We start from the raw sequence: 56,160 nt of genomic DNA on the forward strand, positions 1-56,160 counted from the left end.
TGCTCGGCGGCCAGCCGCTGACCTTCAACGGTCCGATCACCGGCGCGGGGAGCCTGATCAAGAGCGGCGCGTCCACGACGCTGACGCTCGGCGGTGCGAACACCTTCACCGGCGGCCTCAACATCGGCGCGGGCACCGTGGCGCTTGGTGCCGGTGCCTCGCTCGCCGCGACGGGCGCGGTGAATCTGAGCGGAACCGGCGCGAGCTTCGACATCGCGGCGGCAGGCAACCAGACGATCGGCGCGCTGTCGGGTGTGCCCGGCACCACGATTTCGCTGGGTGGCAACGCGCTGACCTTCGGCGACGCGACCAACCAGACTTACGCCGGCGTCATCGGCGGTACGGGTTCGCTGGTCAAGGCGGCCGCGGGTATTCAGACCCTCAGCGGCGCGAACACCTTCACCGGTGGCGTGAGCCTCAATGCCGGTGGCCTGCTGCTCGGCAACAGCGGCGCGCTGGGCACGGGTGACCTCACGGTCAACGGTGCCAGCACGCTCGACGGTACGGCGGCGCTGAACCTTGCCAACAACGTCAACCTCGCGGGTGGATCGCTCGTCCTGCCCGGTGCGCAGAATCTCGTACTGGGCGGTGTCGTCACGGGTGCCGGCGGTCTGATCAAGAACGGCGGGTCACAGCTGACCCTCAACGGCGCGAACACCTTTACCGGTGGCGTGAACCTCAATGCCGGCAGCCTGCTGCTGGGCAACGCGGGCGCACTCGGCACCGGTGCGCTCAACGTCGGCGGCACCGGGTCGCTCGACAGCACGACGGCGCTCAACCTCGGCAATGCCGTGAACCTCGGTGCAGGCACCGCGCTCACGCTCGTCGGCAGCCAGGCGGTCACGCTCAACGGTGCGGTGGCCGGTGCGGGCAGCCTGATCAAGAACGGGGCGTCGGTGCTCACGCTGAATGGTGCGAATACCTTCAGCGGCGGACTAACCGTGAATACGGGCGGTCTCGTGCTCGGCAACAGTGGCGCCATCGGTACGGGCGCGCTGAACATCGGCGGCGCGGTGTCGCTGGATAACAGCGCCGCGATCAGCCTCGGCAATGCGGTCAACCTCGGTGCGGGCAGTGCACTCAGCGTTCTCGGCAGCCAGGATCTCGCTCTGGGCGGCACGGTGTCAGGCACGGGAAGCCTGACCAAGAATGGGACATCGGTGCTCACTCTGGGTGGTGCCAATACCTTCAGCGGCGGTGTGAACCTCAACGGTGGCGGGCTGCTGCTCGGCAACAGCGGTGCGCTCGGTACCGGCGCGCTGAACGTGGGTGCCGATGCGTCGCTCGATGCGAGTGCGCCGATCAACGTCCTCAACAACGTCGGCCTCGCCGCCGGTGCGAGCCTGAGCGTGCAGGGCAGCCAGGCACTCACGCTGGCTGGCGCATTGTCGGGCGCGGGCGCCCTGACCAAGAACGGCGCCGCGACGCTGACGCTGTCCGGCGCAAACACGTACACCGGCGGTACGACGATCAACGCGGGCACACTCGCGCTCGGCGCAGGTGGCAGCCTCGCCGCGACCGGTGGCGTCACGCTGGCCAATGCGGGAGCCGGCTTCGACATCTCAGGCGCGGGCAATCAGACCATCGGCGCGCTGTCCGGCACGGCCGGCACGACGATCGCGCTCGGCGGTAACGCACTTACGTTCGGTAACGGGACCGACCAGATCTTCAACGGCTCGCTCACCGGTAACGGCGCACTGATCAAGGCGGGCGCGGGCGTGCAGACGCTCGGCGGTGCCAGCACCTTCGGCGGCGGCCTGACCGTCAACGCCGGTGGCCTGATCGTCGGAAACGATGCGGCGCTCGGCAGCGGCACGCTGACCATCGGCGGCGCGACCACGCTCGATGCGAGCGGCCCGGTCGCCCTGGCCAATGCGATCGCGCTCAACGCCGGCCTCACCGTGCTCGGCAGCAACGCACTCACCCTCAACGGCAACATCGCGGGCACCGGCGGCCTGACCAAGGACGGCGCGGCACTCCTGACGTTGAACGGCAGCAACGCGTACACCGGCGGCACCAACATCAACGCCGGCACGCTGGCGCTCGGTGCGGGCGCCAGCCTGGCGAGCACCGGCATCGTCAATCTGGCGACGGGCGCCACGTTCGATCTCTCGGCAGGCAACGGCACGCAGACGTTCGGCACGCTCACCGGCGGCGGTACCGTCAACCTCGGTGCGAACTCGCTGACCGTCGGGGGCCCGACCAACGGCGTCTTCGCCGGTTCGATCGCGGGCACCGGCGGTCTGATCAAGGAAGGCACCGGCACCGAAACCCTCACTGGTACCAACACGTTCACCGGAGGCACGCTGATCAACGCCGGCACGCTGGCGATCGGTGCAGGCGGCAGCCTGGCTGCTACCGGTGCGGTGAATCTCGCGGCGCCGGGTACGGGATTCGACATGTCGGCGGGCGGTAACCAGGCCATCGGTCTGCTCAACGGCGTCGCGGGCAGCACGGTGACGCTGGGTGGCAATGCGCTCACCCTGGGTGGTGTCGGCAACAGCGTGTACGACGGTCTCATCGCGGGCACCGGCAGCGTCATCAAGAACGGTGCGGGCATCCAGGCGCTCGGCGGCGCGAGCGCCTTCAGTGGCGGCGTCGCGCTCAATGCGGGAGGCCTGGTGCTGGGTAACGACAATGCGCTCGGCACCGGTGCCCTGTCGGTCGGCGGCAATGCGTCGCTCGACACGACGGCCGCCCTCAATGTCGGCAACAGCATCACCCTCGCGTCCGGCGTGAACCTCGATCTGCTGAGCAGCAACGCGCTGACGCTGAGCGGTGCGGTGTCGGGTGCGGGCGGCATCATCAAGGACGGCGCCTCGACGCTGACCCTGACGGGCGCAAACACCTTCACCGGCGGCACGACCATCAACTCGGGCACGCTGGCCATCGGCGCCGGTGGCAGCCTTGCGTCGACCGGTGCGGTGAATCTGGCTGGCACGGGTACGTTCGATATTTCGGCGGCCGGCAACCAGTCGATCGGTTCGCTTACCGGCGTCGCGGGAAGCGCGGTGTCGCTCGGCGGCAACGCGCTGGCGCTCGGCGGTGCGACGGATGCGACCTTCAACGGCAGCATCGGTGGCAGTGGCGGCCTGGTGAAGAACGGCGCGGGCGTGCAGACGCTCAATGGTGCGAGCGCGTTCACCGGCGGCGTGACGCTCAACGCGGGCGGCCTGGTCGTCGGCAACGACGCCGCGCTGGGCACGGGGGCGCTGACCGTGGGCGGTGCATCGACCCTCGATGCGTCGGTCGCCACCACGCTCGCGAACGACGTGATCCTCAACGCCGGGCTCGCAGTGCTGGGCACCAACGACCTCACGCTCAACGGTGCCATCTCGGGTGCCGGCGGTCTGACCAAGGACGGCGCGGCGACGCTCACGCTGAACGGCACGAACACATACTCGGGCGGCACCTTCATCAACGCCGGCACGCTGGCGCTGGGTGCGGGTGCGAGCCTGCTGAGCAGCGGCACGGTGAATCTCGCCACCGGCGCCACGTTCGATCTCTCGGCCGGCAACGGCACGCAGAGCTTCGGCACGCTGGTCGGCGACGGTACCGTCAACCTCGGCGGCAACTCGCTGGTGGTCGGCGGCCCCACGGGCGGCACGTTCAGCGGCAGCATCGGCGGCACCGGTGGGCTGATCAAGGAAGGCACCGGCATCGAAACGCTGACGGGTACGAACACGTATACCGGCGGTACCACGATCAATGCGGGGATCCTCGCCATCGGCGCGGGTGGCAGCCTGTCGCCCACGGGCGCCGTGACGCTCACGGCGGCAGGCACAGGTTTCGATATCTCGACCGGCGGCAATCAGGCGATCGGCGTACTCAACGGCGTTGCCGGCAGCGCCGTCACGCTCGGCGGCAACACGCTGACACTCAACGGCGTCGGCAACGGCACCTATGACGGCGTCATCTCGGGCGCGGGCGCCCTGATCAAGGACGGCCCGGGGTCGCAGACGCTGGCCGGCGCGAATACCTTCAGCGGCGGTGTCACCCTCAACGCGGGCGGTCTCGTGGTCGGCGATAACGCCGCCCTCGGCACGGGCGTGCTGACGGTGGCCGGTGCGGGAACACTGGACGCCAGCTCGCCGGTCACGCTGGCGAACGACATCGCACTCAACGCCGGCCTGACCGTGCCCGGCAGCAACGACCTGACGCTTGGCGGCGCGATATCGGGTGCGGGGAGCCTGACCAAGAACGGCGCCGCGACGCTGACGCTTACGGGCGCCAGTAGCTACACCGGAGGCACGACGATCAACGGAGGCACGCTGGCGATCGGCGCCGGTGGCAGCCTGTCTCCCACCGGCGCGGTGACTCTGGCCGGTACCGGCACGTTCGACATCTCGGCGGGCGGCGACCAGACGATCGCTTCCCTCGACGCGGTGGCGGGCAGCACGGTCGGTCTCGGTGGCAACCTGCTTACGCTCGCCGGTGCTGCGGACTCGCTCGTCAATGGCACGGTCAACGGTACGGGCGGGCTGGTGAAAGACGGCACGGGCACGCTCACCCTCAGCGCCGCCAACACCTTCAGTGGCGGCGTGACCCTCAACGCCGGTGGCCTGAGCGTCGGCAACGACGCGGCGCTGGGCACGGGCGCGCTGACCGTCAACGGCGCGACCACGCTGGATGCGACGGCAGCCACCACGCTGGCGAACGACCTCGCACTCAACGCCGCACTGACCCTGCCGGGCAGCAACAAACTGACGCTCAACGGTGCGATCTCCGGCGCCGGTAGCCTGATCAAGCACGGCGTGATCCGTCTGGCCGTGAACGGCAACAACAGCTACACCGGCGGCACCACGGTCGACGGCGGCACGCTCGTCGTCGGCAGCGACACCGCGCTGGGTACGGGCGGTCTCGACATCGACGGCGCCGCTCTTGAAGCGAGTACCGCGGTAACGCTCGGCAACGACGTCACGGTCGGTGGAAACGGCGTGACCGTGCAGGGTCCCGCCGACCTCACCTTGAACGGCACGCTCAGCGGCACCGGCGGCCTCGACAAGGAGGGCACCGGTACCCTCAATCTTGGCGGATCGCTGGCCGGTTTCACCGGTGGTCTGACGGTCAATGGCGGCATCCTCAATGCCAGCAACCCGTACACCGGTGGCGTCGCCGTCGGCTCGGACGGCACGGCCAGTCTCGACGGTACCGGCAACGTCGTCACGGTGACCGGCCCGATCGCCGGCACCGTCAACCTGGGTGGCAACAGCACGATCGATATCTCCTACGGCCAGCTGCCGGGTGTCACGGGTACGGTCAACGGGACGGGGCCGGGTAGTACGGTCAACATCACGGGTAGCGGCGAGGCCAGCTTGCCGGGCGGCTCGATCACCCACATCGACAACCTCAACGTCGGTGCCGGCACGCTCACGATCGCCAGCGGTACGACCGCGACCTTCCCGGGTGGCACCACCGTCGGCGGCAACATCGTAGTCAGTGGCACGCTGGGCGGACCGGCGACCGTGACCCCCGGCGGCGGCATCGTCGGCGGCGGTACGGTGACGGGCCCCGTGGTGGTCGATGGCACGATCGCGCCGAGCGGCATTCCGGGTGCGACCGGCGCGGCCGGCGGCACCGGGGCGCCGGGTACCGTGCTCACGACGGGCGACCTGACGCTTGGCAACGGTTCCACCACGCAGATCCGCACGGGCACCGGCAATACGAGCGACACCATCAACGTCAATGGCGCGGCCACCGTTGGCGGCACGTTGGCGGTCACGCCGACGAGCACCACCTTCAGGCCGGTGAGCCGCTTCACGATCCTGCGGACGACCAACGGCATCAACGGCGCGTACAGCAACGTGCCGACCAGTCCCTTCCCGTTCCTCGACACGAATCTGGCGACCGAAGGCAATGACCTCGTCCTGACGTACAGCCAGGCGGGCAGCGGTCTCGGCGCGGGCGGTATCGGCTTCGACCAGTTCCCCGGCCTCAACGCCAATCAGGGCGACATGGCCTCGGTACTGCAGCGCATCGCTGTCTCGGGGGGCGACCCGCTGCCGACCCTGCTGGGCAATGCGCGTGGTCTGACCTCGGAGCAGGTCTACCGCGCCTTCGATTCGCTGACCGGTGAAACGTACGCGTCGGCGGCCAATGCCGAGCTCTCCGGGCAGAGCCAGTATCAGGACACGCTGTTTTATCGTCTCAAGCTGCAGCGTGACACCGGCGAGCCGGGTCCGGCGGTCTGGGCGGAACCGTACACCTCGAGCAGCAGCTTCGACCACAGCGTCGACGTCGCAAAGACCGACTACCGCATCCATGGCGTCATCATCGGCACGGACGCGCCGGTCACGCCGGACCTGCGCCTGGGTGTGCATGCCAACTTCGCCAACTCGCGTACCGAGGCGGATCGTCGCGGCGATTACACCGATGTCGATCAGGCGGCGATCGGCCTGCATGCGCTCTACTTCAACGACAAGCAGTGGTGGGCGGAAGGCCTGGCGTCGTACGGCTGGCAGAATGCGGACAGCTCGCGTCGTATCGCGGTGGGCAGCTTCACGCCGCAGGCGACCGGCAGCTATGACGGCAAGACCGCCAATGCCTCGCTGGAGGGTGGCTACCGCTTCCAGCTCGGCCAGTCCATGCACCTGGAGCCGTTCGTCGGTGCGTACTACGCGAAGGTCAAGTACGACGCCTTCACCGAGAAGAACGCCGGTGACGCTGATCTCCGCGTCGGCAGGACCAGCGCCAGCAGCCTGCAGTACGGCGTCGGCGCCCGCCTCGTCGGCGATGTCGACCTGGGCGTGGAAGGCACGAAGTTGCACCCGATCGTGATGGTCCGCTACCTGCACAACACCCGGGACGATACGACCACCGTGAACAACGCCTTCGCGGACGCACCGGCCGAGACCTTCTCGGTCCAGGGCTCGCAACCGGTACGCAACCACTGGCAGGCCGGCGTGGGCGTGAGCTTCGACATCACGCCGAAGGCCAGCACGTTCGTGTACTACAACGCGGACGTCGCCACGCATCAGCGCAGCGACGCGGTGAACCTGGGCTTCCGCTGGAGCTTCTGACCGAGCCGACCTGACGAGCCGCCACGGCTCGTCAGGTCGTTCGCGGTGTGACCGCCGGTGTCCGCGCGGGAACGTCCGCGGACACGGTCCTTGCCGGCCCAGACCGGGTATCCCTTCGCCCGAAGGATGTTGCGACCCGCCCTTTGCCCTTGAGAAACAACGCCTGAGCGTTACCGCGATGGCACGCATGTCCGTCCGCACGTGCTGGCATATCGCTTGCAACGTGCCCCGGATAATCGGCGTGCTTAGAGGCGGACATGCAAACAAGGTATCTATCGGGCTGTCTGGCGGCGTTGCTGTCCATGGCTGGCGCGCTGCCGGCGGTCGCCGGCGCGGAAGACCTGCTGGACATCTATCGCGAAGCGGTAGCCAACGATCCCGTCCTGGCGGGCGCCGATGCGCGTCGTCTGGTGGTGGCCGAGGGTGTGCCGCAGGCGCGGTCGGCCCTGCTTCCCCAGCTGTCCGCCGGACTGGAGCTGCAGCAGTTTCATCCCGGTTACGCCGGTGTGGAATCCGGCAACGGCGGCACCTCGTCCGAAACGACGGGCGGCCACAGCCGGCAGCGTGACCTGACGTTTCAGCTCGACCAGACGGTGGTCGACCTGTCGAAATTTTCGCGCGAACGCCAGGCGAAGCTCACCGCCGAATCGCAGGACGCCACGTACGAAGGGGAGCTGCAGGACCTCTATGTCCGCGCGACCACCGCGTATTTCAACGTACTGATCGACCAGGACCAGGTCGAGGTATTCCAGTCGTACGAGGACGCTTACAAGCAGCAGTACGACCAGGCCGTCATCAAGTTCGCGAACGGGCTGGCGCCGCAGGCGGACCTCAGCCAGTCGAAGGCTTATTACCTCTACATCAAGTCGTCGCGTGTGGACGCGGAGTCCGCGTTGAAGGATGCGCGTCGCGCGCTGCAACAGCTGACCGGCAAGGCACCCGGCACGCTGAAGAGCCTGCGTGAAGACCTCCCGATGGAGACACCCACGCCGAACAACGCCGAGGCGTGGGTCGAAGAAGCCATGCGTCAGAACCCGAACGTGCTCGCGGCGAGCCGTCTGGTGACGGCCGATGAGCATTCGATCTCGGCGGCGCGCAGCGGTCATCTGCCGACGCTCAATTTCTCGGTGGGCTACGACAAGGCCGGCGCGTGGTCGAACACGGTTCGTGGAGGCGCAGGTTATGGCCCGGGCAGTACGACGGTTGGCCTGGTGCTGGCCGTGCCGCTGTTCAGCGGCGGCCTGACCCAGTCGCAGGTGCGACAGGCGATACACCAGCGCGATGCGGACCAGGACGACCTGGAGTCGCTGCGCCGACAGACCGCGCGGGATGCCACTAATTATTTCAACCTGATCACCGCGGGCATCGAACAGGTCAGCGATGCGCGCGATGCGGTGAAGTCGGCTAACGACGCGCTGGCTTCGATGCGCGCGGGTTACGACATCGGTACCCAGAGCCTGACCAACGTCGTCGTCGCGATCGCGCAGCTGGCGAACATCCGTACGCAGTACACCGCGCTACGCCACCAGTTCATCCTCAACAAACTGCTGCTCAAGCGCAGTGTCGGCGCTGCCGAGCTGAAAGACATCGAAGAAATCAACCGGCTGCTGCAGTAGCCACTGTGGTGGGAGCCAATCCTATTGGCGATGCTTCTGTAGGAGCCAGCCCTGCTGGCGAAAGCAACCCACCTCAGTGCTCAGCCGAAGCCACCCACTCCGACTCAGCATGCGCCTCACGATGCACGAAGAACAACGCCCGCACCGTCGCATCGACCATGCAGCTCGTCGTCAGCATCGCGTCCGTGCCGTCCGCCGGCGCAAACGCATAACTGACGTCGATCTTCTTCACCTTCGCGATGAAGTTGCCCGCCGTTCCATGTAACCGTAGATCGAGATGATCGACATAAGGACGCCCCCCGGCATCCTTCGTCACGGTGACCACGCCATCGAACCGTTCGTCGTCGCCCTTGCCGTCGCTGCTCACGTTGATATGCCCGGCCTGGACATTGCCGCGCGGCAGACGCGTCGTCGTAAACGCGTACGTCGTCCGCCCGGCCTCCTGTTTCGTCACGTGCGCATCGGTACCGATGACGTCCCGCAGTTCGTCGTAGGAAGCCATGATCTTTTTCGGCTCCTTGCGCGGATCCACGGATTCGGAATCCAGCTCGGGCTTGTCGCCGCCCTTGACCGTCGTGGTCGTACGGATGACGCCGTGCAGATCGGCCAAGGGCACGGCCTTGCGGGCGAGTGCCTGTTCCAGCAGCGCATCGTGGGCCGTGACGGTCGATGCCCCGGCGAGCAACAGCAATCCCAGATAAGCGGCTCGCATCGGCATCCCTCCTTCGGTTCGGATATATCCATGGAAGGTAGGCCGGCCATCGCCGGGCGCCATGGCCCATTCGTCACGACCGGCCCATAGGTCATGCCGCGCCGGAGGCACCCCGGTCAGAACACCTGCTGCGTCGGCCGGATCACGATGTTGTTGATGTCGACGTCGGCGGGCTGCTCGATCGCGAACGCGATAGCCCGTGCGACCGACGCCGCCGGAATCGCCTGCTTGTAGAAATCCAGCACGGTGTCCTTCGCGGTGCCCGATGTGCTGAGCTTGAGGTCGCTCTCGACCGCGCCCGGTTCGATGCAGGTCACCCGGATATCACCACCCACTTCCTGGCGAAGGCCTTCCGAGATCGCGCTGACCGCGAACTTGGTACCCGAGTAGACCGTGCCGCCCGGCGCGAAGACCTTCACGCCGGCGACCGAGCTCAGGTTGATGATGTGGCCGCGCTTCTGCTCGATGAAGAGCGGGAGCACCGAGGCGATGCCGTACAGCGTGCCCTTCAGATTGACGTCGATCATCGCGTCCCACTCGTCGGTGTTGACCTCGGACATGGGACGGATCGGCATCAGGCCGGCATTGTTGATGAGGACGTCCAGCGTGCCGAAGTCGGCCACCGCGGCGCCGACGACCTGGGCGAACTGCGCCTTGTCGGTGACGTCCAGCGTATAGGCCGCGGCTTGCCCACCGGCCGCGACGATCTCGGCCACGACGGCATCGAGCATCGACTTACGCCGTGCCGCGAGCGCGACTTTTGCACCGCGGGCCGCGAGATGCTTCGCGACTTCCGCACCGATGCCCGTGCTCGCGCCCGTGATCAGGACGACCTTTCCTTCGATTTGCTTGCTCATGGTATTGCCCTCTATGTAATGGGTGCTTACTTGACCGACTTGCTGGCGGCCTGCTCGATCAACTTCGCCACGTCGGCAGGATGCGAGAGAAAGGCGACGTGGCTGGAGGTGACCTCGACCGTGGTGCTGCCCGCGCGCTTCGCCATGAAGCGCTCGAGATCCGGATTGACCGTTCGGTCGAGCGTGGCGACCAGCGCCCAGCTTGGCTTGGTCTTCCACGCCGCGGTCGACACGGGTGCCGTGAAAGCCTGGACGGAAGGCATGACCTGCGAGGCCGCCATGAAGCGGGTTTCCTTCTCCGGCACGTCGGCGGCGAAGTCGGCATGGAACTGCGCGGGGTCGATGTAGAGGAAGTTGTCCGCCGTCTTCTTGATCGCCTTGGTCGCGCCGGGATTCTTCTCGGTCAGCGTAGCCAGGCTCTCGCCGGCCTCGGGCTGATAAGCGGCGATGTAGACCAGGCCGGCGACCTGCGGATCGTTGCCCGCTTCGGTCACCACGGCACCGCCGTAGCTGTGGCCGACGAGGATGCTGGGACCGTCCTGCATGTGGACGACGCCCAGCGTCGCCTTGACGTCATCGGCGAGCGAGGTTTCCGGCTCCTGCACGATGGAAACCTTGTAGCCGTCGCGGGTCAGGATGTCGGAGACCGCTTTCCAGCCGGAGCCATCCGCGAAAAATCCATGGACGAGGACGATGTTCTTCACGGGTGCGGCGGTGACGGCGCCGGCGCCGAAGACGGAGAGGGAGATCGCCAGGGCGGCGGCGAAACGGGTGCGACGGAATGCTGTTTTCATGAGGTTCTCCTTGGGCGCTTACTTGCGGATCAGAATGGTTTTCGGATTGGTGAAGAGCTGGCGCCCTTCGCTGCCGTGCTCGGTGCCGACGCCGGATTGCTTGTGGCCGCCGAAGGGCACGTCGACGCCCTGGGTATGGATCTCGTTGACCCAGACCATGCCCGTCTCGAGGCGGTTGGCCACCGCGACGGCCGCGGCGGTGTCGCGACCCCAGACGGAGCCGCCCAGACCGAATGGACTGTCGTTGGCACGCTCGATCACGTCGTCGACGTCGTCGTAGGCGATGATCGGCACGATCGGAGCGAACTGCTCTTCCTGCACGATCTTCGAATCTTCCGGCGGGTTGTCGACGACGGTCACGGGGATGAAGTAGCCGGGACGGTTCGGGTCGATCTCGCCGCCGAGCACGATCTTCTGACCGTTCGCCTTGATGTCGTCGAGGAACGTGACGACCTTGTCGAACTGCATCTTGTTCTGCACCGGGCCGACGGTAACCTCGGGGTCGAGCCCGTCGCCGAGCTTCTGCCGCCTGGCGTATGCCACGAATGCGTCGACGAAGTCCGCGTGGAACGAACGGTGGACGTACAGGCGCTTGATGCCGACACACCACTGACCCGAATTGCCGACAGCGCCCCAGAACAGTGCGGGCACGATCGAACGCCAGTCGGCATCGGGCAGCACGATCGCCGCGTCGTTGCCACCCATCTCGAGTGTGAGGCGCTTGATCGTCCCGGCAGCGGAGCGGATCACATGCTTGCCGGTCTCGGTGGACCCGGTGAAGCTGATCTTGGCGATGTCCGGGTGCGCGGTCATCTGCGGGCCAAGCTCGTTGCCGCCGGAAACCACCGAGAGCACCCCGGGTGGCAGCACGGACTGCGCGATCTGCCCGAAGCGCAGTGTGGACAACGGCGTAAACGGCGAGGGCTTGATCACCATCGTGTTGCCGGTGATCAGTGCCGGCGCCACCTTCCACAAGGCGAGCAGCACGGGGAAGTTCCACGGTGTGATCGCACCGACGACGCCCAGCGGCGTGTGGTGAAGCTCGACGATGTGGTCGTCGGTCTCCTCCACGATCTCGACGGGAATGCGCCGCGCGGCGATCTGCCGGATCCAGGAGATCGACTGGTCGACCTCCGGCTCCGCCATCGTCTTGAGCGGTTTGCCCTGCTCAAGGGTGAGCAGTCGGGCCAGCTCGTCGCGGTGGGCTTCGAGCGCATCGGCATAGGCGTTGAGATAGACCTGGCGCCGCTCGTAGCCAAGGGCCGACCAGATCCTGAAGGCCGCTTTCGCGGCGGCGATCGCTTCGTCGAGCTGCGCGGCGCTGGCGGCGGGCGCCTGCGCCAGCACCGTCCCGGTCGCCGGATTCATGACGTCGAAGCGATCGCTCGTCTCGATGAGCTTGCCGGCGATGCTCAGGTAATACGGACCGTCGAAGATGTTCATGCCGACAGCTGCTTCATCAGCACAGCGGCGGCTTCCGACGACGACGCGGGGTTCTGGCCCGTGATCAGCAGGCCATCGGTAACGACGTACGAACCCCAGTCCGGACCCTTCGAGTAGATGCCACCCCTGGTCTTCAGTTCGTCTTCGACGAGGAAGGGCACCACATTGGTGAGGCCAACGCCTTCTTCTTCCGTATTGGTGAAGCCCGTGACCTGTTTGCCCTCGACCAGCGGCTTGCCGTTCGACGCCTTGACGTGGCGGAGCACGCCCGGGGCATGGCAGACGAGGGCGACCGGCTTACCCGCTTCGATGAACGATTCGATCAGCGCGATCGAATTTTTGTCCTCGGCCAGATCCCACAGCGGGCCGTGACCGCCCGGATAGAACACGGTGTCGAAGTCGGCCTGCGAGACGCTGTCGAGACGGACGGTGGCGGCGAGCTGGGCGTTGGCGGCGGCGTCGGCTTCAAAGCGACGGGTGACGTCGGTCTGGAACGACGGCTCGTTGCTCTTCGGATCGAGCGGCGGCTGGCCGCCCTTGGGCGAGGCGAGAACGATCTCGGCGCCGGCGTCCTTGAAGGTGTAATAGGGCGCGGCGAGCTCTTCGAGCCAGAAGCCGGTCTTGCGGCCGGTGTTGCCAAGCTGGTCGTGCGAGGTCAGAACGATGAGGACTTTCATGGGAATCTCCTGATTGATTGAGTAAAGTAGACCAGTCGTCTAGTAACTAGGGGTAAAAAAACGCTTCGCGAAGAAGCGTCCGTATCGCCTCCCGGCCTCAGGCCGGGAGCTTCAAAACCTGGCGGGTTGTAGCCATCGCCTTGTCGAACGGTTCGGTGTTGCGAACGATCTTGACCATGACGCTGGCGCCCAGCCAGAGCTGGTAGAGGCTCTGCGCCACGTCCGCCGCCGGCTCGTCGACCGACAGTGAGCCGTCGGCCACCCCGGCCTGGATCGCTTCGGCGAGGTAGCGGATGATCCCCGTGGTACCGCGCCTGAGCGAGGCGCGCATCACTTCGGACAGATCCGCCACCTCGGCGCCCAGCTTCACGGCAAGGCACTTACCCTGGCAGTCGTGGAAGGACTGGTTGTCCCGCCACGCCTGAAAGTAGTTCTCCAGACGAGCCGCCACCGGGCCGCCGGCCTGGCGCAGCGTGCGATCCATGTCGGCCAGGTAGTCCTCGAAGTAGTCCTCGAGCAAGGCCTCACCGAACGCGTCCTTCGATCCGAAGTAGTGATAGAACGAGCCCTTCGGCACACCGGCGGCCGTCAACACTTCATTGAGGCCCACCGCCGAGAACCCCTTGCCGCCCATGATGCGCTGGCCCGTGGCCAGGATCCTGGCGCGGACGTCGGACGATTCGTTGATGGCGGTGGCTGGGCTCATGGGAAGAACTCTACACGCCATTAGACCGGTCGTCTAGTATTTTTTTCGAGGAATATCTGAACTGACGGGTTTTAAGTCCGGCAGGCCATCCACATGTCGAACGCAGCGATATTCCCAACCCACCGAGCAAGGATCTGGAATGAACACCACGCAGAAAGTCGCCCTCGTCACCGGCGCCACCCGCGGCATCGGTCAGGAAACCGTCCGTCAGCTGGCGAAGGAAGGTGTGATCGCGCTGCTGGCTGGCCGCGACGCCGGTCGTACCAAGGCGGCGGCGGACAAGCTCAAGGCCGAGGGCCTCACCGTCGAACCGATCGCGCTCGATGTGACCGACAGCGAGAGCATCAAGAAGGCCGTGGCGGAAGTCACCGCCAAGTACGGCAAGCTCGACATCCTGGTGAATAACGCAGGCATCCTCGTCGACGACATGAGCAAGGCCCCGTCCGAGCAGACCCTCCAGGCGTGGCGCGAGACGTTCGACACCAACGTCTTCGCGGTGGTCGAAGTGACCAATGCCTTCCTCCCGCTGCTCAGGAAAGCCCCGGCGGCGCGTATCGTCAACGTCTCCAGCCAGCTCGGCTCGATCACGCTGCACGTCGATCCGAACTCGCCGATCTACAGCTTCAAGGTGCCGGCGTACGACGCGTCGAAGACCGCCATCAATTCGTGGACCGTGCATCTTGCTTATGAACTGCGCGACACGCCGATCAAGGTCAACGCGGTGCATCCGGGTTATGTGCAGACCGAGATGAACGGTGGCAACGGCGAGATCGATGTGCCGACCGGTGCGAAGAGCAGCGTCGGTATGGCCTTGCTCGATGCCAACGGTCCGACAGGTAGCTTCACCTACCTCGGCAAGACGCTTCCCTGGTAAGTCCACCCATCCATCAGGATCTGAACTATGGCGACTTATGTCGTGTTTTCCCGCGATCGCACGAAAGATCCGGAAGAGATGAAGATCTACGCAGAGAAAGCCAGTGAGGCGCGCGGGAACCATCCCATTACGCCGCACGCGTTCTACGGTGAGATCGAGACGCTAGAGGGGCCCGAGGTCGAGGGCGCGGTCATCATAAGCTTCCCGACGAAGGCCGAAGCGCTGGCCTGGTACAAGAGTCCGAAGTACACCGAGGCGCGCGCGCATCGGTTCAAGGGTGCGGACTACCGGGTGTTCATGGTCGAAGGGGTCTGACCGACACCCACGGAACCCGGTGCTCGGTCCGTACGATCGAGCATCGGGTTTCGAGCCATGGGCTCCGCTTCAACAGGGTGCCGTGCCAGTGTCCTGATGAAGTCCGAATCCGACCGTATCCTGTCCAAGCCCGTCACGCAGACGCAAGCTCGGTATCTCGTAGTCGCCCCCATTCTGTCGCCGGAAAGGAATCGGAGACGTGATCGCCAGATTGCGCATGCGCTCGCGTAACGCTTCGGCCATCGCGGGAAACGCGTCCTCGCCCATGCGATCCAGACGGTAAGCGACGAACGGCGGCAGGACGTCGAACCCCGGGTAGTGCAGTACCCCGTGGTTGATCGGAAAGAGCAGGTCATCGATAGGCCCGTTGATCCCGCGTGGCCCGTAGTGCTCCTCCCAGCCACCGGCGGTCACGACTAGCATGGCGCGCTTGCCCGCGAGCGTGCCTTCGCCGAAACGGTCGCCCCAATGCCTGTCGCTATGCTCGCCGACGCCGTACGCGAAACCACAGGCGTACACGCGATCGATCCATCCTTTGAGAATCGCCGGCATCGTGTACCACCACAGGGGGAACTGCAGAATCACCGCGTCGGCCCAGAGCAGCTTCTCCTGTTCCTCGCGCACGTCATCGGTCAGGGTTCCCGAGGCAAAGGCTTCAGCCGAAGCACGTGCGGGATGCAGACGGTCGTCACTCCGGAGGGCAGGGAAGTCATCGCGATCGACCACCGCTTTCCACCGCTGAGCGTACAGATCGGTCTGACGCACGTCGTGGCCCTGAGCCAGCAGCTCCGCGATGGCGACATCGCGCAGTGAACCATTGAGTGAGCGGGGCTCAGGATGAGCAAAAACAAGCAAAACCTTCATAAAGACTCCGGATGTCGAATGACCTCACGGTAGCCAACACGTGATCCATCCACTATATGGATGGATGCATAACTCAGTGCCGAAAAATGGATAGATCCGATCTGACGCTGGAACGCATGCGCACCTTCGTGCGCGTCGCGGAGCGAGGCAGCCTGTCTGCGGTGGCACGCGAAAGCGGCCTGGGACAGTCGACGGTCACGCGCCATCTGCGCGAACTCGAGGCCGCTGTGGGAGCACCATTGCTCAGCCGGACGACGCGCCGCATGACCCTGACCGACGAAGGCACGCGCTTCTACGCCTCAGCCCTGCAGATCCTGCGGCTGGTCGAGCAGGCCGCCGACGAAGTCAGCGATCACCGCGGCGCTAATGCAGGTACGGTCCGTCTCTCGACGACGAGCGCTCTGGGCATCCTCCACATAACGCCGTTGATCTTCGCATTTCAGGATCGGTACCCCGATATCCAGGTGGAACTCGGGCTCACCGATGAGCGGATCGATCTGGTGCGGGAAGGCGTGGATATCGCCATTCGCCTCGGGCCCCTCGACGACAGCTCGATGAAACTGCGCGCGCTCGGCTCCAGTCAGCGCTTGCTGGTGGCCTCTCCCGCCTACCTGGCCTCTCGCGGCACACCTGCATCGCCAGACGATCTCATCGGGCATGACAGCATCCGCATGTCGAACGTGATCGGCAGCGACGTCCTCTTGCTCGACGGTCCGGACGGTGTGCGTCACGCGATCCCGGTCACAGGTCGTCTGCGTGTCGACCACGGTCTGGCTGCGCGAGCGGCTGTCGTGGCCGGGCGAGGCATCGTGTCGGCTCACCGATGGATGGTGGACGACCTGCTGGTGACAGGGACGGTGGTCCCCGTGCTGCCGGATCATCGCCCGGTGGCCGTGCCGCTCAACCTGTTGATGGTTCCGGGGAGATCGGACGTCGCGCGCGTGCGACGTCTGATCGACTATCTGGTGGACGCCATCGCCACCCTCCCAGGTATCGCTTAGGGCGAATCGCTCATATCGCCTGACCGCCCGACACCTCGATTCGCTGCGCCGTCACCCAGCGGTTATCCGCTGAAAGCAGGCTGGCGATCATCGGGCCGATATGAGTCCGTCGTCGTTTCATCAGCATTTTCGTGCGGTGACGTCGTTATCGCCGAAGCAGTTTCAGAAACAGCTGCGGCTGATCGAGGCGCGTCGCCTCATGACCGGTGAGGGCAGGTCGGCGAGCGGTGCCGCCTTTGCCGTGGGATACGAAAGTGTTTCGCAGTTCACCCGGGAGCATTCGCGGATGTTCGGTTTGTCCCCAGGTAAGGACACAGAGCGGCGCACGGCACCCCTGTAAAAAACGCAATGCAGATATGACGACATCGGTCGATAAGACACCTGTAACATGCACGTGTCACATTAGTTCATAACTGAAGTATATCGACCGACAGTAAGACCGTCGGTGGTTTTTCTATTGTCTTAAGCCAGCCTGCCGCCCCGGAGCCAGCCATGTCCTCACCGGACGAAACCAACGCCGCGTTGCAATCGCGACGCCGTATCCTGCTTGGCCTGACCATGGCCCCGCTCGCTGCCGCTCTCCCGCTCGCCGCGACAGCCACGCACAAGCCAGGTGACGGCGCCACCGCTGAGAGCGGTGCCGGGTACAAACCGAATTTCTTCAAGGACGTGGAATGGACCTGCATGGTCGCCATCTGCGACCGGCTGATCCCCAGTGACGACGTCGGCCCCGGTGCCGTCGAGACCGGCGTGCCCGAGTTTCTCGACCGCCACATGCAGACGCCGTACGCCAATGGCGCCATCTGGTACATGCAGGGTCCCTTCCTCGAAGCCCCGCCGGAGTTCGGCTATCAGGGCCGCCTCACGCTGCGCGACATCATCCGTGTGGGCCTCAACGCGATCGACGCGCATTGCAGGAAGACCTTCGACGGCAAGACCTTCGCCCAGCTCGAGCACGCCCGGCAGGAAGAACTGCTCAAGGCGGCCGAGAGCGGCAAGCTCAAGCTGGAGGACATCTCGTCCAAGCTGTTCTTCACCAACTTCCTCAACGAAGTGAAGAACGGCTACTTCGCCGATCCCCGCTATGGCGGCAACCGCGGCATGGCCGCGTGGAAGATGATCGGCTACCCCGGCATGCGCGCCGATTACCTGGACTGGATCACGGTGCGCGACAAACCGTATCCGCTGCCGCCGGTCGATCTGTCCGGCAAGAGGGGTTGAGACGATGGCTACCGTGAAACCGAAAGTGGACGCCGTCATCGTCGGCATGGGCTGGACCGGCGCGATCCTCGCGAAGGAACTGACCGAGGCAGGCCTCAACGTCGTGGCGCTCGAGCGCGGTGCCGACCGCGATACGCAGCCCGACTTCGCTTATCCCAAGGTGGTGGACGAGCTCGAAGGCTCGGTGCATCGCCGGTTCCTGCAGAGTCTCAATCAGGAAACCGTCACCATTCGCCACAACAGCTCGTCGGATGCCGTGCCGTATCGCCAGATGGGTTCGTTCAAACCCGGTACGGGCGTGGGCGGTGCGGGTACGCACTGGTCGGGTTGCCATTTCCGTCCGCTGCCCGAAGACATGTACCTGCGTACGAATATGGAACACCGTTACGGCAAGGCCTTCATTCCTGCGGACATGACGATCCAGGATTTCCCGGTCAGCTATGACGACCTGGAACCGCACCTGGACATGTTCGAGCGCGTCTGCGGCACCTCGGGCAAGGCGGGCGTGATCAACGGCGTGCTGCAGGAGGGCGGCAACCCCTTCGAAGGCTCGCGTTCGAAGGAATACCCGCTGGGGCCCAACCCGAATTACCTCGGCGCCGAACAGTTCTACAAGGGCGCGAAGGAAATGGGCTGGCATCCGTATCCGATTCCCACGTCCAATGCCTCGGGTCCGTACGTGAATCCGTACGGCTGTCAGATGGGTCCGTGCAATGCCTGCGGCTTCTGCAGCGATTACGGTTGCCTGAATTACTCCAAGGCCAGCCCTAACGTTTCGATCCTGCCGGCGCTGCGCATCAAGCCGAACTTCGAGCTGCGCGCCAACTCGCAGGTGCTCAAGGTCAACCTCGACAGCACAGGCAAGAAGGCGACGGGCGTTACGTATCTCGACGCGCAGGGCCGTGAAGTGGAGCAACCGGCGGACATCGTCCTGCTGTGCGCGTTCCAGCTGTTCAACGTGCACCTGATGCTGGTGTCGGGCATCGGCAAGGCCTATGACCCGGTGACGCAGACCGGCACCATCGGTCGTAACTACTCGTACCAGAACCTCAACCGCACGGTCATGTTCTTCGACAAGAGCGTGCAGGCCAACCCGTTCATCGGTATCGGTGGCGCGGGCGCGACGATGGACGATCTCAACGGCAATCAGCTCGACAACGGCAAGCTCGGCTTCGTCGGCGGCGGTCTGGTCTGGGCGCGTCAGCCCGGCGCGGGTCCGGTGCGCGGCATCAACGTGCCCGCCGGTACCCCGAACTGGGGCACCGACTGGAAGCGTGCGGCGGCGGACAACTTTCGTCACTCGTTCTACTTCGAGGTGCAGGGTGCCTGCATGTCGTATCGCCAGAACTATCTGAGCCTGGATCCGACCTATAAGGATTCGTTTGGCCGTCCGTTGTTGCGGATGACCTTCGACTGGCAGGACAACGAGATCAAGGCGTCGCAGTTCCTCGTGGGTCAGGCGCTGCAGATGGGCCGCACCCTCAATCCGTTGTCGATTCTCGGCGATGCGAAGAAGGACGGCGAGCACTACAACATCACCAAATACCAGAGCACGCATACCTGCGGTGGCGCGACGATGGGCTCGGATCCGTCGACCTCGGCGCTGAACCGTTATCTGCAGTCGTGGGACGTGCCCAACGTGTTCGCCATCGGCGCCAACGCGTTCCCTCAGAACAACGGCTACAACCCGACCGGTCTGGTCGGCGGCCTCGCGTACTGGGCCGCCACGGCCATCCGCGAGAAGTATCTGAAGGACCCCGGTCCCATGGTCCAGGCGTAAGGAGAACGAGATGAAAAAGTTCTTCCTCACCCTGATCGCCCTCGGCGTGGTCGTGCTCGTGGCTGCGCTGGCGTTCGCGTTCTGGCCCACGCACACGCGTGCGATCACCGGCGATGTGCCCGCGGACGACAAAGCCCTGATCGAGAAGGGCCACTACCTGGCCCTGGCCAGCGACTGCACGGCATGCCACAGCCGTCCGGGCGGCAAGCCGTTCGAAGGTGGCCTGCCGATGGCGACGCCGCTGGGTACGATCTACAGCAGCAATATCACGCCCGACGCGGACCACGGCATCGGCAAGTACACGCTCGACCAGTTCGACCGCGCGCTGCGTCATGGCATCGCGGCGGATGGCTCGAGCCTTTACCCGGCCATGCCGTTCCCGTCGTATGCGCGTCTCAGCGACGACGACGTGCGCGCGCTGTACGCGTACTTCCGGCACGGCGGCATCGAGCCGTCGTCGCGCGCGAACCAGGGCACGGCGATTCCGTGGCCGCTGTCGACGCGCTGGCCGCTGGCGATCTGGCGCAAGCTGTTCGCACCGGATGCCGACAGCGTGGTATTCGATCCGAAGGCGTACCCGGACGAGAAGATCGCCCGCGGCGCCTATCTCGTCCAGGGCGCGGGTCACTGCGGCAGCTGTCACACGCCACGCGGCTTCGCTTTGCAGGAGCGGACGCTTGACGAGAAGGGCAGCTCGTACCTGTCCGGTGGCCAGGTGATCGACGGCTGGTATGCGGTGAATCTGCGTGGCAACACGGCCGACGGTCTGGGTCGCTGGAGCGAACAGGACATCGTGGACACGCTGCGTACCGCGCGTAACGCGCACAGCGCCGTGGTCGGTCAGCCGATGGCCGACGTGGCCGTGCACAGCATGCAGTGGCTGAAGGACGACGATCTGCATGCGATCGCGGCTTACCTGAAGACGCTGCCGGCCACCGCGGATGATCCGTCGCGCTTCGCGCCCGACGACACCACCGCGAAGGCCCTGCAGGCCGGCATCAACGATAGCCGTGGCGCTGAAATCTACGTCGATAACTGCGCTGCTTGCCATCGCACCGACGCGGAAGGTTACGCGCACGTGTTCCCGACGATCGCGGGCAACCCGACCGTGCTCGCGGACGACCCGACCACGCTGGTGCGGCTGATCCTCGGCGGTAGCCACCTGCCGTCGACCGAAAAGGCACCGTCGCCGCTGGGCATGCCCGGTTTCGCCGAGCGTCTGAGCGATGCGGAGGTGGCGCAGGTGGCAACCTTCGTGCGTACGGGTTTCGGCAACCATGCGTCCGCTGTCACCGAGAGCCAGGCCGCGGCGGCACGCACGTCGCTGCGGAAAGCCGAAGCACACTGAAGACTTTACGCGACGCGGAGGTCGACCGGTCTATCCTTGCCGGTATCGACCTTCGCGGTTCGCTTCGAGGAGTTTGCTGTGCCTGTCTGGACCGACCGTCGCGTGCTCGACCTGTTCGCCATCGAGCATCCTTTTCTTCTCGCGCCGATGGCCGGCTCCGGCGGATCCGCTCTCGCGATCGCCGTGGCGCGTGCCGGTGGCCTCGGTTCGCTGCCGTGCGCCTCGATCACCGCCGACAAGGTGAGTGAGGAGGTCGCGGTGTTTCGTGCGGCGGTGTCCGGACCGATCAACCTCAATTTCTTCGCGCATACGGCGGTGACGCCGACCGAGGCGCAGACACGTCGATGGCTGGACCGGCTGGCGCCCTACTTCAGCGAATTCGATGTGGATCCGGCAAAGCTGCCCGCCGCCGGTGGGCGCGCGCCGTTCGATGCCGCCATGTGCTCGCTCGTCGAAGAGCTGAAGCCCGAAGTGGTGAGCTTTCACTTCGGCTTACCCGAGACGGCTCTGCTCGACAGGGTGAAGGCGACCGGTGCCATCCTTCTTGCCACCGCGACCACGGTCGCCGAAGGCCGCTGGCTGGCCGAGCGCGGCTGCGATGCCGTCATCGCCCAGGGGTATGAAGCCGGAGGCCATCGCGGCAACTTCCTTACCGACGACATGACGACGCAGCCCGGCACGATGGCGCTCGTGCCGCAGATGGTCGACGCGCTGAGCATCCCCGTGATCGCCGCCGGTGGCATTTCCGATGGACGTGGGATGGCCGCAGCGCTGTGTCTGGGCGCCTCCGCCGTGCAGATGGGCACGGCCTTCCTGCTGTCGCCGGAATCGACCAGCGCCGCCGTGCATCGCGCCGCGCTGCGCGGCGTACGTGACGACAACACCGTGGTCACCAACGTGCTGACCGGGCGCCCGGCACGCGGCGCCATCAACCGCCTGATACGTGAAGTAGGTCCCCTTTCCGCCGATGCACCGCCGTTCCCCCTGGCGGCCGGGCCGCTGACGCCGTTGCGGGAAGCGATGGCGCAGGGCGATTTCCAGCCATTGTGGTCGGGTCAGGCCGGTGCCCTGGCCAGGGAGGTGCCAGCGGAGGAGATCGGGCGTACCATCGTTGCCCAGACGGCGGCGGTGCTGCGCCTGGGTTGATGCTCGCGGGCGCATCCGCGGGAAGGGGGAAACATGATCGACAATGCCAACGAATGGATTCGGCTGCGTGTCAGCGACGATCCCGATGACAACCAGCGCGCCGCCAGCGAGACGGTGCCGCTCGCGGTGTGGATGCAGATCCACGCACGCGCTCCCGAACTGCGGCCGTTTATCGCCTACAACCGCACGTCGCCGCCGGAGATGCTGGAACGTCTGGCCAGCGATGCGAACTGGATCGTCCGCCACGCCGTGGCCGAGCGCGTCGACGCCTCGGAGACGCTGCTGCGCGAACTGGCCGACGACGTGAACGAGAAAGTGCGCGTGTGTATCGCCGCCAATCCTTCGACGAAGCGTGACGTGTTGCAGTACCTGTCGCGGGTCGACGGGTCGGATGCGGTAAGAGCGCGGGCGAGTGCCCGGCTCAGGGCCCAGGCGCACCCGTCGTCACATTCCTAGCCGACGGCATGCGCAGGCGCGGATGACGCTTCGTCATAACGAACCCGCGCCGCCTCGACCTCATCCAGGTTCTGGTGCATCCAGATGTAGAGCTCCTTGAACGGCCGATGCAGCGATCGGCCGAGATCGGTGAGCGCGTACTCCACACCGATCGGCGCGGCCGGAATGATGCGTCGCGTAAGCAGCCCGTTGCGCTCGAGACGGCGCAGGCACTGCGTGAGCGCCTTCTGCGTGACGCCTTCGAGCTGCCGCCGGATCGCGTTGAAGCGCAACGGCCCGCCGTGCAACACGGTGAGGACCATCATCGACCACTTATCGGCGACCTGCTCGAACAGCACGCGGCTGGGGCATCCGGCCGAGAAGTGCGTGGGAGAGCAGGTCGGGTCAGCGCGGGTTTCCATGGAGATACCTGAGAGCTTTCAAGTGCCTTATTGACGCCAAGTATATCCTGTATACCCTCGCACGCATCTTCAATAAAGGTGCGATATTTCTCATGACCCAGGCCGCTGTCGACGCGCTGTTCCGCCCTTTCACCCTCAAAGGCCTCACGCTGGCCAACCGCATCGTCATGGCGCCCATGACCCGTCTGTTCACTGACGCGGGCGTGCCGGGCGAAGCCAACGCCGCTTATTACCGCCGCCGTGCCGCCGATGGCGTCGGCCTGATCCTCTCCGAAGGCACGGTGATCGACCGCCCGGCCTCGCGTAACGAACCCAACATCCCCTCGTTCTTCGGCGACGCCGCGCTGGCCGGCTGGCGTCACGTGATCGACGAAGTGCACGCCGTCGGCGGTCGCATGGGGCCGCAGATCTGGCACACCGGCGGTACGCGTGGCATGTCGGGTTGGGTGGGGCCGGTATCGGCGGAAAGCCCGTCAGGCATCAACGGCCCCGGCGACAAACACGGCGTGGCGATGACCGATGAAGACATCGCAGACACGGTGGCCGCTTTTGCGCGCGCCGCCCTGAGCGCGAAAGACCTCGGCTTCGACGTCGTCGAACTGCACGGCGCGCACGGCTACCTGATCGACCAGTTCTTCTGGCATGGCTCCAACGAGCGTACCGACCGCTACGGCGGCGCCACGTTGCCGGAGCGCGCGCGCTTCGCCGCCGAAGTCGTCGCCGCCGTACGCGCCGCGATCGGCCCGGACATGCCGCTGATCCTCCGCGTCAGCCAGTGGAAGCAGCAGGACTATCAGACGCGTCTGGCCCATACGCCGGCCGAGCTCGAAGCGTGGCTGTCGCCGCTGGTTGCCGCTGGCGCGGATGTCCTGCATTGCTCGCAGCGTCGTTTCTGGGAACCGGAGTTCCCGGACGTCGACGGCGCCGAGGGTCTCAACTTCGCCGGCTGGGCGAAGAAGGTGACCGGCGCGGCGACGATCTCCGTGGGTTCGGTTGGCCTCGATGGCGAGTTCCTGGCCTCGTTCGGTGGTGCGACGTCGTCGCCGGTGGGCGTCGAGCGTCTGGCCGAGCGCCTGGAGCGCGACGAGTTCGACCTGATCGCCGTGGGCCGCGCGTTGCTGGGCGATCCGCAGTGGGTATCGAAGGTGCGCGCGGGGGATACAGCGGCGATGAAGTCGTTCGATCCGGCGTCGCTGGCTGAGCTGGTCTGACAACGACACCCCCGTCTATCCGCGTCACATCGCGGGTAGACGGCGTTCGCATGGGACGCGTAAACCTACGAAGCCCGCCTGAGTCCGTGGATCGCCGCGCGGCAACACCAGCGTCGCGGCGAATCCGCCTTCCGGCAGGTTGCGCAGATGCAGTTCGCCGCCGTGCTGGATCGCCGTGCGTCGAACGCTGGCCAGGCCCAGACCGCTGCCCGTGGCATCGCTGCGGGCGGCGTTTCCGCGGAAAAACGGCTGGCCGAGGTGGGGCAGCAAGGCCTCGGGTACGCCGGATCCATGGTCGATCACCGTCGTCATGATCTCCGTCGCGCTGACCTCGATCGTCGCCTCGAACGGTGCCGCACCATGTCGGCTTGCATTGCGGACGAGATTCTCCACGGCGCGACGCAAGGTCAGAGCCTTGCCCTGGATGATCGGCGTATCGGGCAGCCGCAACGTCCACACCTCGCCATGCGCCGATGCGACAGCCGCCACGTCGTGCACGATCGCGCTCAAGTCGACGTCGCCCGTCGCTTCGTCACGACCGTCGCGTGCGAAGGCGATGAAGTGTTCGCAGAGGCTGTCGAGCGCATCGATGTCCGCTTCCATGCCGCCGCGCAACGCGGGATCGGTCACGGGCGAGAGCTCCAGTCCGAGGCGCAGCCGGGCGAGCGGCGTGCGCATGTCGTGCGACAGCGCGGCCAGCATGAGGTCGCGCTCACGTGCGCTGGCACGAACGTCGGCCGCGGCGCGGGCGAGGGCAGACCGTAGCTCGGTCAGTTCACGCGCGACCCCGTCGGGGAGCGATGGCGGCTCGCTTCCGTTCACCATGTGGGCGGCACTGTCGGCAAGCTGCCGCAGCGGTGCGGTGATGCTGCGCGCGTAAAGTCCGGCGAGCAGCACGATCAGCACGCCGCCCAGCGCAATGGCGAGCAGGCCGGCGCGAACAGCCGGCTTTCCGGTGTTGGTCACTGGCACACCCAGCCAGCCTGTCGCGGGCGCCGGCGCAGCGATCCACAGCGTGGCATCGTGCATGCCATCGATGCGCACTTCACGACCGGGAAAGGCCTGGCGGATGTCCTCCAGAGTGCGGCGAACGACGAGAAGGACGGGCTCCCTGCCTGCGGGCGCGGTGGGCGCGCGGATCACGTGGATCTCGGCCAGCCCGGCCTCCTTGCCGCTGGCGATGAGCGTATCCGCGACGACGATACGTGCCGTCGCGCCGCGTATGCCCACGCGGCCCGCGCCTTCGTCGCTGGTGATCCGGATCGCGACGATGCTCAGGACGAAGCACAACCCGACCGTAACGGCGAGCAGCGTGGCGATCCTTGCGAACAGGCTGGATGGCCGCCGGTTCACGGGCCGTCCGGAACGAAGACGTAGCCGTGTCCCCAGACGGTCTGCAGCCAGCGCGGTTCGCGCGGATCGTCTTCCACGACCCGGCGCAGCCGGCTCATCATCACGTCCATGCTCCGGTCGAAGGCCTCATGGTCACGACCGCGCGCGGAGCTCATCAGCTGGTCGCGCGTGAGTGGCTGGCGCGGGCGCTGTACCAGTGTCGCGAGCACGGCGAACTCACCGGTCGTCAGGTGCTGCGGTTCGCCATCGCGGAGCAGGCGGCGCGTGCCGAGTTCGAGTACGAAGGGCCCGAAGACGACGCGCCGGTTGTCGGTGAGCGGTGCGCCGGGCGCGACGCGCCCACGGCGAAGCACGGCGTTGATCCGGGCGACCAGCTCGCGCGGGCTGCCCGGCTTGGCCAGGTAGTCGTCGGCGCCGATCTCGAGCCCGACGATGCGATCCACCTCGTCGCCGCGCGCCGTCAGCATGATGATCGGCGTATCCACGCCCTGGCCACGCAGGCGACGGCAGATGGCAAGGCCGTCTTCTCCCGGCATCATGATGTCGAGCACGATGAGGTCGACGTGTCGACGCTTCAGCTCGCGGTCCAGCGCCTTGCCGTCCTCGGCCGTCACCGTCGCGAAGCCCTGGCTCTGCAGGTAGCGCGAGAGCAGATCGCGCAGGCGCGCGTCGTCGTCGACGATCAGGATGCGGGAGGGCGTGGACTCGGTCATGGTGCGATTCTGCCGTGTCCGGGACGCGACCGGGGCGCCACCGGGAGCGAAGGTGTAACAGGATGTTTCGTAAGCGATGCACGGAAACGTTCGGTTGCGAAGCGTGACGGCGGGCCGCCCTGGAATTCGTCAGAGTGACGTCTCCGGCCGGACGGCCATCGAGATGGAGTTTGCTCATGTATCGCACGATTGCCTGCTCCCTGGCGCTTCTTCTCGCATCCGGCGTGGCGACCGCATCGGGTCGTTTCGTCGCCTATGGCGCCCACGGGCAGGCCGAGGGCGGTGCCGTCGCCGGCCACGCGGCGGGGTTCCGGGGTCCCAACGGCGCGGCGGGCGCGCACGGTCGTCGTACGGTCTCCGATGGCCAGGGCAATGTGACATCCAACGCCGGAGGTAACTGGCGTGGAGCTGGCGGTGGCACGGCAACGACCCGCGCGACAGCCACGCATAACGCCGATGGCACTGGCAGCTTCGATCGCAACACGAACGCTACCGGGACGCAGGGTGGAACGTTCGCGGGACAAACCACGGGTGCGCAAGGGCAGGGCATCACGCACTCCGCCTCGGCGACCGGCGCGGCTGGGAACAGCTACAGCGGCAGCACGACGGTCACCCGGGACGGGGTCACTCACACCGGCAGTTGCAGCAACGCGGCTGGTGAAAGCATCGCCTGTCACTGAGGAAGCCGTGGTGTACCCCATCCTCCGACTCATCGTCTGGCTGATCGCCTTCATCGTCTTGCCGGCGGCGGCCGCCGATGTGTCGTATGGGCCGTCGCGCGAACAGACCCTCGAGGTTCACGTGCCGGCAGGCGCGCATGACGCACCGATTCTCGTCATGGTCCATGGTGGCGCATGGATCGTCGGCGACAAGGACAACCCCGGCGTCATCGACGGCACGCTGGCGCACTGGGGCTCGCGAGGTGCGATCGTCGTGTCGGTCAACTACCGGCTATGGCCTGCCGCGTCACCGCTGGAGCAGGCGGCCGATGTCGCCAGCGCACTGGCCTGGGTGCAGCGTCACGCGCATGAGTGGCACGGCGATCCGTCACGCATCGTGCTGATGGGGCATTCGGCCGGCGCGCACCTCGTCAGCCTGCTTGCCGTGTCACCCGACATCGCCCGTGAGGCCGGCGTGGCGCCGTGGCTGGCCACGGTATCCCTCGACAGCGGTGTCGTGGATCTTCCCCAGATCATGAACGCGCCACATGCGCGTTTCTATGACCGCGTGTTCGGCCGCGACCCGGCGGGCTGGCCGGCGGCCTCGCCGCTGGACCGGCTGGTCCGCGCGCCCGCCACTCCGATGCTGATGGTGTGTTCGTCGGCGCGGGCGCAGTCGTGCGGGGCGAACGAGCGCTTTGCCGCGAAGGTGAACGCCCTGGGTGGACGAGCCGCGACGTTGCCCGTGGCACTGGATCACATGGCAATCAACCGGGAGCTCGGGGTCGATCCGGGATATACGCGGCAGGTGGACGCGTGGCTGCGTGCGGTGGGCTGGCCTTGAGGTAAGCGTGTCGCCCACCCTGTTGGCGGGATGCTTTGCCGGGGGATAATGACCACCCCGAAACGCCTGGACCGCCGCCATGCCCGCAGCGACCGCCGAGAACGTCGGCAGGAAATTCGATCTCGCCCGGATGCTGGGTGCCCGCGAGCGCGCCTGGACCGCCTTGCGCGACATCGCCTCGCGCATCCGTCCGGGCATGACGGAGCCCGAGGCCGTTCAACTGGCGAAGGAACGGCTGGAGGCTGCCGGTATGGATCGCATCTGGCATCCGAGCATTTTGCGTTTTGGCGCCAACACGCTGAAGACGTTCCGCCAGCGCTCGGCACCCGACACGGTGCTCGGTGAGAACGACATCTACTTCGTCGACCTGGGGCCCGTCTTCGATGGCCACGAGGGCGATGTGGGCGACACCTTCGTGGTCGGCGACGATCCGGTCATGCATGCCTGCGCAGCCGCGTCGCGCGAGCTGTTCGCCAGGGGTGAGGCACGCTGGCGCGAAGGTGTCACCGGCGTCGCGCTGTACGACTACGTCAGCGCCGAGGCCGACGCCATGGGCTGGCGTCTCAACCACGCGACCAAGGGCCACCGGGTCGGCGACTACCCCCATGCGGTGCACAAGGCCGGCAACCTCGGCGACTTCGCCGGCGCGCCGGTACCGGGTCTGTGGATCCTCGAGATCCAGATCGCCCATCCCACGCTGCCGATCGGAGCGTTCTACGAAGATCTGTTGATGGCGTGAGGCCACCCGTGCGTCAATGGAAGGATCGCCAAAGGACAGGGCAGGGAATGGCACATCGCACGACGTTTGTTTTACTGGCGCTTTGCGCCGTCGTTATCGCCTGTTCGAGGCCGGCGGCGACGCCGGTAGCGCAGACCGCATCGGCGACCGCCGCGGCCCCGGCCGCTTCCTCGACCGCTCCGAAACCGTACGTTCTCGACGACACCGAGGTACGCACGCTGCATGCGGACGGTACCGATCGGGACTATCAGGTCTTCGTCAGCCTGCCGGTTGGCTATGCCGATCATCCGGAGCGCACGTATCCGGTGCTGTTCGTCACCGACGCCAACTATGCGTTTCCGCTGATCCGCAGCATCGCGCGTCGGGTCGGTGACCATGGCGACGGCACGGAGGATTTCATCCTCGTCGGCCTGTCGTATGCGGTGGGCGACACGCCGGTGTACAGCCGCCGCCGCGATTACACCCCGACGGCGGACGGCGATCCGACGCTGACCTCCGACATGCCGGGCCGGCCGGTGGTGCATGGCGGCGGCGAAGCCTATGCCCGCTTCATCAAGGACCAGGTGTTCCCGCTGATCGCGCAGCACTATCGCGCCGACATGCATCGCAAGATCTACGCGGGTCACTCCTACGGCGGCCTGCTCGGCGCGGACATCCTTATCCACGACCCGACGATGTTCGAGCAGTACATTCTGGGGAGCCCGTCATTCCAGTTCGGTAAGCAGGTCGAATTCGCACGGCTGCGCGATGCGATGGCGAAGCAGAAAGACATGCCGGCCAACGTGCTGATCGTGCTCGGTGGCTACGAGACCATCGAGCCTGCCTCCAGGGATCCCCGTTACAACAGCAGCGTCGACATGATCGGCAACGCAAAGCGCTTCGTCGCCCAGCTCAACGCGAAGCACTACCCGAACCTGCACATTCGCATGGCCACGGTCGCCGATGAGGATCACCTCACGGTCTTCCCGGCCATCATTACGCGCGGTCTGCTCTGGGCCCTGCCGGGTAAGCATGCCTGACGGCACTCCCCCCCCCACGCGAGTGAGGCAGTGGCACGATCGGCGCGTGGCACCCCGGGCGAGCCACTCACGTTGAGCTGGCTACCGGCAAGCTACCTGGACATTCCGGTAACCGTGAACGCCACGACCAGCGCGCCGAAGGTGAGCACGCCGACGCCATAAACGGCGCCGAGGGCGGCACCTTCGATCAGCATGCTGCCGCCGTAGGCAAGCACGACGAGGGTCCAGCCGATCCATCTCGCCGCCACGGTACGCCCAGGCGACATCGCGCGGCCGAACAGATCGCGCTGATGTCGCGACATGCCGAGGCACAGCAACGTGAATCCAAGCAGGGAGGCAAGCATCGGTAAGAGGATCATGCCGATACCTCCCGCGTCGCCGCCCGTTTGCGTCCCACGACGACGGTCGGCCGCTTGTACACCTTCCACGTGGCGAACCCGAGTGCGCCGGCAAGGGCGATCATGGTCAGGTCGAAACCTGCGAAAACCCAGTCGCCGTGCAACAGGCTCGGCACCAGCCAGCGGTCCGTGGTCAGCGCGTCCACGACGGGGATGGCGGCAAAGGCGGCGGTCGACGCCGCCAGCAGCGTGAGCCATCCGCGTCGCGGCGACAGAAGGCAGGCGAGCAGCAGCGATCCGCCCCAGGCGATGAAGAACGCATGCACTTCCCAGTCCGGACGGCCGTCCATGCGCAGCGGCAGCAGGCGGTTGGCGAGGAAGTGGCAGGCGAACGCGAGCGGGAGACCGGCGACGCTGGCGATATTCAGCCGCTCGACCAGCCGGAAGCCGATGTGCGGGCGCTCGGGATCGGGCAGCTGCACGCGCCGTTTGGCCGTCCACAGTATGAGCCCCGTCGCGACCATCACCGTACCGGCAAGGCTGCAAAGGAAATACAGCCAGCGCAGCAGATAGGGTGCGTAGCGTCCCGCATGCAGGCCCACCATCACGCTCTCGGTCTCGCTCGCAGCACCCTTCGCGGCCGGTACCGGATGCATGTGGCCGGTGGCCGCATCGAACTGCAAGGTCTTCGCACGCGCCGCCATACCGTCGCCGCCGCCGCGGAACATGCGTACGATGCCGTTGGCGTCGCCGGGGAACGCGATGTCGATATAGCCCGGCTCCGCGCCACCCCATGCCACACGCGCCTGGCGAATCATTTCCGCGATCGGTGCCACAGGCGCGGCGTTGCCGGAACGCACCGGTGGCGCCTCGCTGCCATAGGCATCGGCGGAGTACGCCGCCACCGTGGGATAGGCCACCGTCATGCCCCAGGGCATGTACAGCGACTGCAACGTGACCAGCCCGGTGAAGGTGATCATGGCGTGGAACGGCAACGCGAGCACGGCGCTCAGGTTGTGCGCATCCAGCCACGAGCGCTGCCCCTTGCCGAAACGCAGGGTGAAGAAGTCCGCGAAGATCTTCTTGTGCGTGATGACCCCGCTGACGATCGCCACCAGCATGAACATCGCGCAGAAGCCGACGATCCAGCGCGCCCAGAGCACCGGCATGTAGTGCAGGTCGAAATGCATACGGTAGAGGAAGAAACCGCCGATGGTCGCGCGCGACACGACGGGCTGCCCGTTGCCATCGAGCGTGATGGTGTGGTCGCGCAGCGACCGGCGCGTCTCGCCGGCCGGTTTCCAGTAAAGGGTGGAGGCGATGGCGCGCCGACCGGGCAGGGTGATCGACCAGCTGTCCGCGCCGGGCTGGTTCTTCTGTAACCAGTCGAGGGCGCGCTCGGAGGCCAGGGTGATCTGGCGCTGGCCGGTGATCTCCGGCTGCATCCATCGGGTGATCTCATCCTGGAAATACGCACTGGTGCCCGTGGCGAAGATCGCCAGCAGCAGCCAGCCGACCAGCAGGCCGGCCCAGGTGTGCAGCCAGGCCATCGACTGGCGCAGGCCGCCGTTGACACCGTTCATGCCGCACTCCCGTGCATCGACCACGCGAGCGCACCCGCAAGGGGAAGGCCGAACGCAGCCAGCCACAACCACACCCGCGTCGCGCTGCGCATGGCGAAGGCGAGAATGACAACGGTGGCGTACACGGCGAACGAGGAAAGCATGCCTGTGATCACCGCCTCGACGCGCGCGACAGGCAGCCAGCGAGCGAAGGCTGAGGCGACCAAAGCCGCCATCGCGTAGCCGCCGAAGACGGCGGCAACCGTACGCGACGTGATTTCCAGCACGCGAGTGGACTGAATGCCTGCGGCCTTGCGCCTGGCCATCGTCAGAATCTCCTTTCCAGGTTGAGCATCACGCTGCGGGGCTCACCCCAGTTGGTGCGCGTCGAGGACGCGGTCACGAAGTAATGCCGGTCGAAGGCGTTCTTCACGTTGAGTCGCATATCGGATAGCGCTTGCGTCGACGACGTGCGACTGGCTACCCGATGAGCGAACGGAATGGCGGGACCGCGGAGGAATCGAGTTCAACGATTTTACGGAAATACGATCCATTCGCAATCTCTGCGCTGAAGAGACGTCGCGCTACAGCATGGCCTGACCTTCGCCTACGCCACAGGATCTTGCGAAACCAGACGCAAATCGTCATCATGGTAATGAGAGTCGTTCGCATTGCCGACGACAACGACATCCAGCCACGGACCCAAGCTCATGACCCTTCCTTCGAAGGCGCTGCCTCTGCTCATCGCAGGGGTACTGGCGTCGCATGCCTCGTTCGCTCAGGACACCGCCCGCAGCGACAAGGCTGTTCAGCTCGACGCCGTCGACGTGCACGGGGTGAGGGTGGACGAAGGCTATGCCCGGCAGGACGCCTCCGGCGCGACCAAGACCGACACGCCGATCATCGAGACCCCCCAGGCGATCTCCGTGATCTCGAACACGCAGATGATCGACCAGGGCGTGCTGACGGTGCAGGATGCGCTGCGTTACTCCGCAGGCGTACGCTCGGACGCTTACGGCGTGGACAGCCGCGGCGACGACGCCTTCGTCCGTGGCACATCCTTTACGCAATATCTGGACGGCCTCCGTCAGGCGCTTGGGTCTAGCTACGCCCGTACGGAGCCCTATTTTCTCGACCGCATCGAAGTGGTCCGCGGCCCGTCGTCGGTCCTCTACGGACAAGGCACCACCGGCGGCCTGATCGGTCTGACCTCGAAGCGTCCCCAGTTCACGGCGGCGCATGAAGTGCAGGTGCAGCTGGGAAACCATGCGCGCAAGCAGACGGCCTTCGACTTCACCGGTCCCCTCGACGCCGCCGGGCACTGGGCGTATCGCCTGATCGGTGTGTTGCGCGATGCGGACACCCAGATCGACCACGTATCCGACGACCGTCGCGCCATCGCACCGTCGATCACCTGGCAGCCGGACGCGAACACGCGCTGGAGCCTTCTGGTCAATCTCCAGTTCGACCGCAACGGCTCGTCACTGAACTTCCTGCCGCATGCGGGCACCTTGCTGCCCAATCCGAACGGGCGCATTCCGACGAATCGCTTCGTCAGCGAGCCGGGCTTCGATCGCTACGATACCGATCAGCGCTCGGTATCGTCGTTCTTCGAACATCGCTTCAACGACACGTGGAAGTTCGTGCAGAACGCGCGGTACTCGCACGACAACGTCGACTATCGCTCGCTCTACCCGAACGTCTATTCGAACCCTGCGTACCCGTTCCTCGACGACGACCAGCGCACCGTGTCGCGATACAGCTATGTCGCCATCAGCCGGCACAAGCGTCTGGTCACCGACACCCATGCGGAAGGGGATTTCGATACGGGAAGCATGCATCACCGTGTCCTGTTCGGCCTCGATATCAGCTATTCGCACACCGATAGCGCGCAGGGCAACGGCCTCGACGCCACGCCGTTCGATCTCTATGCGCCGGTCTACCACAACGGTTTCGTGCCGCCCGATGTTTTCCCTGTCGCATCCAGCCACACCCGTCAGACCGGCCTCTACGTCCAGGATCAGATCAACTGGGGCGATCACTGGATCGGTACCGTCGGCGTGCGTCACGACCGTGCGACGCTGACGACCGGCGGCAGCCGCTCCGTCGATAACGCGACCACGTCGCGCTTCGGTCTCATGTACCGGTTCGATAGCGGCATCGTGCCCTACGTCAGCTACACCGAATCGTTCCAGCCGCTGGATAGTCTCGACTTCTACAACCGGCCCTATGAGCCCTTGCGCGGCAAGCAGTACGAGGCCGGCCTGAAGTACCAGCCTGTTGGCGGATCGACGCTGATCACGGCAACGTATTTCGATCTGCGCGAGGAAAATCGACTCGCACCGGATCCGCAGAATCCCCTGAACCAGATACAGGCGGGGCGGGCGAAGACGCGCGGCGTCGAACTGGAAGGCAACTCGCGGATCGGCAATCATGTCGACCTGATCGGCACGTACACCTGGACCAGGGCGCGTCCCGACGATGGCACGATCGTCGCGGGTCTGCCGAAGACCCAGGCATCGGTGTGGGGCGTCTATCACGTGAACGCGGCCGACAGCGACGGCTTCAGTTTCGGCATCGGTGCGCGTTATATCGGTACCAACTACGACGAGACGGGCACGCTCGTGGTTCCCCACAAGACCCTGTTCGACGCGATGGTCGCGTACACGCAGGGCCCATGGCGTTTCTCCGTCAACGCGGCCAACGTCACCGACCAGGTTTACAACGCCTCATGCCTCGCGCGCGGCGACTGCTTCTACGGTCCGCGCCGCAGCATCATGGGAAGTGCCAGCTACCGGTTCTGATGGCATCCGGACGGCCGAAACGTTATGGTCGTCCGCTCTCCGGACAGACGAACGGGGTGCCAAGCTGTGGATTTGCTTGACGGTCAGCGTGATGAGGCCAACATCAGCCATGATGGGGCTTTGGAGGGCGGGCTGAACCTGAAAACCGCCTGGTCGAGCCCCAATCAAGGCAAGCAGTTGCACGAGCCGCGGGTCGCGCAACCTTTCCAAATCGCAAAATCACGGCTGCGCTGGCGATGCTTTCAGCATGATGTCCAGCTCGAAGTGCCTGGCATCGGCACCCGGTTGTGTCTCGAAGCTCAGCATCACATCCCGCCCTTCCTGCCGATTCGTCCACCGATGCTTCCCCGCCGCCTTCCACAATCCACTCTTCCGGGCACCCGCATCCAGCCGGTCGAGCAACTCCGCCGCTGGCGTCGCCGTCTCCACGTGATATCGCGAGACCCACTGATCGAGATCGCCCGTCGACACGTACTCATCGAACTTCGCGTCCTTCGGCCACTCGATCCCCGCCTGAAGCAGCTTCTTGGTCAGGAGGCGATCTGCCATCCGTGACCGCACAAACCCACCGTCGGGGTTCCAGTCGTATTCCAGGCGCATGGCGACGGTACGTGCCTCATCGGTACCGCGAACCCTGGCGACGACATGCAACGCCGCGTCGATGCCGGACGAAAGGCCGGCCGACGTGATCAGCTTGCCGTTATCGGCCCAGCGCACATCGCGGATCACATCGATCTTCGGAAAGGCGGCCGCCAGCTCATCGATCCGCGGCGTAAAGGTCGTGGCCTTGTCGCCGTCGAGCAGCCCCGTTGCGCCGAGAATGAAGGCGCCCGTGCATACGGAGAGCACCTGCCGTGCGGGCACCGAACGCTGCCGGATGAACTCAAGCACGCGTGGATCCTTCTGGGCATCCTCGACGTCGCCACCAGGGATCAGCAACACGTCGAACGGCGGCGCCGTGGCGAAGCTCGCATCGGGCGTGACCTTTAGCCCCATCGCCGTCGTCACGGGCTTGCCATCCGGCGATACGGTAACCACGCCGAAGCCCGCCGTACCGAAAACCTCGTAAGGGCCTGCGAAATCGATGATCTGCACGCCATCGAACATTACGATGCCAACCCGGACCGGCGCCGCGGACCCGTGCGGTTCGTGCGACGCGAGCGCGGGCAGGGCGAAGAACATGGCGAGCAACAGCAGCAGGCGGCGCATGGGCGGATCCTCCGTGAACGATGCCGCACGCTAAAACGTTTCTGGGTGCTTTTGCGGACATGGAACCCGCGCAAACGGTCACTTAGCCGCGAAGCGCGCCCGGTACTCGGCCGGCGTGCTACCCAGCCGGCGGACGAAAGCCCGGCGCATCGCCTCGTCGGAAGGAAACCCGCACTCGTCGGCGACACGCTTGATGTCCTTGCCGGTGCTCTCGAGCAGGGGCTTTGCCGCTTCGACGCGCAAGCGCTCGATGTACTTCAGCGGTGTCACGTCGAAGTGCGCACCAAACCGGCGCGTGAACTGGCGAGGGCTCATGTGCAACCGATCGGCGAGTATCCCGACATCGAGTCGCCTGCGCAGGTTTTCGCCGATCCATGACGCCAGCGACGCGAAGTGCTCCGGCTGTTCCAGTGCATGCAGTTGTTCGCTGAACTGGCTTTGCCCGCCCGAGCGCTTGTTGGCCATGACCATGCGCCGCGCGACTTTCAGCGCCAGCGTGGCACCGTGGTCGGCGCTGACCATCGCCAGCGCCAGGTCCATCCCCGTCGTGATTCCCGCCGAAGTCCAGATATGGCCGTCGCGCGTGTAAATCGCGTCCGGCAACACGCGCACGGCAGGATAGCGGTCGCGCAGCTCGCGGATGTCGCTCCAGTGGGTGGTCGCCTCCCGGCCGTCAAGCAGGCCTGCCTCGGCGAGCAGCAAGGCGCCGCTGCAGATCGAGGCGACGCGGGGCACCCGTTGCGCCGCCTCGTGCAGCCATGTCACCAGGTTCGTGTCGGCGCGCACCCGCTCGACGGCGTCACCCATGCCGCCGCAGACCAGCAAGGTATCGGTTTCGTTGGGCATATCGCGGTAGTGGGTATCCGGCAGCAGGCGCATGCCGGATGCCAGTTCCACGGGCTTGTCCGTCGCGGCCAACACCTGCGTGCGATACAGCGGCGCACGTCCGGGCTCGTCATCCTGGGCCTGGCGGCTGGCCAGCGCGAACACCTCAAGGGGGCCGCTGATGTCCAGCGACTGCGCCTGAGGGTAGACGAGCATGCAGATGGTGCGGGGAGCGGCAGACATACGTACGTTTTCATTCCGTGGGCGGATCACGGTAAACGATACCTCCGATGGCATCCGGACGGCCGAAACGTTATGGTCGTCCGCTCTGCACAGACGAACGGGGTACTCGGCATGCGGTTAGCTCAATGGGTTGGGGGTGCGGTGCTCGCCGCGTGCATGTCCACGGCGGCATTCGCCGCTCCACCGCCGGGACACGCCGGCAACCCCGTCTTCCCCGGCTGGTACGCCGACCCCGAAGCCGCGATCTTCGATCATCAGTACTGGATCTACCCGACCACGTCGCTGAAGTACGCGCAGCAGACCGGCTTCGACGCGTTCTCGTCCCCGGACCTGGTGCACTGGACGAAGCACAGCAGCGTGCTGGCGATGAAAGACATCCCCTGGGCGAAGAAGGCGCTGTGGGCGCCCGCGCTGGTCGAGAAAGGCGGCAAGTACTATTTCTTCTTCGCCGCCAACGACATCCAGAACGACAACGAGGTCGGTGGCATCGGCGTGGCCGTCGCCGACAAGCCCGACGGTCCGTTCAGGGATCTGCTCGGCAAGCCCTTGATCGACAAGTTCCATAACGGCGCGCAGCCGATCGATCAGTTCGTCTTTCATGACGACGACGGCACCTACTACATGATCTACGGCGGCTGGAAGCACGCGAACATCGTGAAGCTGAGGCCGGATTTCACCGGCGTCGAGCCGATGGCCGATGGCACGACCTTCAAGGAAATCACGCCCGCGCCCGAGTACGTCGAAGGCCCGCTGATGTTCAAGCGCAACGGCAAGTACTACTTCATGTGGTCGGAAGGTGGCTGGACCGGGCCCGACTATTGCGTCGCCTACGCGATCGGCGACTCCCCGACAGGTCCATTCAAGCGTATCGGCAAGATTCTGGAGCAGGATCCGAAGATCGCCACCGGCGCCGGGCATCATTCCGTGTTTCACGTCGCAGAAGACGACAGCTGGTACATCGTCTATCACCGCCATCCGCTCGGCGATACCGACGGCAACCATCGCGTGACCAGCATCGACGAGATGCACTTCGACAAGGACGGTCACATCCTGCCAGTGAAGATGACCAACGAAGGCGTGACCGCCAAGCCGCTGCGCTGACGCAGCGGCTTGGCCGGGACCGGTCGATGGAGTCGGCATAAAGCGCGGCACATAACGGGCGCGATGTGCCGGTCCCCCGTCACGCCGCAAGAAGTTTCTGCAAAAACACCTCCTCTCGCGGAATGCACGGCTCCCGATTCGGCGTAATCTGTCGCCCGACATCTGATCAAGCCAGTGGACGCGAGCGTCCACCCAGCCGAGGGGAAGGGGACATGTACACGCTGCGCGTGAATGGTGAGGATCGGCAGGCCGACGTGCCACCCGATATGCCGTTGCTCTGGGTGCTGCGCGACGTGGTGGGACTGACCGGCACGAAGTTCGGTTGCGGCATCGCGCAGTGCGGCGCGTGCACGGTGCACCTCGATGGGCAGCCGGTCCGCTCCTGCCAGATGCCCGTGTCGGCCGTGGGCGACCGCGCCGTCACGACGATCGAGGCGATCGGCGCGACACCCGAAGGCGCGAAGGTGCAGCAGGCCTGGCTGGCGGTCGACGTCGTGCAATGCGGTTACTGCCAGTCCGGACAGATCATGTCCGCCGCGGCGTTGCTCGCGCGCACACCGAACCCCAGCGATCGCGACATCGATGCCGCGATGGCCGGCAATATCTGCCGGTGCGGCACGTACGTGCGCATCCGCGAGGCCATCAAGCAGGCGGCGACGGGACTGCCGCAAGGGTTGCAGGTCATCGTCGACGGGAGTACGCCATGACTGCCTCCCCTCACGACGAGCACGGGATCGATCCGCGGCGCCGCTCGGCGCTGAAGCTCGCAGGCGGTGGTCTCGCCGTGGCCTTCCTGTGGACGGCCGGGCTCGGTCCCGCGGTCGCGCAGATGAATCCCCGACGCCAACCGGCGGATGACGCGGCGGCCGCGGCCGATGGCCATCCGACGTTCGCACCCAACGCGTTCATCCGGATCGACGCCGATGGGCGCATCCGCCTCGTCATGCCCACGGTCGAAATGGGGCAGGCGATCTACACGGGCATTTCGATGATGCTCGCCGAGGAGCTCGGCGTCGGCCTGGATCAGATCACCGTCGAACATTCGATTCCCAGTGATGCGCTGTACGGTCAGGTCTTGCTTGGGGGCGGCCAGATCACCGGCGGCTCCACGAGCACGCGCGGACAGTGGCAGTCGTTGCGCGAAGCGGGTGCGGTGGCGCGCGAGATGCTTGTAGCCGCCGCCGCGGCGCAGTGGCACGTGGATGCGGCCAGCTGTTCGGTGGCCCGCGCCACCATCACGCACGTGCCGTCGGGTCGCACCCTCGGATTCGCGGCGGTGGCGGAAGCCGCCGGCAAACTGCCGCAGCCAGCGACCGTCACACTGAAAGACCCCAAAGACTTCACCGTGATCGGCAAGCCGCTGCGTCGCGTGGACTCGCCGGATAAGGTGAACGGCGGTACGCAGTTCGGCATCGACGTCAAAGTGCCGGGCATGAAATATGCCGCCGTACGTACCAGCCCGGAACTCGCCGGTACGCTCGGTGCCGTCGATGAGACGAAGGCACGCGCCGTGCCCGGGGTCATCGATGTGATCAGGCTGGCCGATGCCGTGGCCGTGGTGGGTGAGCACTACTGGGCCGCACATCGTGGCCTCCAGGAACTCACGATCGAATGGCGCCACGGCGTCAACGAGAAACTCGATACCGCCACGCTCATCGCCGCCTTGCAGGAAAGCTCGCGCAAAGGCCCCGCCCTGGTCGGGCGCAAGCCGAAGGGCGAGGCGGGCGCGGGTGGCAAGGCGGTGGAGATGACCTTCGTATCGCCCATGCTGGCGCACGCGCCGATGGAGCCGCTCAACGCCACCGTGCACGTCACGCCCGGCAAGTGCGAGATCTGGACGGGCACACAGGTTCCGACGCGCGCGCAGAAGGAAGCCGCGCGCATCTGCGGCATCCCGCTCGACGCGGTGACGGTGAACAACCAGTACCTCGGCGGCGGTTTCGGCCGTCGCCTCGAAACCGACCAGGTCGAACAGGCCGTGGCCTTCGCGAAGCAGGTGGCCTACCCGCTCAAGGTCATCTGGAGTCGCGAGGAAGACATCCGTCATGACCGCGTGCGGCCGCTGTACTTCGACCGCATCTCGGCCACGCTGGATGGCGATGGCCGCCCGACCTCGTGGAAGCATCGCATCACCAGTGGCACGGTACTTGGGCGCTGGGCGCCCGGTGGCATGGGCAAGGACGGCATGGACAGCGACGCCATCGAGTCCGCGGCCGATCTGCCTTACGAGATGGACAACGTGCTCGTCGAGTGGGTCCGCCACGACATGCCGCCCGGGCTCGTCGTCGGCTGGTGGCGTGGCGTCGGTCCGACGCACAACCTTTTCATCGTCGAGAGCTTCATCGATCAGCTCGCTCACACCTCGGGCAAGGACCCGCTGGCGTACCGGCGTTCGCTGATGAAGCCCGGTTCACGGCCGCTGGGCGTGCTGGATCTCGCCGCCGGGAAGATCGGCTGGGGCGGCCAGCCGTTACCGGCGCGGGTCGGACGCGGTATCGCTGTGGCGTCGCCGTTCGGTAGCCACGTCTGCGCGATCGTCGAGGTCGAGGTGACGGCACAGGGCCAGGTTCACCTGCGACGCGCCGTGGTCGCCGTCGACGTGGGTATCGCCATCAATCCGAGTTCCGTGCAGGCGCAGGTGCAGGGTGGTCTGTTGTTCGGCCTCAGCGCCGCCCTGTTCAACGGCATCACCCTCAAAGACGGCATGATCGAGCAGAGCAACTTTCACGACTACCGCACGCTGCGCATCAACGAAGTACCGAACGTCGAGGTCTATGCGGTCGCCAGCGGGGAGTCGCCGGGAGGACTGGGCGAAGTCGGTACGGCGATCGCCGCGCCGGCCCTGGCCAACGCGATCTTCGCCGCCACCGGCGTGCGTCTGACGGAGTTGCCGGTCTCGCGCACCTCGCTCGCCGCATCGGCGGATGCGCTCAAACGTGTCGCGGATGCGGGAACCGGCAAGGAGGGCGTCGCATGAAGCGCTTCTTTCTGTTGATCGTCGTCGTCCTGATCATCGGAGCGGTGGCCTACGTCGCGCTCAATCGCACCGATCCGGCCGATGGCACCGCGCCGGTGCTCGCCGGTGCGCCCTTGAACGCCGATCCCGTCGCGCGCGGCGAGTATCTGACGCGCGCGGCCGATTGCATCGCCTGTCATACGGTGCCGGAAACCGGTAAACCCTTCGCGGGAGGCCTGCCCTTCAAGCTGCCGTTCGGCACGATCTATTCTTCCAACATCACCGCCGACGTCGAGACAGGCATCGGCGGCTGGAGCGACGACGACTTCGTGCGTGCGGTCCGCGAGGGCATACGCAAGGACGGCAAGCATCTCTATCCCGCTTTCCCGTACACCGCGTACACGCAGCTGAGCCGTGCCGATGTCCTGGCGATCAAGGCCTATCTGTTCACCTTGCCCAGGGTGCGCCAGCCGGAACGTCCGAACGATCTCGGCTTCCCGTTCAACCAGCGCTGGGCGATGGGTTTCTGGAATGCCGCGTTCTTCCGCAGCGAACGCTTCGAGAACGATCCCTCGCGATCGCCGGCGTGGAACGCGGGTGCCTATCTCGCCGGACCGCTCGGTCACTGCGCGGAATGCCATACGCCACGTAACGTCGGCTTCGGGCTCAAGCATGGCGAGTCGCTGGCTGGTGCGGAACTGCAAGGCTGGCGCGCGTGGAACATCACCTCGGACGCCACGCACGGCATCGGCAAGTGGAGCGACGAGGCGCTGACGCAGTATCTGCGTACCGGCCACGCGGATGGCCATGCGTCGGCCATGGGGCCGATGGGCGAGGCGGTCGCGCACAGCCTGCAGTTCCTGAAACCGGAAGACACGGCGGCGCTCGTGGCCTGGCTGCGCACGGTGCCTGCGCGCGAGGGCGATGACCCGGTGGTCGTCGACCCGTCGCCGAAAGCCGTACTCGCGTCCAGCGCGGCCGCGCCCGGTGGAGACGATGAAACGACGGACGCGGACGGTCTGCGCCTGTTCGAAGGTGCGTGTGCCAGCTGCCATCAATGGAATGGCGCCGGACAGCAGACATCGTACGCCAGCCTCGTCGGTACGCGCGGCGTTAACGACCCCAGCGGGCGGAACGTCACCCAGGCGATCCTGCACGGCGTGACGATGCGGATCGGCGAAACGGATGTCTACATGCCGGCCTTCGGTCACGCGTACAGCGACCCGGAGATCGCCGCTCTGGCCAACTACGTGATCCACCACTTCGGCGGAAAACAGGGTGAAGTGACCGCGGAGGACGTCGCCAGACGCCGGGCACTTTAGGCCCGGCGTCTCCAGGCAAATCAGGCTTTCTCGGCCAACGCCTTCTCGAGCACCTCCTGCAGGCGTGCATCGCTTGCTTCGACGTCCGGTGCGAAGCGTGCGATCACTTCACCGCGGCGGTTCACGACGAACTTCTCGAAGTTCCAGAGCACCTCCGGTGCCTCGTTGGTCGGAATGCCATGACCCTGCAGGCGCTCACGCATCGGGCCTTCACCGATGCGTTCGGGCTGCGCTTCGATCAGCGCGCTGTACAGCGGGTGGCGCTGCGGACCGACCACCGGAATCTTGGAGAACAGCGGGAACTGCACGTCGAAGGTCGTCGAGCAGAATGCCTTGATCTCGTCGTCGGTGCCGGGCTCCTGCGCGAGAAAGTCGTTGGCGGGAAAGCCGAGAATGGTGAAGCCCTTGTCGCGCCAGCGCTGGTAGAGCGCCTCGAGGCCTTCGTACTGCGGCGTCAGCCCGCACTTCGAGGCGACGTTGACCACCAGCAGCACGTCGCCGCGCCAGGTGTCGAGCGTGGTGGAAACACCGTCGATCTGCTTCACGGCGATGTCGTACAGATGGGCCTGGCTCATGCGGGATCCTCGCTGGCGTGACGGAAAATACGCCAAGCATAGGCCAACACGCAGTGCCTTGAACGTCGCGACGATGTGATCCCCATGACGTTCGACATTTCAATGTGCAAGCATTGCTAGAATCGGCCCAGGGCAGGGGAATCGATCCTCAGGGGAGCGAAAGCAATGCGTTATGAGAAAGGTCACAAGGAGCAGACTCGGCAGAAGATCGTCGAAGCGGCTTCTGAGCGGTTTCGCGCGGACGGCATCGACGCCGTCGGCGTGGTGAGCCTTATGAGCGACGTCGGGCTGACCCAGGGTGGGTTCTACAACCATTTCGGTTCGAAGGAAGACCTGGTGCGCGACAGCGTGGCATCGGCGGCGACGTCGGCAAAAGACCGGATGGCCGTGCGTGTCGCGGGCTCACGTTCGGAGCCGCATCGTGCGATGGTCAACACCTATCTGTCGGCGGATCACCGCGATCATCCCGCATCGGGCTGCGTGGCGGCGGCACTGGCGGCCGAGATGGGCCGCCGTCCGGAAGAGACCCGCGCGGCGTTTTCGGAAGGCTATGCCGAGATGGTCGAGCTGATCGCGTCGACCCTGCCGGCGTCGGTGCGTGGCAAACGCCGTCGCACGCTGGCCATGTCGGTGTTCGCATCGATGGTGGGTTCGATGTCCCTCTCGCGCGCCGTGGCGGAAGAGGGGCTGTCGGACGAGGTGCTTACGCTGGGCCGTCAGGCGGCGCTGGCGTTGATCGACGCGGGTTGATCAGCGCGCCGGGACGGGCGGCCTGCCCATGGCGGCCGTCTTCTCGGCGATCTTCGCCCTGATCGCGGGAATGGCGGCCAGTGCGGCCCGCTCGCCTTCGAGGATCGCCACGTTTTTCTGATCGAAGTCGGTCGGTCCGATCTGACCGACCTTCGGCCGGATCACGATGTCGGCACGGCCGAGCTCCTGCTCCGCCAGGCGGCGCCCCATGATGGTGATGGACTGGCCGACGATGCCGACCATGCTGTCGGGATTGGTGCCATCGGGGCGCGCCGAGATATCCACGGCGATGACGATGTCCGCTCCGAGCCGGCGCGCCGCGTCCACCGGGACGGGGCTGACGACGCCGCCGTCCACGAAATGCTTCCCGTTGATGTCCACCGGTTCGAACACGCCGGGGATGCTGCTGGACGCACGCACGGCCTGGCCCGCGTTGCCGCGAATGAAGATGGCGCGGTCGCCGTTCTCCAGCTGGGTGGCCACGGCAGCGAACGGCGTATGCAGCTTCTCGATCGGGGTATTCTTCAGGAGTTCGTTGACGTAGTCCTGCAGCTTCTGGCCTTGCACGAGGCCACCTGAAAAGAAGCGAACGTCGCGGATCTTGCCCTCATCGAGCGCAAAGGCCTGCTCCTGCAACTGGAAGGCATCCATGCCGGAGGCATACAGCACGCCGACCACGCTGCCGGCGCTGGTACCGGAGACGACGTCGGCATGAATGCCACTGGCCTCCAGCATCTTGATGACCCCGATATGGGCAAAGCCCTTGGCCGCGCCGCCGCCCAGCGCCAGTCCGATACGCGGCTTGGCCGCGAGCACCGGCACGGCGGTATCCGGGCGCTGATCCGGCCTGGTTCCACCGAAGCAACCGGTGAGCAGGGTCGCGAGTACGAGCGGAAGCCAGGAGCGGGCGCGGCGGAGCGTCATGGAAGAAAACCGTGAGAAGGGCAGGCGGATCATCGGGCACGCCGGCGGCGGCCGGATGACGGACGGATGGCTAAAACCGGGCAGCGCGTGTGCGCCGCCCGGCGGTCGATCAGTCGCGGGTGTGGTCCGCGTCGAGGTGGTAGCGGGTCGCCACGTCGATTTCGTTCTTCGAACCCAGAAACACGGGCACACGCTGGTGAAGCGCCGTGGGCTGCAGGTCCATGATGCGCTCGCGGCCGGTGGTGGCGGCGCCGCCGGCCTGCTCGACGATGAACGCCATGGGGTTGGCTTCGTACATCAGGCGCAGCTTGCCGGTGCCACCGTGGCCGGTGATCTTCGCGTCCAGCGGATAGATGAAGACACCGCCGCGGGTGATGATGCGATGCACGTCGGCGACCATCGAGGCCACCCAGCGCATGTTGAAATCCCGCCCGCGCGGGCCGGTCGAGCCTGCCAGCAGTTCACCGATGTAACGCTGCATCGGCGCTTCCCAGTGGCGCTGGTTCGCCATGTTGATCGCGAACTCGGCCGTTTCGGCGGGAATGGTGATGCCGCGACGGGTGAGCACGAAACTGCCGTGTTCGCGGTCCAGCGTGAACTCATGCACGCCGTGACCGAAGGTCAGCACCAGCAGCGTGCACGGGCCGTAGACCACGTAACCGGCGGCGACCTGTTCCGTCCCCGGCTGCAGGAAATCGGCCGCCTTGGGTTCGGTGACGCCATCCGGGCAGCGGAGCACGGAGAAGATCGTGCCGACCGAGACGTTGACGTCGATGTTGGAAGAGCCGTCGAGCGGATCGAACAACAGCAGGTGGTTGCCCTTGGGGTAGGCGTCCGGAATCGGCTGCGGATCTTCCATTTCCTCGGACGCGCACGCCGCGAGGTGACCGCCCCAGGCGTTGGCTTCGAGGAGGATCTCGTTGGAGATGACGTCGAGCTTCTTCTGGGCCTCGCCCTGGACGTTGTCCGAACCCGCATTGCCGAGCACGCCGCCGAGGGCACCCTTGCCGGTGGCGACGGAGATGCGCTTGCACGCGCGGGCGACGACCTCGATCAGCAGGCTGAGCTGGGCGTTGATATGCCCCTCGCGCTTTTCTTCGATGAGGAACTGGATCAGCGAAATCGGTTTCGTCATTCGGACGGACTCAGGCGCGAAACCATGCATTGTCCGGGTGTGGCGTGAACGACGCCAGAGGGCTGCTGACAGAACGTTGTCAGCAGGCCCCGCGCAGACTGTCCCTTCACCGCCGAACCGGGGAGGGAACGCGTCATGAATCGATTTATGGATCGTCTCGCCGAGCTGTATGCGCCGCTGGGCAAGCGGGGACTGCTGATGGACGGGCAATACCGTTTCACCCCCGATGAAAGATCGCCGGCAACCTCGCCGACACCCGTAGGAGCGCGCCCCGCGCGCGAAAAGCCTGCCGCAGGCCGCGCCGGCCGTGACCCTGCTCCCGTCTCCGGAAGCATCGCGCGCAAGGCGCGCTCCTACAGTCTCCGCCACCCGAAAGGAAGCTTCACCGCATGAACCCGAATCGCGTCGTTTTCCACCATGCCCCCAACAGCCGGTCGGGCAGCGTCCTCATGCTGCTGGAGGAACTGGGTGCGCAGTACGACCTGCACGTGATGAACCTGGTCGAGGGTGAGCAGCGCCTTCCCGCGTATCTGAAAATCAACCCGATGGGCAAGGTGCCCGCGATCGAACACCGCGGTGGTCTCGTGACCGAACGCCCGGCGATCTTCACCTACCTCGCCGATCTCTATCCCGAGGCCGGACTGGCGCCCGCGTTCGACGATGCGCTGCGCGGCCCCTACCTGCGCTGGCTCGCCTTCTACGGTTCGTGCTTCGAGCCCGCCGTCGTCGATCGCTGGGCGAAAAACGTTCCGATGCCGGCGATGCAGTCGCCCTACGGTGACTTCGACACCGTCATGGACCTCCTGGAGGCCCAGCTCGCGCAAGGCCCCTGGATGTTCGGCGACCGCTTCACCGCCGCCGACATCCTCTGGGCCAGCGCGCTGACCTGGACGATGGGTTTCGGCCTGGTGCCGCGTCGGGATGTCTTCGAGGCCTACGTGGCCCGCGTGATGGCGCGTCCGGCGGTGGTTCGCGCCGCCGCGCAGGACGCGGCGCTGGCCAAAGCCCAGACGCTGGCCGCCGCCTGAGCGCGGGACGATGCACGGGCATGACCACTGCCGCTTTCCGCGCCACGCGCAGCAGGCGATGATCCGGGTATGCGCCGCGCCGACCGTCTGTTCCTCATCATCAACGCCCTGCGCGGGCGGCGCACCGCGCTGCCCGCGCGCCAGCTGGCCGCCACACTCGAGGTCTCGCTACGCACGGTCTACCGCGACGTGGCGGACCTGCAGCTTTCCGGTGTTCCCATCGAGGGCGAGGCCGGCGTCGGCTATGTCCTGCGCAAAGGCTCGGACATCCCGCCGCTGATGTTCTCCGCCGACGAACTCGAAGCACTCGTTGCCGGTACGCGCTTCGTCCGCGCGTTCGCCGGCGAGCGGCTGGCGCGCGAGGCGCAGGCCGCCATGATCAAGATCGAGGCCGTGCTCCCCCCGGACCTGCGCGAGCGCTCGGCACAGTCGCGCATCTTCGCCCCCATCTGGCGCGATACGTTCCAGAACGAGGTGGCGGCCATGCTCGATCGCCTGCACGAGGCCGTGCTCGCGCATCGCGTGCTCTGCCTCGACTACAGCGACGCGGAAGGGCGCGCGAGCACGCGTGAGGTCGAACCGTTGTGCCTGTCGTTCTGGGGTGGCGCATGGACGCTGGGCACCTGGTGCCGGCATCGTCAGGCCTTCCGCAACTTCCGCCCGGATCGCATCGTGGGTTGCCGGGATTCGGGAGAAACCTTCGTCGATGCACCGGGGCGGGACATCAGGGCTTACCTCGACACCATGCGCACGCACTACGCCGGCCTGGAATAGTTTTCGGGTTCGGTGGTCCGGATGCGATGATCGGGGTTTACCCGTCCCCCTACGGAGCCCGCATGTCCCCCTGGATTCGCGCCATCGCCTTCGCCGGCCTCGTCGCCGGTACCGCCCATGCCGCCACACCGACCGATGACGCCTTCAAGGCGATCTACACGAAGGAATGGGCATGGCGTAGCGGGCAGGCGGGCATCCTGACCTCGGGCGAAGCGCAGCCCGGCGAGGGCCGCCTGGATACGGTGGACGCCGCCAGCCAGGCCAGGCGCCTCGCCTACTGGAACGACGTGCTGGCGCAGCTGGGTCGCATCGATCCGGCCTCGCTGAGCGGCACGGTTCGTGTGGACTACGCCGTTTACCGCGCGCAGATCGCCAACCTCGCGGCTGCCCAGCGCTTCCAGCAGTGGCAGATGCCGTTCAACAGCGACTCGGCCTTCTGGTCCGACATCGGCTACGTGCTTCACGGCGACGACCTGCGCACGCGCGACGATTATCGGAAGTACATCGATCGCCTGCGCCAGATCCCGGCCTATATGGACCAGGAGATCGACAACATGCGTCTGGGCCTGGCGCGCGGTTTCACCGTCCCGCGCGAGGTGCTCAATGGACGCGATGTATCGATCGCCGCCGTCGCCGAACTGAAGAACCCTGAAGACAGTGCACTCTACGGTCCGTTCAGGTCGCTGCCGAAGACCCTTCCCGCCAGGGACGCCGACCTGTTGCGTGCCGAGGCACGCAAGGTCATCGCCGAGGATGTGATTCCCTCCTACGGCAAGCTGCTGACGTTCTTCCGCAACGAGTACGTCCCCGGGGCGCGCCCGACCCTGGCGGCCGAGTCGCTGCCCGACGGTAAGGCCTATTACCGGCAGCAGATCCTCGAATACACGACTCTGGACCTGACACCCGATGCCATCCACGCCATCGGCCTGCGCGAGGTCGACCGCCTCCACAAGGAGATGGTCGCCACGATGAAGGAGACCGGGTTCAAGGGCGATTTTCCGGCCTTCCTCGCTTTCCTGCGCAGCGATCCGCAGTTCTATGCGAAGACGCCCGACGAATTGTTGATGCGCACGGCCTGGGTGGCCAAGCAGGTCGACGCGAAGCTCGGCAAGTACTTCGGCCTGTTACCGCGCCAGCGCTTCGCCATCGAACCGGTGCCTGCGGATATCGCGCCTTACTACACGTCCGGCCGCGGCGGCCCGGATACGTACCTCGTGAATACCTACGACCTGCCATCCCGTCCGCTGTTCAACATGCCGGCGCTGACGCTGCATGAGTCGATGCCCGGGCACGCGTTGCAACTGGCTCTTTCGGCCGAGCAGCAGGGTCTGCCCGACTTCCGTCGCGACGGTTACATCTCCGCCTATGGCGAGGGCTGGGCGCTGTACTCGGAATACCTGGGCGAGGAGATGGGCATCTACCACACGCCTTACGAGCGCTTCGGGTTTCTTACGTATCAGATGTGGCGTGCCTGTCGCCTCGTCGTCGATACCGGCATCCACCATCTCGGCTGGACGCGTCAGCAGGCGATCGACTACCTCACTGTCAATACGGCGCTGAGCCAGCGCGAGATCGCCAACGAGGTCGACCGCTACATCAGCTGGCCGGGACAGGCGCTGTCGTATGAGTTGGGCTACCTGAAGATCCGCGCGTTGCGTGAGAAGGCGGAGAAGGAGCTGGGCGAGAAGTTCGACCTGCGGGCCTTCCACGACACGGTGCTGGCGCTGGGATCGGTGCCGCTGCCGGTGCTGGAGCAGCATGTCGACGCGTGGATTGAGTCCAGGAAATGAGCGGTTCCACGGCGCTCAGGTAAAAGCCAGCCCTGCCGACGGCGGCCCGTATACGAAAAGCTCCACAAATGGAGTAGACTGCATCACAAGTCCACAGGTGGAGCCGTCGATGCAGCCAGCCATCCACGTCGAACCCGGTTACGCCCATGATCTCGGCGGGCCGGCCTTGCGCGCCTTCTTCGCCCTCGCGGAGCGCTGGAAACTCCGCGGCGCCGAGCAGCGCACGCTATTGGGCGACCCCCCGGAGTCCACGTACTTCAAATGGAAGAAGCTCCAGGACGGAACCCCCTCGAGGGACGTCGTGGAGCGCATCAGCTACCTGCTTGGCATCTGGAAGGACCTCCAGATTCTTTTCCCCGACCCCGGCCAGGCGGATGCCTGGGTGCGCAAGCCCAACACGGCGCCGCTGTTCGGCGGCCACTCGGCGCTGGATCGCATGCTCTCGGGCAACGTCGCCGACCTCTATGTCGTCCGTCAGTACCTGGACGCGCAGCGCGGCTGGAACGGATGACGACGGCACCGCCGTCGCGGCGGATTCGCTGGACCCACGCCTACCGCATTGTCCCCAGCCGTTTTCCCCCGGTGGGACTGTTCGACCGTATCGCCGATCCCAGGGACATCGATGCCGTCATGGCGATCGAGTCGATGACCAACCCCCGCCTGCGCGAGGAAATGGGCGCGCTGAGCATGCTGCCGCCCGACCGGCGCGTCTCCGGCCCCGGCACGACACCGATCATGGCCGCGTTCACCCACATTCCGCCTGAGGGCAGCCGCTTCTCCGATGGTCACTGGGGCGTGTTCTATGCGGCGCATACCATCGCCACCGCGATCGAAGAGACGGTCTACCACCGCGAAGCCTTCCTGGCGGCGACGCGGGAACCGCCCACCGACGTGCAGGTGCGGTGCTACAGCACCTCGATCGCGGGACGCCTGCACGATATCCGCGGGGGCTGGGCCGCCGAGCACGATCCGGACTCCTATCTGGCCAGCGTCAAGCTCGCCCGGACCCTGCGCGATGAGGGCTCCAACGGCATCGTTTACGACAGCGCGCGCCACCCGGGCGGGGAGTGCGTCGCGGTGTTCTTCCCCGACCTGATCGCGCCCTGCGTGCAGGCCGAACATTTCATCTATCGATGGAACGGCCAGCGCATCGAAGCGGTGCTGAAGGTCACCGCGGTGGATCGTCCCGGTTTGCCCCCGGAGGCCTGAGCGGTTACGGTCGTCCGGATGAAACGCCTGACGATCCTCCTTACCTTCCTCGTCCTGTCCTTCGGCGCACACGCCAAAGATCCCGACCACAGCCGGTGGGAAGCCGACATCCAGGCCTTCGAGGCCTCGGACAAAGCCAGTCCTCCGCCGGCCAACGCCGTGCTGTTCGTCGGCAGTTCGTCGATCCGCTTCTGGAAGAGCCTGGCCTCCGATTTCCCGCACTACCGCGTGATCAACCGCGGCTTCGGCGGCTCGGACATGGACGACTCGACCGCCTTCGCCGATCGCATCGTGCTTCCGTACAAGCCCGCGGCCATCGTGGTCTACGCCGGCGACAACGACCTGCAGGGCGGCGACACCCCGGAACAGGTGCGTGACGATTTCGCCGCCTTCGTGACCAGGGTGCGCGCCGCGCAGCCCAACGTCCCGATCGCCTTCATCTCGATCAAGCCCAGCGTCGCCCGGGTCAACCTGCTGCCCAGCATCAACGCCGCCAACAAACTGATCAGCACCTGGGCCATGGCGCAGAAGAACGTGGCTTTTCTGGACGTGGCGCCCGCGATGATCGACGCGCAGGGCCAGCCCAAGCCGGATCTCTTCATCGAAGACGGGCTGCACATGAATCCGAAGGGCTATGCGCTCTGGGTCGCGCAAGTGGGTCCCTGGCTTGCCGACCACGCCACGGCGGCCGAAGTTAAACAGACCCCAAACACGACCACCCCGTGATACGGGAACTTCACGGCGAAGCCCTTATCTAAGTATTCGATCGCCGAGAGGCGACCTGTTGGCAGACGCCGCGTTTCATTGGCCATCTGTCCCGGGTCCCGCTATTTCCCCTGATAGCCTGGACCCGACGCGACCCCGGCAGCTCCTCCCCTGGCTGCCGGGGTTTTATTTTGTCCGCGCAAAGAAAAAGGGCAGGGCAGCTCTTACGCCAACCTGCCCGTCAGGGAATCCTGCTCGTTTATCCGGCGGATCAGGCCGCCTGCATGCGGCACGCGTAAGGCCGGATCGATGTGTCGAATGCCCGCCACACGCCGTCGTTGCCTTCGATGTTCAACACGATGTCCGACGCCGCGTTCAGTGCCTCGATACGACGGGCCTCAGCCAGCGCGCACTCGAGGGCATCCTCGCGGGAACAGAACTCGGCATATTCATTCTCATTCTTCTGGAGCACCCAGAGGCCCGGACCGACGGACTCGAACGGAATATCGAAGACGACCACAATGAACCCACCCTGTTGACTGAACGTGCGTCCATCCTAAGGGGCGATTCGTTAGGGCGCCGTTGAGGCTCAGTTATCTCCGCCGGAAACGAAGCCTTCGCGGGTGCCGATATTGAAAATTTTGTCCGTCGGGACGACATCGGACGCCGCCACGGCGGTGCCGTCGGCCAGGCGGGCATAGATCGGCGTGAAGTCCGGACCGGTCGCCTCGAACAGCTGGGCGAAGTCGTCGATGACGAAGTACGTCTGCTGGTAGGAGTCGATCCGGTACCGGGTGTTCATCACCCGCTCGAGGTCGAAGCCGACCCGGTTTGGCGATGCGGAGTCGATCGAGTAGATCGACTCGCCCTTGGAGCTGACGATACCGGCGCCGTAGATGCGCAGGCCGGCTTCGGTGCGTATCAGGCCGAATTCCACCGTGTACCAGTACAGGCGCGTGAGGTTCATCAGCGCCTCGGGGCCGATCGCGTAGGCCTTCATACCGCCCTTGCCGTAGGCCTGCATGTAATCGGCGAAGACCGGGTTGAGCAGGAGGGGCACATGGCCGAAGAGGTCGTGGAACAGATCCGGCTCGGACAGGTAGTCCAGCTGGTCCGGCCGGCGGATCCACCAGCTGACCGGGAAACGGCGGTTGGCCAGGTGGTCGAAGAACACCTCGTCCGGCAGCAGGCCTTCCACGGCGACGATCTCCCAGCCGGTGGCCTCGCCCAGCACCTTGTTCAGATCCTCGAAGCGGGGAATGCCGCCGTCGCCAAAGCCGAAACGCTCGACGCCGTCGAGAAATTCCTTGCAGGCGTACGCGGGCAGCAGGTCGCGCTGGCGCCGATAGAGTGTGTCCCAGACCTCATGATCGGTCTTCGAGTAGCTCGCCCACGGTTGCTCCACGATGCCGGTCGCGTAGACGGGCACGTATCCGCGGTCGGTCTGCTGATGCTCGACGCGGCGGGGGCTTTCCATGGGGATCTCCTTGAACGCTTGCCTGAGTGAAACAACAGCTTAGCGCCGAACCGGCGCAATGAGCTTGTGTTATTGCGCCAAGCCGACAGTTGAGCGCAATATTCATGCGTATAAGATCGATCACGAGAAATAATCATGCAGTCCACGCTCGATCGCACCGATCTCCGTATCCTCGCGACCCTTCAGTCCAGCGGCCGTATGAGCAATGCCGATCTGGCGGCCGAGGTGAACCTGTCGCCGTCGGCCTGCCTGCGCCGTGTCCAGAAGCTCGAGACGGATGGCGTGATCGGTGGGTACGGCGCGCGGCTGGAGCCCCGGGCGGTCGGGCTGGGTCTGCAGGCCTTCGTCCGGGTGCAGCTTTCCCGGCACGAGTCGCCCGCCATCGACGCGTTCACCGAGTCGGTGGCCGGCTGGGAGGAGGTGGTCGCCTGCTATGCCCTGACGGGCGACATGGATTACCTGCTCCAGGTCTACGTGGCCGATCTGGACGGCTTTTCGCAATTTCTTTTGGATCGTCTGCTCAACGCCTCGGGCGTGGCCGACGTGAATACCAGCTTCGTCCTGCGCACGGTGAAGGCTTCGACGGCCCTTCCACTAGGAAATGTCTCAAGCTAGCCTGAGGCAAGCCCGCGTGGCGTAACGAGAAAGACAATGTCCTCTAGCGGCAGGGTTCGCCGGTCGTTAATCTTGTGTGCTTGATGGAAGCCGCCACCGCCAATCCGACACCCCGCGACCGTTTGCGTCCGCTGCGCTATGTGTGGCGGATACCCTTGCTGTTGCTCCACGTCCTCTTCGCCATCGTCATCTGTGCCGGCATCCTTAGCTGGTCGCGCGGTGTCATGAAGGACGGCAAGGAGCCGTTCGCGCATCGCGCGATCCGCCTGTGGTCGACCCTGCTCCTGCGCATCTTCGGCCTGCGCAGCGTCCGCATCGGTACGCCGTTGCCCGATCCGGTCCTGTTCGTGGCCAACCACACGTCGTGGCTGGACATCGTGCTGCTTCATTCGCAGCGTGCCGCCTGCTTCGTGGCCAAGGCGGAAATCGCCGGCTGGCCGCTCGTCGGCTGGATGGCCGCCCGTGGCGGCACGATCTTTCACCGTCGCGGCAATAACCACTCGCTGGCCTCGGTGATGGCGGTGATGGTGGAGCGCCTGCGCGAAGGGCGCGCGGTCGCCGTGTTCCCCGAAGGCGGCACGGGCCACAACGGCGTGCTTCGCGTCTTCCATGCCCGCATCTTCCAGGCGGCGCTCGACGCCGGGGTGCCGGTACAGCCGGTGGCGCTGCGCTTCGCTCGTCAGGGTCGTCGCATCATCGATGCGGGCTTCCGGGAAGACGAAAGTTTCGTGGGCAATATCCTGCGCCTGCTGGGCGAGGCTCCGATGGATGCGGAAGTGCACTTCCTCGAGCCTGTGCCGCTATCCGACGACGGGCGCCGCCGCATGGCGGAGGCCTCGCGCGAGCGCATCGCGCTGGCCCTGGATACCGATACCTCCGCATGAGCCTGCCGAAGGGCGTCGACCTGAATCCGCCGTGGCCGCTGCGTAGCGGCCACATCCAGACCATGCTCTCCTCCAGCGGCATCCGTCGCACCCTGCTGCCCAAACGGGCGCACAAGGTGCAGGAAGACGCGCGCGAAGTGCTGGTCGACGTAGGCAGCGGCGATCGCCTGAGCGGGCGCTACACCCCGCAGACCACCGGTGGCGCGTCGCGCGGTCTGGCCATTCTTTTCCACGGCTGGGAAGGCAGCGTCGATTCCACCTACGTCCTGCAGACCGGCAGCCGCCTGCTCGAAGACGGCTGGGACATCTTCCGCCTCAACTTCCGCGACCACGGCGACAGCCACGGCCTCAACGAGGCGCTGTTCCACTCGTGCCGCATCGACGAGGTGGTGACAGCGCTGGGTGAGATCGCCAGGATGTTTCCCTCGCGCGTGATCGGTGTCGCCGGTTTCTCCCTGGGCGGCAACTTCGCACTTCGCGCCGCCATGCTGGCGTCGAAGCAGGTCATTCCGATCGACTACGTGCTGGCGGTCTGCCCGATCATCGATCCGGCCGAGGGCCTGTTCTCGCTGGAAAGCGAGGCGCCGTGGTTCTACAACGCGTACTTCATGCACAAGTGGCGACGCTCCCTGCGGCTCAAGCAGGAGGCGTTCCCGCAGCAGACCTACTTCGAGCTCGACGAGCTCAAACAGAACATGCGCGACCTGACCAGTTCGCTGGTGCTGCGCCATACGGATTTCGGCTCGCTCGAGGCCTACCTCGACGGCTACTCCGTCGCGGGCGACCGGCTCATGGGCCTGCACGTTCCCGCGACCATCCTCACCTCGCGCGACGATCCCGTCATTCCGGTGAGTGCCTTCCATCAGCTTCGCCTGCCGCCCAACATCGAGCTCGATATCGCCAACTATGGCGGACATTGCGGTTTCATCCGCGATTTCAGCATGACCAGCTTTACCGACGACTACATCGCGGCCCGCTTCAACGCCATCGCGGGCTGAATCACCGCAACGGGAGTCCGTCCATGCGTAGCGCCCTCGTTCTTGCCCTGTCCCTCCTCGCCGCCCCCGCTTTCGCCGCCACGCCGGCGATGGAATCGCTCAAACTGCCTCCGGGTTTTCATATCGCCGTGTGGACCGACAAGGTGCCCAACGCGCGTGAGATGGCGGTGGGCACGAACCACACCGTCTTCGTCGGCTCGCGCGACGCGGGTCGCGTCTATGCCGTGAGTTATGCGGCGGACGGCACCGTGGAGAAGGTACGCACCGTCGCCAGTGGGCTACAGCTGCCCGTCGGCGTCGCGTTCCACAAAGGTGACCTCTATATCTCGGCCGTCAGCAGGATCGTGGTGCTGCGCGACATCGAGAACCACCTCGACGCGCCGCCCGCGCCCGAGGTCATCACCGACAAGCTGCCCACGGAAACGCATCACGGATGGAAGTACATCGCGTTCGGGCCGGACGACAAGCTCTATGTGCCGGTCGGCGCGCCCTGCAATATCTGCGATCGCGACTCGGAAGGCTTTGCCCAGCTTCGCCGCATGAACGCGGATGGCAGCGGCAGCGAAGTCGTGGCGCGCGGCATCCGCAATACGGTGGGTTTCGACTGGCGCCCGAGCGACAAGACGCTGTGGTTCACCGACAACGGTCGAGACATGCTCGGCGACGACCTGCCCAGCGATGAACTCAACCATGTGACGAAGACCGGCCAGCATTTCGGCTACCCCTTCTGCCATCAGGGCGACACACTCGACCCCGACTTCGGCAAGGGCAGGAACTGCAAGGACTACACATCTCCCGTGCTTAAGTTGGGCGCTCATGTCGCCGCGCTGGGTGCCCGCTTCTACCAGGGCAAGCAGTTCCCGGCGGCATACCAGGGCGCACTCATCGTCGCCGAGCACGGTTCGTGGAACCGTACGGCCAAGTCGGGTTATCGCGTGATGACGGTGCGCCTCAACGGCGACAAGGTGGCCAGCTATGAACCCCTCGTGGAGGGCTTCCTGGCTGGTGAGAACGCCACCGGCCGTCCCGCCGACGTGCAGCCGCTTCCCGATGGCAGCCTGCTGATCAGCGACGACGACAACGGCGCCATCTATCGCGTCACCTACAAGAAGTAATTCGTAAGCCAGGAGAACCGCCATGCGTTTAACCAGCGACAGCATCGAACACG

General features: G+C 65.8%; 54 protein-coding genes (2 of these 54 running past the window's edge). 34 read left to right on the plus strand and 20 right to left on the minus strand.

Annotated features, from left to right (window positions below; genetic code table 11):
• Both B5X73_RS07500 and B5X73_RS07505 read left to right on the plus strand, forming a co-directional pair.
• Positions 1-7,019: the 3' portion of an autotransporter-associated beta strand repeat-containing protein gene (locus B5X73_RS07500; protein WP_079521168.1), read on the plus strand. Its footprint begins 2,227 nt before the window's first position; 7,019 of the gene's 9,246 nt are visible here — the last part of the coding sequence; its start codon lies off the left edge, out of view; its stop codon occupies positions 7,017-7,019.
• Between the two features lie 257 nt (positions 7,020-7,276).
• Positions 7,277-8,635, plus strand: coding sequence for a TolC family outer membrane protein (locus B5X73_RS07505; protein WP_079521169.1), 1,359 nt, complete (start codon positions 7,277-7,279; stop codon positions 8,633-8,635).
• 73 nt (positions 8,636-8,708) lie between these two features.
• Here the strand turns inward: B5X73_RS07505 and B5X73_RS07510 are convergent, their stop codons facing one another.
• The 6 genes from B5X73_RS07510 to B5X73_RS07535 all read right to left on the minus strand — a co-directional run bounded on the left by B5X73_RS07510 (position 8,709) and on the right by B5X73_RS07535 (position 13,824).
• On the minus strand, positions 8,709-9,347 hold the full coding sequence (locus B5X73_RS07510; RefSeq protein ID WP_079521170.1) for a hypothetical protein: 639 nt from the start codon (positions 9,345-9,347) through the stop codon (positions 8,709-8,711).
• Positions 9,348-9,463: 116 nt separating this feature from the next.
• Entirely contained in the window at positions 9,464-10,204 is a 741-nt protein-coding gene (locus B5X73_RS07515) for an SDR family oxidoreductase (RefSeq protein ID WP_079521171.1), read from the minus strand.
• Between the two features lie 26 nt (positions 10,205-10,230).
• On the minus strand, positions 10,231-10,998 hold the full coding sequence (locus tag B5X73_RS07520) for an alpha/beta hydrolase (protein WP_079521172.1): 768 nt from the start codon (positions 10,996-10,998) through the stop codon (positions 10,231-10,233).
• A gap of 18 nt (positions 10,999-11,016) precedes the next feature.
• A complete protein-coding gene (locus B5X73_RS07525) occupies positions 11,017-12,441 on the minus strand; it encodes an aldehyde dehydrogenase family protein (protein WP_079521173.1) in 1,425 nt (474 codons plus the stop codon).
• On the minus strand, positions 12,438-13,118 hold the full coding sequence (locus B5X73_RS07530) for a type 1 glutamine amidotransferase domain-containing protein (protein ID WP_079521174.1): 681 nt from the start codon (positions 13,116-13,118) through the stop codon (positions 12,438-12,440). The genes B5X73_RS07525 and B5X73_RS07530 overlap by 4 nt, the downstream gene beginning before the upstream one ends.
• Positions 13,119-13,215: 97 nt before the next feature.
• Complete coding sequence (locus B5X73_RS07535) at positions 13,216-13,824, minus strand: TetR/AcrR family transcriptional regulator (protein ID WP_079521175.1); 609 nt, start codon at positions 13,822-13,824, stop codon at positions 13,216-13,218.
• Between the two features lie 139 nt (positions 13,825-13,963).
• On the opposite strand from B5X73_RS07535, the gene B5X73_RS07540 reads away from it, so the two are divergent.
• Together B5X73_RS07540 and B5X73_RS07545 are read left to right on the plus strand one after the other, a co-directional pair.
• Positions 13,964-14,698 carry an SDR family oxidoreductase gene (locus tag B5X73_RS07540; protein ID WP_079521176.1) on the plus strand — a complete coding sequence of 245 codons (735 nt, stop codon included), beginning with the start codon at positions 13,964-13,966 and terminating at the stop codon, positions 14,696-14,698.
• A 27-nt stretch (positions 14,699-14,725) separates the two neighbouring features.
• A complete protein-coding gene (locus B5X73_RS07545; RefSeq protein ID WP_079521177.1) occupies positions 14,726-15,013 on the plus strand; it encodes a DUF1330 domain-containing protein in 288 nt (95 codons plus the stop codon).
• Positions 15,014-15,082: 69 nt separating this feature from the next.
• On the opposite strand, the gene B5X73_RS07550 is transcribed toward B5X73_RS07545, so the two are convergent.
• Positions 15,083-15,877 carry an NAD(P)H-dependent oxidoreductase gene (locus B5X73_RS07550; protein WP_036109148.1) on the minus strand — a complete coding sequence of 265 codons (795 nt, stop codon included), beginning with the start codon at positions 15,875-15,877 and terminating at the stop codon, positions 15,083-15,085.
• Between the two features lie 86 nt (positions 15,878-15,963).
• On the opposite strand from B5X73_RS07550, the gene B5X73_RS07555 reads away from it, so the two are divergent.
• The 7 genes from B5X73_RS07555 to B5X73_RS07590 all read left to right on the plus strand — a co-directional run bounded on the left by B5X73_RS07555 (position 15,964) and on the right by B5X73_RS07590 (position 22,829).
• The gene (locus B5X73_RS07555) at positions 15,964-16,878 is read left to right on the plus strand and encodes a LysR family transcriptional regulator (RefSeq protein WP_079521178.1); all 915 of its coding nucleotides are present in this window, start codon (positions 15,964-15,966) and stop codon (positions 16,876-16,878) included.
• Between the two features lie 100 nt (positions 16,879-16,978).
• Positions 16,979-17,218 carry a helix-turn-helix domain-containing protein gene (locus B5X73_RS07565; RefSeq protein WP_217699748.1) on the plus strand — a complete coding sequence of 80 codons (240 nt, stop codon included), beginning with the start codon at positions 16,979-16,981 and terminating at the stop codon, positions 17,216-17,218.
• Positions 17,219-17,370: 152 nt separating this feature from the next.
• Positions 17,371-18,099, plus strand: a complete 729-nt coding sequence (locus B5X73_RS07570; RefSeq protein WP_079521179.1) for a gluconate 2-dehydrogenase subunit 3 family protein — start codon at positions 17,371-17,373, stop codon at positions 18,097-18,099.
• 4 nt (positions 18,100-18,103) lie between these two features.
• Positions 18,104-19,879, plus strand: a complete 1,776-nt coding sequence (locus B5X73_RS07575) for a GMC family oxidoreductase (protein WP_079521180.1) — start codon at positions 18,104-18,106, stop codon at positions 19,877-19,879.
• A 10-nt stretch (positions 19,880-19,889) separates the two neighbouring features.
• The gene (locus B5X73_RS07580; protein ID WP_079521181.1) at positions 19,890-21,227 is read left to right on the plus strand and encodes a cytochrome c; all 1,338 of its coding nucleotides are present in this window, start codon (positions 19,890-19,892) and stop codon (positions 21,225-21,227) included.
• A gap of 78 nt (positions 21,228-21,305) precedes the next feature.
• Positions 21,306-22,373 (plus strand): NAD(P)H-dependent flavin oxidoreductase, encoded by a 1,068-nt coding sequence (locus tag B5X73_RS07585; RefSeq protein WP_139382698.1) that lies wholly within the window; start codon positions 21,306-21,308, stop codon positions 22,371-22,373.
• Positions 22,374-22,406: 33 nt separating this feature from the next.
• Positions 22,407-22,829 (plus strand): hypothetical protein, encoded by a 423-nt coding sequence (locus B5X73_RS07590; protein ID WP_051943153.1) that lies wholly within the window; start codon positions 22,407-22,409, stop codon positions 22,827-22,829.
• On the opposite strand, the gene B5X73_RS07595 is transcribed toward B5X73_RS07590, so the two are convergent.
• On the minus strand, positions 22,826-23,230 hold the full coding sequence (locus B5X73_RS07595; RefSeq protein WP_079521182.1) for a winged helix-turn-helix transcriptional regulator: 405 nt from the start codon (positions 23,228-23,230) through the stop codon (positions 22,826-22,828). The two genes, B5X73_RS07590 and B5X73_RS07595, sit on opposite strands and share 4 nt — an antisense overlap.
• 92 nt (positions 23,231-23,322) lie before the next feature.
• On the opposite strand from B5X73_RS07595, the gene B5X73_RS07600 reads away from it, so the two are divergent.
• Positions 23,323-24,441 carry an NADH:flavin oxidoreductase gene (locus B5X73_RS07600; RefSeq protein ID WP_079521183.1) on the plus strand — a complete coding sequence of 373 codons (1,119 nt, stop codon included), beginning with the start codon at positions 23,323-23,325 and terminating at the stop codon, positions 24,439-24,441.
• Positions 24,442-24,465: 24 nt separating this feature from the next.
• On the opposite strand, the gene B5X73_RS07605 is transcribed toward B5X73_RS07600, so the two are convergent.
• A complete protein-coding gene (locus B5X73_RS07605) occupies positions 24,466-25,794 on the minus strand; it encodes an ATP-binding protein (RefSeq protein ID WP_079521184.1) in 1,329 nt (442 codons plus the stop codon).
• The gene (ompR, locus tag B5X73_RS07610; RefSeq protein WP_079521185.1) at positions 25,791-26,507 is read right to left on the minus strand and encodes an osmolarity response regulator transcription factor OmpR; all 717 of its coding nucleotides are present in this window, start codon (positions 26,505-26,507) and stop codon (positions 25,791-25,793) included. The genes B5X73_RS07605 and ompR overlap by 4 nt, the downstream gene beginning before the upstream one ends.
• A 176-nt stretch (positions 26,508-26,683) precedes the next feature.
• Here ompR and B5X73_RS20985 point away from each other — a divergent pair, with 176 nt between their 5' ends.
• The 4 genes from B5X73_RS20985 to B5X73_RS07625 all read left to right on the plus strand — a co-directional run bounded on the left by B5X73_RS20985 (position 26,684) and on the right by B5X73_RS07625 (position 29,768).
• Positions 26,684-27,187 (plus strand): hypothetical protein, encoded by a 504-nt coding sequence (locus tag B5X73_RS20985; RefSeq protein WP_176167768.1) that lies wholly within the window; start codon positions 26,684-26,686, stop codon positions 27,185-27,187.
• A complete protein-coding gene (locus B5X73_RS07615) occupies positions 27,165-28,010 on the plus strand; it encodes an alpha/beta hydrolase (RefSeq protein WP_217699749.1) in 846 nt (281 codons plus the stop codon). Before B5X73_RS20985 ends, B5X73_RS07615 begins: the two co-directional genes overlap by 23 nt.
• Before the next feature lie 79 nt (positions 28,011-28,089).
• The gene (locus B5X73_RS07620) at positions 28,090-28,749 is read left to right on the plus strand and encodes a M24 family metallopeptidase (RefSeq protein ID WP_079521187.1); all 660 of its coding nucleotides are present in this window, start codon (positions 28,090-28,092) and stop codon (positions 28,747-28,749) included.
• A 47-nt stretch (positions 28,750-28,796) separates the two neighbouring features.
• A complete protein-coding gene (locus tag B5X73_RS07625; protein ID WP_079521188.1) occupies positions 28,797-29,768 on the plus strand; it encodes an alpha/beta hydrolase in 972 nt (323 codons plus the stop codon).
• Between the two features lie 92 nt (positions 29,769-29,860).
• Here the strand turns inward: B5X73_RS07625 and B5X73_RS20990 are convergent, their stop codons facing one another.
• Genes B5X73_RS20990 through B5X73_RS07640 form a run of 3 tightly spaced genes read right to left on the minus strand, consistent with a single transcriptional unit; the run spans position 29,861 to position 31,994 of the window.
• Positions 29,861-30,127, minus strand: coding sequence for a DUF3325 domain-containing protein (locus B5X73_RS20990; protein WP_036109186.1), 267 nt, complete (start codon positions 30,125-30,127; stop codon positions 29,861-29,863).
• Positions 30,124-31,689 (minus strand): PepSY-associated TM helix domain-containing protein, encoded by a 1,566-nt coding sequence (locus B5X73_RS07635; protein WP_079521189.1) that lies wholly within the window; start codon positions 31,687-31,689, stop codon positions 30,124-30,126. The genes B5X73_RS20990 and B5X73_RS07635 overlap by 4 nt, the downstream gene beginning before the upstream one ends.
• Positions 31,686-31,994 carry a hypothetical protein gene (locus tag B5X73_RS07640; protein WP_079521190.1) on the minus strand — a complete coding sequence of 103 codons (309 nt, stop codon included), beginning with the start codon at positions 31,992-31,994 and terminating at the stop codon, positions 31,686-31,688. Before B5X73_RS07640 ends, B5X73_RS07635 begins: the two co-directional genes overlap by 4 nt.
• Positions 31,995-32,378: 384 nt before the next feature.
• On the opposite strand from B5X73_RS07640, the gene B5X73_RS07645 reads away from it, so the two are divergent.
• Positions 32,379-34,472, plus strand: a complete 2,094-nt coding sequence (locus B5X73_RS07645; RefSeq protein ID WP_079521191.1) for a TonB-dependent siderophore receptor — start codon at positions 32,379-32,381, stop codon at positions 34,470-34,472.
• Between the two features lie 219 nt (positions 34,473-34,691).
• Here the strand turns inward: B5X73_RS07645 and B5X73_RS07650 are convergent, their stop codons facing one another.
• Both B5X73_RS07650 and B5X73_RS07655 read right to left on the minus strand, forming a co-directional pair.
• Positions 34,692-35,681, minus strand: coding sequence for a DJ-1/PfpI family protein (locus B5X73_RS07650; RefSeq protein ID WP_079521192.1), 990 nt, complete (start codon positions 35,679-35,681; stop codon positions 34,692-34,694).
• Between the two features lie 78 nt (positions 35,682-35,759).
• On the minus strand, positions 35,760-36,749 hold the full coding sequence (locus tag B5X73_RS07655; RefSeq protein WP_176167770.1) for a GlxA family transcriptional regulator: 990 nt from the start codon (positions 36,747-36,749) through the stop codon (positions 35,760-35,762).
• Positions 36,750-36,860: 111 nt separating this feature from the next.
• Here B5X73_RS07655 and B5X73_RS07660 point away from each other — a divergent pair, with 111 nt between their 5' ends.
• From B5X73_RS07660 to B5X73_RS07675, 4 genes are all read left to right on the plus strand, one after another.
• On the plus strand, positions 36,861-37,850 hold the full coding sequence (locus B5X73_RS07660; protein WP_079521322.1) for a glycoside hydrolase family 43 protein: 990 nt from the start codon (positions 36,861-36,863) through the stop codon (positions 37,848-37,850).
• Between the two features lie 212 nt (positions 37,851-38,062).
• The gene (locus B5X73_RS07665) at positions 38,063-38,557 is read left to right on the plus strand and encodes a (2Fe-2S)-binding protein (RefSeq protein WP_036109200.1); all 495 of its coding nucleotides are present in this window, start codon (positions 38,063-38,065) and stop codon (positions 38,555-38,557) included.
• Complete coding sequence (locus B5X73_RS07670) at positions 38,554-40,827, plus strand: xanthine dehydrogenase family protein molybdopterin-binding subunit (protein ID WP_079521194.1); 2,274 nt, start codon at positions 38,554-38,556, stop codon at positions 40,825-40,827. The genes B5X73_RS07665 and B5X73_RS07670 overlap by 4 nt, the downstream gene beginning before the upstream one ends.
• Entirely contained in the window at positions 40,824-42,128 is a 1,305-nt protein-coding gene (locus tag B5X73_RS07675; protein ID WP_079521195.1) for a c-type cytochrome, read from the plus strand. The genes B5X73_RS07670 and B5X73_RS07675 overlap by 4 nt, the downstream gene beginning before the upstream one ends.
• A 20-nt stretch (positions 42,129-42,148) precedes the next feature.
• Here B5X73_RS07675 and B5X73_RS07680 read toward each other — a convergent pair whose 3' ends face one another.
• Positions 42,149-42,703, minus strand: a complete 555-nt coding sequence (locus tag B5X73_RS07680) for a glutathione peroxidase (protein ID WP_079521196.1) — start codon at positions 42,701-42,703, stop codon at positions 42,149-42,151.
• Between the two features lie 165 nt (positions 42,704-42,868).
• Between B5X73_RS07680 and B5X73_RS07685 the strand changes: the two genes are divergently transcribed.
• Positions 42,869-43,453 (plus strand): TetR/AcrR family transcriptional regulator, encoded by a 585-nt coding sequence (locus tag B5X73_RS07685; RefSeq protein ID WP_079521197.1) that lies wholly within the window; start codon positions 42,869-42,871, stop codon positions 43,451-43,453.
• On the opposite strand, the gene B5X73_RS07690 is transcribed toward B5X73_RS07685, so the two are convergent.
• Together B5X73_RS07690 and B5X73_RS07695 are read right to left on the minus strand one after the other, a co-directional pair.
• Positions 43,454-44,377 carry a patatin-like phospholipase family protein gene (locus tag B5X73_RS07690; protein WP_079521198.1) on the minus strand — a complete coding sequence of 308 codons (924 nt, stop codon included), beginning with the start codon at positions 44,375-44,377 and terminating at the stop codon, positions 43,454-43,456.
• 109 nt (positions 44,378-44,486) lie between these two features.
• Positions 44,487-45,512, minus strand: coding sequence for a class 1 fructose-bisphosphatase (locus B5X73_RS07695; RefSeq protein WP_043696669.1), 1,026 nt, complete (start codon positions 45,510-45,512; stop codon positions 44,487-44,489).
• 135 nt (positions 45,513-45,647) lie between these two features.
• On the opposite strand from B5X73_RS07695, the gene B5X73_RS07700 reads away from it, so the two are divergent.
• The 7 genes from B5X73_RS07700 (at position 45,648) to B5X73_RS07730 (ending at position 51,039) form a co-directional block, all read left to right on the plus strand.
• Positions 45,648-45,905 (plus strand): hypothetical protein, encoded by a 258-nt coding sequence (locus B5X73_RS07700; RefSeq protein ID WP_139382700.1) that lies wholly within the window; start codon positions 45,648-45,650, stop codon positions 45,903-45,905.
• Positions 45,902-46,540 carry a glutathione S-transferase family protein gene (locus B5X73_RS07705; RefSeq protein ID WP_043696666.1) on the plus strand — a complete coding sequence of 213 codons (639 nt, stop codon included), beginning with the start codon at positions 45,902-45,904 and terminating at the stop codon, positions 46,538-46,540. Before B5X73_RS07700 ends, B5X73_RS07705 begins: the two co-directional genes overlap by 4 nt.
• A 69-nt stretch (positions 46,541-46,609) precedes the next feature.
• Positions 46,610-47,314, plus strand: coding sequence for a helix-turn-helix transcriptional regulator (locus B5X73_RS07710; RefSeq protein ID WP_036109223.1), 705 nt, complete (start codon positions 46,610-46,612; stop codon positions 47,312-47,314).
• Between the two features lie 62 nt (positions 47,315-47,376).
• The gene (locus B5X73_RS07715) at positions 47,377-49,104 is read left to right on the plus strand and encodes a DUF885 domain-containing protein (RefSeq protein WP_079521200.1); all 1,728 of its coding nucleotides are present in this window, start codon (positions 47,377-47,379) and stop codon (positions 49,102-49,104) included.
• Between the two features lie 109 nt (positions 49,105-49,213).
• On the plus strand, positions 49,214-49,615 hold the full coding sequence (locus B5X73_RS07720; RefSeq protein ID WP_043696663.1) for an MbcA/ParS/Xre antitoxin family protein: 402 nt from the start codon (positions 49,214-49,216) through the stop codon (positions 49,613-49,615).
• Entirely contained in the window at positions 49,612-50,313 is a 702-nt protein-coding gene (locus tag B5X73_RS07725; protein WP_079521201.1) for an RES family NAD+ phosphorylase, read from the plus strand. The genes B5X73_RS07720 and B5X73_RS07725 overlap by 4 nt, the downstream gene beginning before the upstream one ends.
• 18 nt (positions 50,314-50,331) lie before the next feature.
• Positions 50,332-51,039, plus strand: a complete 708-nt coding sequence (locus tag B5X73_RS07730; RefSeq protein WP_079521202.1) for an SGNH/GDSL hydrolase family protein — start codon at positions 50,332-50,334, stop codon at positions 51,037-51,039.
• A 250-nt stretch (positions 51,040-51,289) separates the two neighbouring features.
• Here the strand turns inward: B5X73_RS07730 and B5X73_RS07735 are convergent, their stop codons facing one another.
• The gene (locus tag B5X73_RS07735; protein ID WP_036109231.1) at positions 51,290-51,538 is read right to left on the minus strand and encodes a hypothetical protein; all 249 of its coding nucleotides are present in this window, start codon (positions 51,536-51,538) and stop codon (positions 51,290-51,292) included.
• 69 nt (positions 51,539-51,607) lie between these two features.
• A complete protein-coding gene (phhA, locus tag B5X73_RS07740; RefSeq protein ID WP_079521203.1) occupies positions 51,608-52,495 on the minus strand; it encodes a phenylalanine 4-monooxygenase in 888 nt (295 codons plus the stop codon).
• Between the two features lie 135 nt (positions 52,496-52,630).
• On the opposite strand from phhA, the gene B5X73_RS07745 reads away from it, so the two are divergent.
• The 5 genes from B5X73_RS07745 to B5X73_RS07765 form a co-directional block, all read left to right on the plus strand.
• Positions 52,631-53,110 carry an Lrp/AsnC family transcriptional regulator gene (locus B5X73_RS07745; RefSeq protein WP_079521204.1) on the plus strand — a complete coding sequence of 160 codons (480 nt, stop codon included), beginning with the start codon at positions 52,631-52,633 and terminating at the stop codon, positions 53,108-53,110.
• A gap of 83 nt (positions 53,111-53,193) precedes the next feature.
• Positions 53,194-53,994 carry a lysophospholipid acyltransferase family protein gene (locus B5X73_RS07750; protein WP_036109236.1) on the plus strand — a complete coding sequence of 267 codons (801 nt, stop codon included), beginning with the start codon at positions 53,194-53,196 and terminating at the stop codon, positions 53,992-53,994.
• Complete coding sequence (locus tag B5X73_RS07755; protein ID WP_079521205.1) at positions 53,991-54,992, plus strand: YheT family hydrolase; 1,002 nt, start codon at positions 53,991-53,993, stop codon at positions 54,990-54,992. The genes B5X73_RS07750 and B5X73_RS07755 overlap by 4 nt, the downstream gene beginning before the upstream one ends.
• Positions 54,993-55,015: 23 nt before the next feature.
• Positions 55,016-56,107, plus strand: a complete 1,092-nt coding sequence (locus B5X73_RS07760) for a PQQ-dependent sugar dehydrogenase (protein WP_079521206.1) — start codon at positions 55,016-55,018, stop codon at positions 56,105-56,107.
• A 22-nt stretch (positions 56,108-56,129) separates the two neighbouring features.
• On the plus strand, positions 56,130-56,160 hold the 5' end (the start) of the coding sequence (locus B5X73_RS07765) for a YbhB/YbcL family Raf kinase inhibitor-like protein (RefSeq protein ID WP_079521207.1). It continues 593 nt past the right edge of the window; 31 of the gene's 624 nt are visible here — the first part of the coding sequence; it begins with the start codon at positions 56,130-56,132; its stop codon lies beyond the right edge, outside the window.

This window comes from Luteibacter sp. 22Crub2.1 (genome assembly GCF_900167995.1).
GTDB classification, from domain to species: Bacteria; Pseudomonadota; Gammaproteobacteria; order Xanthomonadales; family Rhodanobacteraceae; genus Luteibacter; species Luteibacter mycovicinus.

Bases quoted from the DNA above. Each gene is read 5' to 3' on its own strand.
- B5X73_RS07505 (WP_079521169.1), top strand. From the start codon at position 7,277: ATGCAAACAAGGTATCTATCGGGCTGTCTGGCGGCGTTGCTGTCCATG.
- B5X73_RS07510 (WP_079521170.1), bottom strand. From the start codon at position 9,347: ATGCGAGCCGCTTATCTGGGATTGCTGTTGCTCGCCGGGGCATCGACC.
- B5X73_RS07515 (WP_079521171.1), bottom strand. From the start codon at position 10,204: ATGAGCAAGCAAATCGAAGGAAAGGTCGTCCTGATCACGGGCGCGAGC.
- B5X73_RS07520 (WP_079521172.1), bottom strand. From the start codon at position 10,998: ATGAAAACAGCATTCCGTCGCACCCGTTTCGCCGCCGCCCTGGCGATC.
- B5X73_RS07525 (WP_079521173.1), bottom strand. From the start codon at position 12,441: ATGAACATCTTCGACGGTCCGTATTACCTGAGCATCGCCGGCAAGCTC.
- B5X73_RS07530 (WP_079521174.1), bottom strand. From the start codon at position 13,118: ATGAAAGTCCTCATCGTTCTGACCTCGCACGACCAGCTTGGCAACACC.
- B5X73_RS07535 (WP_079521175.1), bottom strand. From the start codon at position 13,824: ATGAGCCCAGCCACCGCCATCAACGAATCGTCCGACGTCCGCGCCAGG.
- B5X73_RS07540 (WP_079521176.1), top strand. From the start codon at position 13,964: ATGAACACCACGCAGAAAGTCGCCCTCGTCACCGGCGCCACCCGCGGC.
- B5X73_RS07545 (WP_079521177.1), top strand. From the start codon at position 14,726: ATGGCGACTTATGTCGTGTTTTCCCGCGATCGCACGAAAGATCCGGAA.
- B5X73_RS07550 (WP_036109148.1), bottom strand. From the start codon at position 15,877: ATGAAGGTTTTGCTTGTTTTTGCTCATCCTGAGCCCCGCTCACTCAAT.
- B5X73_RS07555 (WP_079521178.1), top strand. From the start codon at position 15,964: ATGGATAGATCCGATCTGACGCTGGAACGCATGCGCACCTTCGTGCGC.
- B5X73_RS07565 (WP_217699748.1), top strand. From the start codon at position 16,979: ATGAGTCCGTCGTCGTTTCATCAGCATTTTCGTGCGGTGACGTCGTTA.
- B5X73_RS07570 (WP_079521179.1), top strand. From the start codon at position 17,371: ATGTCCTCACCGGACGAAACCAACGCCGCGTTGCAATCGCGACGCCGT.
- B5X73_RS07575 (WP_079521180.1), top strand. From the start codon at position 18,104: ATGGCTACCGTGAAACCGAAAGTGGACGCCGTCATCGTCGGCATGGGC.
- B5X73_RS07580 (WP_079521181.1), top strand. From the start codon at position 19,890: ATGAAAAAGTTCTTCCTCACCCTGATCGCCCTCGGCGTGGTCGTGCTC.
- B5X73_RS07590 (WP_051943153.1), top strand. From the start codon at position 22,407: ATGATCGACAATGCCAACGAATGGATTCGGCTGCGTGTCAGCGACGAT.
- B5X73_RS07595 (WP_079521182.1), bottom strand. From the start codon at position 23,230: ATGGAAACCCGCGCTGACCCGACCTGCTCTCCCACGCACTTCTCGGCC.
- B5X73_RS07600 (WP_079521183.1), top strand. From the start codon at position 23,323: ATGACCCAGGCCGCTGTCGACGCGCTGTTCCGCCCTTTCACCCTCAAA.
- ompR (WP_079521185.1), bottom strand. From the start codon at position 26,507: ATGACCGAGTCCACGCCCTCCCGCATCCTGATCGTCGACGACGACGCG.
- B5X73_RS20985 (WP_176167768.1), top strand. From the start codon at position 26,684: ATGTATCGCACGATTGCCTGCTCCCTGGCGCTTCTTCTCGCATCCGGC.
- B5X73_RS07620 (WP_079521187.1), top strand. From the start codon at position 28,090: ATGCCCGCAGCGACCGCCGAGAACGTCGGCAGGAAATTCGATCTCGCC.
- B5X73_RS07625 (WP_079521188.1), top strand. From the start codon at position 28,797: ATGGCACATCGCACGACGTTTGTTTTACTGGCGCTTTGCGCCGTCGTT.
- B5X73_RS20990 (WP_036109186.1), bottom strand. From the start codon at position 30,127: ATGATCCTCTTACCGATGCTTGCCTCCCTGCTTGGATTCACGTTGCTG.
- B5X73_RS07635 (WP_079521189.1), bottom strand. From the start codon at position 31,689: ATGAACGGTGTCAACGGCGGCCTGCGCCAGTCGATGGCCTGGCTGCAC.
- B5X73_RS07640 (WP_079521190.1), bottom strand. From the start codon at position 31,994: ATGGCCAGGCGCAAGGCCGCAGGCATTCAGTCCACTCGCGTGCTGGAA.
- B5X73_RS07645 (WP_079521191.1), top strand. From the start codon at position 32,379: ATGACCCTTCCTTCGAAGGCGCTGCCTCTGCTCATCGCAGGGGTACTG.
- B5X73_RS07650 (WP_079521192.1), bottom strand. From the start codon at position 35,681: ATGCGCCGCCTGCTGCTGTTGCTCGCCATGTTCTTCGCCCTGCCCGCG.
- B5X73_RS07655 (WP_176167770.1), bottom strand. From the start codon at position 36,749: ATGTCTGCCGCTCCCCGCACCATCTGCATGCTCGTCTACCCTCAGGCG.
- B5X73_RS07660 (WP_079521322.1), top strand. From the start codon at position 36,861: ATGCGGTTAGCTCAATGGGTTGGGGGTGCGGTGCTCGCCGCGTGCATG.
- B5X73_RS07665 (WP_036109200.1), top strand. From the start codon at position 38,063: ATGTACACGCTGCGCGTGAATGGTGAGGATCGGCAGGCCGACGTGCCA.
- B5X73_RS07670 (WP_079521194.1), top strand. From the start codon at position 38,554: ATGACTGCCTCCCCTCACGACGAGCACGGGATCGATCCGCGGCGCCGC.
- B5X73_RS07675 (WP_079521195.1), top strand. From the start codon at position 40,824: ATGAAGCGCTTCTTTCTGTTGATCGTCGTCGTCCTGATCATCGGAGCG.
- B5X73_RS07680 (WP_079521196.1), bottom strand. From the start codon at position 42,703: ATGAGCCAGGCCCATCTGTACGACATCGCCGTGAAGCAGATCGACGGT.
- B5X73_RS07685 (WP_079521197.1), top strand. From the start codon at position 42,869: ATGCGTTATGAGAAAGGTCACAAGGAGCAGACTCGGCAGAAGATCGTC.
- B5X73_RS07690 (WP_079521198.1), bottom strand. From the start codon at position 44,377: ATGACGCTCCGCCGCGCCCGCTCCTGGCTTCCGCTCGTACTCGCGACC.
- B5X73_RS07695 (WP_043696669.1), bottom strand. From the start codon at position 45,512: ATGACGAAACCGATTTCGCTGATCCAGTTCCTCATCGAAGAAAAGCGC.
- B5X73_RS07700 (WP_139382700.1), top strand. From the start codon at position 45,648: ATGAATCGATTTATGGATCGTCTCGCCGAGCTGTATGCGCCGCTGGGC.
- B5X73_RS07705 (WP_043696666.1), top strand. From the start codon at position 45,902: ATGAACCCGAATCGCGTCGTTTTCCACCATGCCCCCAACAGCCGGTCG.
- B5X73_RS07710 (WP_036109223.1), top strand. From the start codon at position 46,610: ATGCGCCGCGCCGACCGTCTGTTCCTCATCATCAACGCCCTGCGCGGG.
- B5X73_RS07715 (WP_079521200.1), top strand. From the start codon at position 47,377: ATGTCCCCCTGGATTCGCGCCATCGCCTTCGCCGGCCTCGTCGCCGGT.
- B5X73_RS07720 (WP_043696663.1), top strand. From the start codon at position 49,214: ATGCAGCCAGCCATCCACGTCGAACCCGGTTACGCCCATGATCTCGGC.
- B5X73_RS07725 (WP_079521201.1), top strand. From the start codon at position 49,612: ATGACGACGGCACCGCCGTCGCGGCGGATTCGCTGGACCCACGCCTAC.
- B5X73_RS07730 (WP_079521202.1), top strand. From the start codon at position 50,332: ATGAAACGCCTGACGATCCTCCTTACCTTCCTCGTCCTGTCCTTCGGC.
- phhA (WP_079521203.1), bottom strand. From the start codon at position 52,495: ATGGAAAGCCCCCGCCGCGTCGAGCATCAGCAGACCGACCGCGGATAC.
- B5X73_RS07745 (WP_079521204.1), top strand. From the start codon at position 52,631: ATGCAGTCCACGCTCGATCGCACCGATCTCCGTATCCTCGCGACCCTT.
- B5X73_RS07750 (WP_036109236.1), top strand. From the start codon at position 53,194: ATGGAAGCCGCCACCGCCAATCCGACACCCCGCGACCGTTTGCGTCCG.
- B5X73_RS07755 (WP_079521205.1), top strand. From the start codon at position 53,991: ATGAGCCTGCCGAAGGGCGTCGACCTGAATCCGCCGTGGCCGCTGCGT.
- B5X73_RS07760 (WP_079521206.1), top strand. From the start codon at position 55,016: ATGCGTAGCGCCCTCGTTCTTGCCCTGTCCCTCCTCGCCGCCCCCGCT.